The organism is Duganella phyllosphaerae (assembly GCF_001758785.1).
GTDB lineage: Bacteria > Pseudomonadota > Gammaproteobacteria > Burkholderiales > Burkholderiaceae_D > Rugamonas > Rugamonas phyllosphaerae.
Genome location: NZ_LROM01000052.1, coordinates 1 through 48,241, shown reverse-complemented (window position 1 = coordinate 48,241; position 48,241 = coordinate 1). Strand labels below are relative to the sequence as shown.

At 62.5% G+C, this 48,241-nt stretch carries 51 protein-coding genes and 1 pseudogene; 15 read left to right on the top strand and 37 right to left on the bottom strand.

What is annotated here, in order from left to right; translation table 11 throughout:
* Nucleotides 1-897 (top strand): YDG domain-containing protein (locus DUPY_RS28310; protein WP_229255242.1); only part of this gene is annotated, 897 nt, incomplete at its 5' end.
* A 34-nt stretch (nt 898-931) separates the two neighbouring features.
* Entirely contained in the window at nt 932-2,599 is a 1,668-nt protein-coding gene (locus DUPY_RS04810) for a ShlB/FhaC/HecB family hemolysin secretion/activation protein (protein ID WP_229255241.1), read from the top strand.
* A gap of 114 nt (nt 2,600-2,713) precedes the next feature.
* On the opposite strand, the gene DUPY_RS04805 is transcribed toward DUPY_RS04810, so the two are convergent.
* The 3 genes from DUPY_RS04805 to DUPY_RS04795 form a co-directional block, all read right to left on the bottom strand.
* Nucleotides 2,714-3,691 carry a serine hydrolase gene (locus DUPY_RS04805; RefSeq protein WP_070246699.1) on the bottom strand — a complete coding sequence of 326 codons (978 nt, stop codon included), beginning with the start codon at nt 3,689-3,691 and terminating at the stop codon, nt 2,714-2,716.
* Between the two features lie 209 nt (nt 3,692-3,900).
* A complete protein-coding gene (locus tag DUPY_RS04800; protein WP_070246698.1) occupies nt 3,901-4,122 on the bottom strand; it encodes a TOBE domain-containing protein in 222 nt (73 codons plus the stop codon).
* Between the two features lie 83 nt (nt 4,123-4,205).
* Nucleotides 4,206-5,228 carry a sulfate ABC transporter substrate-binding protein gene (locus DUPY_RS04795; RefSeq protein WP_070246697.1) on the bottom strand — a complete coding sequence of 341 codons (1,023 nt, stop codon included), beginning with the start codon at nt 5,226-5,228 and terminating at the stop codon, nt 4,206-4,208.
* 206 nt (nt 5,229-5,434) lie between these two features.
* Between DUPY_RS04795 and DUPY_RS04790 the strand changes: the two genes are divergently transcribed.
* The gene (locus DUPY_RS04790) at nt 5,435-5,983 is read left to right on the top strand and encodes a GNAT family N-acetyltransferase (RefSeq protein ID WP_070246696.1); all 549 of its coding nucleotides are present in this window, start codon (nt 5,435-5,437) and stop codon (nt 5,981-5,983) included.
* Nucleotides 5,984-5,990: 7 nt separating this feature from the next.
* Here DUPY_RS04790 and DUPY_RS04785 read toward each other — a convergent pair whose 3' ends face one another.
* Entirely contained in the window at nt 5,991-6,797 is an 807-nt protein-coding gene (locus tag DUPY_RS04785) for a class II glutamine amidotransferase (RefSeq protein ID WP_071651584.1), read from the bottom strand.
* 151 nt (nt 6,798-6,948) lie between these two features.
* Between DUPY_RS04785 and DUPY_RS04780 the strand changes: the two genes are divergently transcribed.
* From DUPY_RS04780 to DUPY_RS04765, 4 genes and pseudogenes are all read left to right on the top strand, one after another.
* The gene (locus DUPY_RS04780) at nt 6,949-7,806 is read left to right on the top strand and encodes an EAL domain-containing protein (RefSeq protein WP_070246694.1); all 858 of its coding nucleotides are present in this window, start codon (nt 6,949-6,951) and stop codon (nt 7,804-7,806) included.
* Nucleotides 7,807-8,460: 654 nt separating this feature from the next.
* Nucleotides 8,461-9,186 carry a YcbK family protein gene (locus DUPY_RS04775; RefSeq protein ID WP_229255240.1) on the top strand — a complete coding sequence of 242 codons (726 nt, stop codon included), beginning with the start codon at nt 8,461-8,463 and terminating at the stop codon, nt 9,184-9,186.
* A 57-nt stretch (nt 9,187-9,243) separates the two neighbouring features.
* Complete coding sequence (locus tag DUPY_RS04770; RefSeq protein ID WP_070246693.1) at nt 9,244-9,687, top strand: hypothetical protein; 444 nt, start codon at nt 9,244-9,246, stop codon at nt 9,685-9,687.
* A gap of 120 nt (nt 9,688-9,807) precedes the next feature.
* Nucleotides 9,808-12,000, top strand: a pseudogene (locus DUPY_RS04765) (putative bifunctional diguanylate cyclase/phosphodiesterase); the annotation flags it as partial.
* Here DUPY_RS04765 and DUPY_RS04760 read toward each other — a convergent pair.
* From DUPY_RS04760 to flgB, 12 genes are all read right to left on the bottom strand, one after another.
* Complete coding sequence (locus DUPY_RS04760) at nt 12,000-13,037, bottom strand: hypothetical protein (RefSeq protein WP_070246691.1); 1,038 nt, start codon at nt 13,035-13,037, stop codon at nt 12,000-12,002. The pseudogene DUPY_RS04765 and the gene DUPY_RS04760 sit on opposite strands and share 1 nt — an antisense overlap.
* Before the next feature lie 12 nt (nt 13,038-13,049).
* Complete coding sequence (gene flgL / locus DUPY_RS04755; RefSeq protein WP_070246690.1) at nt 13,050-13,952, bottom strand: flagellar hook-associated protein FlgL; 903 nt, start codon at nt 13,950-13,952, stop codon at nt 13,050-13,052.
* An 11-nt stretch (nt 13,953-13,963) separates the two neighbouring features.
* Complete coding sequence (flgK, locus tag DUPY_RS04750) at nt 13,964-15,334, bottom strand: flagellar hook-associated protein FlgK (protein WP_070246689.1); 1,371 nt, start codon at nt 15,332-15,334, stop codon at nt 13,964-13,966.
* Between the two features lie 89 nt (nt 15,335-15,423).
* Nucleotides 15,424-15,876, bottom strand: a complete 453-nt coding sequence (locus tag DUPY_RS04745) for a rod-binding protein (RefSeq protein ID WP_070246688.1) — start codon at nt 15,874-15,876, stop codon at nt 15,424-15,426.
* Between the two features lie 7 nt (nt 15,877-15,883).
* Complete coding sequence (locus DUPY_RS04740) at nt 15,884-16,996, bottom strand: flagellar basal body P-ring protein FlgI (RefSeq protein ID WP_070246705.1); 1,113 nt, start codon at nt 16,994-16,996, stop codon at nt 15,884-15,886.
* An 86-nt stretch (nt 16,997-17,082) separates the two neighbouring features.
* On the bottom strand, nt 17,083-17,745 hold the full coding sequence (flgH, locus tag DUPY_RS04735) for a flagellar basal body L-ring protein FlgH (protein ID WP_070246687.1): 663 nt from the start codon (nt 17,743-17,745) through the stop codon (nt 17,083-17,085).
* Nucleotides 17,745-18,536: a flagellar basal-body rod protein FlgG gene (flgG, locus tag DUPY_RS04730; RefSeq protein ID WP_167359031.1), complete on the bottom strand. Its 792-nt coding sequence runs from the start codon at nt 18,534-18,536 to the stop codon at nt 17,745-17,747. Before flgG ends, flgH begins: the two co-directional genes overlap by 1 nt.
* A gap of 27 nt (nt 18,537-18,563) precedes the next feature.
* Nucleotides 18,564-19,289, bottom strand: coding sequence for a flagellar basal body rod protein FlgF (locus DUPY_RS04725; RefSeq protein ID WP_070246685.1), 726 nt, complete (start codon nt 19,287-19,289; stop codon nt 18,564-18,566).
* An 8-nt stretch (nt 19,290-19,297) separates the two neighbouring features.
* Nucleotides 19,298-20,542 (bottom strand): flagellar hook protein FlgE, encoded by a 1,245-nt coding sequence (locus DUPY_RS04720; RefSeq protein ID WP_070246684.1) that lies wholly within the window; start codon nt 20,540-20,542, stop codon nt 19,298-19,300.
* Between the two features lie 27 nt (nt 20,543-20,569).
* Nucleotides 20,570-21,244 carry a flagellar hook capping FlgD N-terminal domain-containing protein gene (locus DUPY_RS04715; protein ID WP_070246683.1) on the bottom strand — a complete coding sequence of 225 codons (675 nt, stop codon included), beginning with the start codon at nt 21,242-21,244 and terminating at the stop codon, nt 20,570-20,572.
* A gap of 3 nt (nt 21,245-21,247) precedes the next feature.
* Nucleotides 21,248-21,667 (bottom strand): flagellar basal body rod protein FlgC, encoded by a 420-nt coding sequence (gene flgC / locus DUPY_RS04710; RefSeq protein ID WP_070246682.1) that lies wholly within the window; start codon nt 21,665-21,667, stop codon nt 21,248-21,250.
* A gap of 29 nt (nt 21,668-21,696) precedes the next feature.
* Complete coding sequence (gene flgB, locus DUPY_RS04705) at nt 21,697-22,059, bottom strand: flagellar basal body rod protein FlgB (RefSeq protein WP_070246681.1); 363 nt, start codon at nt 22,057-22,059, stop codon at nt 21,697-21,699.
* A 174-nt stretch (nt 22,060-22,233) separates the two neighbouring features.
* On the opposite strand from flgB, the gene flgA reads away from it, so the two are divergent.
* The gene (flgA, locus tag DUPY_RS04700; RefSeq protein WP_229255239.1) at nt 22,234-22,980 is read left to right on the top strand and encodes a flagellar basal body P-ring formation chaperone FlgA; all 747 of its coding nucleotides are present in this window, start codon (nt 22,234-22,236) and stop codon (nt 22,978-22,980) included.
* Between the two features lie 57 nt (nt 22,981-23,037).
* On the opposite strand, the gene DUPY_RS04695 is transcribed toward flgA, so the two are convergent.
* The 17 genes from DUPY_RS04695 to fliE all read right to left on the bottom strand — a co-directional run bounded on the left by DUPY_RS04695 (nt 23,038) and on the right by fliE (nt 37,210).
* Nucleotides 23,038-23,790, bottom strand: a complete 753-nt coding sequence (locus DUPY_RS04695; RefSeq protein WP_070246679.1) for a glycoside hydrolase family 73 protein — start codon at nt 23,788-23,790, stop codon at nt 23,038-23,040.
* Nucleotides 23,777-24,253, bottom strand: a complete 477-nt coding sequence (gene flgN / locus DUPY_RS04690) for a flagellar export chaperone FlgN (protein ID WP_084640542.1) — start codon at nt 24,251-24,253, stop codon at nt 23,777-23,779. Before flgN ends, DUPY_RS04695 begins: the two co-directional genes overlap by 14 nt.
* Nucleotides 24,250-24,525 carry a flagellar biosynthesis anti-sigma factor FlgM gene (gene flgM / locus DUPY_RS04685; RefSeq protein ID WP_070246677.1) on the bottom strand — a complete coding sequence of 92 codons (276 nt, stop codon included), beginning with the start codon at nt 24,523-24,525 and terminating at the stop codon, nt 24,250-24,252. The genes flgN and flgM overlap by 4 nt, the downstream gene beginning before the upstream one ends.
* A 45-nt stretch (nt 24,526-24,570) precedes the next feature.
* Nucleotides 24,571-25,542 carry a flagellar motor protein MotB gene (locus tag DUPY_RS04680; protein ID WP_229255238.1) on the bottom strand — a complete coding sequence of 324 codons (972 nt, stop codon included), beginning with the start codon at nt 25,540-25,542 and terminating at the stop codon, nt 24,571-24,573.
* Complete coding sequence (gene motA / locus DUPY_RS04675; RefSeq protein WP_070246675.1) at nt 25,526-26,443, bottom strand: flagellar motor stator protein MotA; 918 nt, start codon at nt 26,441-26,443, stop codon at nt 25,526-25,528. Before motA ends, DUPY_RS04680 begins: the two co-directional genes overlap by 17 nt.
* Nucleotides 26,444-26,497: 54 nt before the next feature.
* Nucleotides 26,498-27,235: a FliA/WhiG family RNA polymerase sigma factor gene (locus DUPY_RS04670; RefSeq protein WP_070246674.1), complete on the bottom strand. Its 738-nt coding sequence runs from the start codon at nt 27,233-27,235 to the stop codon at nt 26,498-26,500.
* A 33-nt stretch (nt 27,236-27,268) separates the two neighbouring features.
* Entirely contained in the window at nt 27,269-27,748 is a 480-nt protein-coding gene (locus DUPY_RS04665) for a flagellar basal body-associated FliL family protein (RefSeq protein WP_070246673.1), read from the bottom strand.
* Between the two features lie 7 nt (nt 27,749-27,755).
* The gene (locus tag DUPY_RS04660) at nt 27,756-29,249 is read right to left on the bottom strand and encodes a flagellar hook-length control protein FliK (RefSeq protein WP_070246672.1); all 1,494 of its coding nucleotides are present in this window, start codon (nt 29,247-29,249) and stop codon (nt 27,756-27,758) included.
* The gene (locus DUPY_RS04655) at nt 29,246-29,563 is read right to left on the bottom strand and encodes a hypothetical protein (protein ID WP_070246704.1); all 318 of its coding nucleotides are present in this window, start codon (nt 29,561-29,563) and stop codon (nt 29,246-29,248) included. Before DUPY_RS04655 ends, DUPY_RS04660 begins: the two co-directional genes overlap by 4 nt.
* Nucleotides 29,556-29,951 (bottom strand): flagellar export chaperone FliS, encoded by a 396-nt coding sequence (fliS, locus tag DUPY_RS04650; RefSeq protein ID WP_070246703.1) that lies wholly within the window; start codon nt 29,949-29,951, stop codon nt 29,556-29,558. The genes DUPY_RS04655 and fliS overlap by 8 nt, the downstream gene beginning before the upstream one ends.
* A gap of 63 nt (nt 29,952-30,014) precedes the next feature.
* A complete protein-coding gene (fliD, locus tag DUPY_RS04645; RefSeq protein ID WP_070246671.1) occupies nt 30,015-31,418 on the bottom strand; it encodes a flagellar filament capping protein FliD in 1,404 nt (467 codons plus the stop codon).
* A 144-nt stretch (nt 31,419-31,562) separates the two neighbouring features.
* Nucleotides 31,563-31,994 (bottom strand): flagellar export protein FliJ, encoded by a 432-nt coding sequence (fliJ, locus tag DUPY_RS04640; protein WP_070246670.1) that lies wholly within the window; start codon nt 31,992-31,994, stop codon nt 31,563-31,565.
* 33 nt (nt 31,995-32,027) lie between these two features.
* Complete coding sequence (fliI, locus tag DUPY_RS04635) at nt 32,028-33,338, bottom strand: flagellar protein export ATPase FliI (protein WP_070246669.1); 1,311 nt, start codon at nt 33,336-33,338, stop codon at nt 32,028-32,030.
* A complete protein-coding gene (gene fliH, locus DUPY_RS04630) occupies nt 33,335-34,045 on the bottom strand; it encodes a flagellar assembly protein FliH (protein ID WP_070246668.1) in 711 nt (236 codons plus the stop codon). Before fliH ends, fliI begins: the two co-directional genes overlap by 4 nt.
* Nucleotides 34,042-35,085 carry a flagellar motor switch protein FliG gene (locus DUPY_RS04625; protein ID WP_070246667.1) on the bottom strand — a complete coding sequence of 348 codons (1,044 nt, stop codon included), beginning with the start codon at nt 35,083-35,085 and terminating at the stop codon, nt 34,042-34,044. The genes fliH and DUPY_RS04625 overlap by 4 nt, the downstream gene beginning before the upstream one ends.
* On the bottom strand, nt 35,069-36,832 hold the full coding sequence (fliF, locus tag DUPY_RS04620; protein ID WP_070246666.1) for a flagellar basal-body MS-ring/collar protein FliF: 1,764 nt from the start codon (nt 36,830-36,832) through the stop codon (nt 35,069-35,071). Before fliF ends, DUPY_RS04625 begins: the two co-directional genes overlap by 17 nt.
* A gap of 33 nt (nt 36,833-36,865) precedes the next feature.
* A complete protein-coding gene (gene fliE, locus DUPY_RS04615) occupies nt 36,866-37,210 on the bottom strand; it encodes a flagellar hook-basal body complex protein FliE (protein ID WP_070246665.1) in 345 nt (114 codons plus the stop codon).
* A gap of 604 nt (nt 37,211-37,814) precedes the next feature.
* On the opposite strand from fliE, the gene DUPY_RS04610 reads away from it, so the two are divergent.
* The 7 genes from DUPY_RS04610 to DUPY_RS04580 are packed head-to-tail and all read left to right on the top strand — an operon-like array spanning nt 37,815 to nt 44,216.
* Nucleotides 37,815-38,753, top strand: a complete 939-nt coding sequence (locus tag DUPY_RS04610; protein WP_229255237.1) for a FliM/FliN family flagellar motor switch protein — start codon at nt 37,815-37,817, stop codon at nt 38,751-38,753.
* Between the two features lie 2 nt (nt 38,754-38,755).
* Nucleotides 38,756-39,133: a FliM/FliN family flagellar motor switch protein gene (locus DUPY_RS04605; protein WP_070246663.1), complete on the top strand. Its 378-nt coding sequence runs from the start codon at nt 38,756-38,758 to the stop codon at nt 39,131-39,133.
* Nucleotides 39,130-39,906: a flagellar type III secretion system pore protein FliP gene (gene fliP, locus DUPY_RS04600; RefSeq protein WP_141749421.1), complete on the top strand. Its 777-nt coding sequence runs from the start codon at nt 39,130-39,132 to the stop codon at nt 39,904-39,906. The genes DUPY_RS04605 and fliP overlap by 4 nt, the downstream gene beginning before the upstream one ends.
* A gap of 17 nt (nt 39,907-39,923) precedes the next feature.
* On the top strand, nt 39,924-40,196 hold the full coding sequence (gene fliQ / locus DUPY_RS04595; protein ID WP_070246662.1) for a flagellar biosynthesis protein FliQ: 273 nt from the start codon (nt 39,924-39,926) through the stop codon (nt 40,194-40,196).
* A 9-nt stretch (nt 40,197-40,205) separates the two neighbouring features.
* Complete coding sequence (locus tag DUPY_RS04590) at nt 40,206-41,000, top strand: flagellar biosynthetic protein FliR (protein ID WP_070246661.1); 795 nt, start codon at nt 40,206-40,208, stop codon at nt 40,998-41,000.
* Nucleotides 40,993-42,132, top strand: a complete 1,140-nt coding sequence (locus tag DUPY_RS04585) for an EscU/YscU/HrcU family type III secretion system export apparatus switch protein (protein WP_070246660.1) — start codon at nt 40,993-40,995, stop codon at nt 42,130-42,132. Before DUPY_RS04590 ends, DUPY_RS04585 begins: the two co-directional genes overlap by 8 nt.
* A complete protein-coding gene (locus DUPY_RS04580; protein ID WP_070246659.1) occupies nt 42,129-44,216 on the top strand; it encodes a flagellar biosynthesis protein FlhA in 2,088 nt (695 codons plus the stop codon). Before DUPY_RS04585 ends, DUPY_RS04580 begins: the two co-directional genes overlap by 4 nt.
* Here the strand turns inward: DUPY_RS04580 and DUPY_RS04575 are convergent.
* The 4 genes from DUPY_RS04575 to DUPY_RS04560 form a co-directional block, all read right to left on the bottom strand.
* Nucleotides 44,213-45,127 carry a hypothetical protein gene (locus tag DUPY_RS04575; protein ID WP_070246658.1) on the bottom strand — a complete coding sequence of 305 codons (915 nt, stop codon included), beginning with the start codon at nt 45,125-45,127 and terminating at the stop codon, nt 44,213-44,215. The two genes, DUPY_RS04580 and DUPY_RS04575, sit on opposite strands and share 4 nt — an antisense overlap.
* 112 nt (nt 45,128-45,239) lie before the next feature.
* Complete coding sequence (locus tag DUPY_RS04570; RefSeq protein WP_070246657.1) at nt 45,240-46,118, bottom strand: flagellin N-terminal helical domain-containing protein; 879 nt, start codon at nt 46,116-46,118, stop codon at nt 45,240-45,242.
* A 195-nt stretch (nt 46,119-46,313) separates the two neighbouring features.
* On the bottom strand, nt 46,314-47,189 hold the full coding sequence (locus DUPY_RS04565) for a flagellin N-terminal helical domain-containing protein (RefSeq protein ID WP_070246656.1): 876 nt from the start codon (nt 47,187-47,189) through the stop codon (nt 46,314-46,316).
* 183 nt (nt 47,190-47,372) lie between these two features.
* Nucleotides 47,373-48,241: flagellin N-terminal helical domain-containing protein (locus tag DUPY_RS04560; RefSeq protein WP_071651583.1), on the bottom strand; the 869-nt coding region annotated here is incomplete at its 5' end.

Sequence of the window (48,241 nt, the reverse complement as noted above, 5' to 3'; positions counted from 1 at the left end):
GCCGGCAACTACGTGGTGCTGCAACCGACCGGCCTGAGCGCAACCATCAACAAGGCCAACCTGGCGGTCTCTGGCATTGCAGCGCTGGATAAAACCTATGACGCCACCACCGCCGCGACCCTGAGCGGCACTGCTGCCGTGGCCGCACTGGGCAGCGACAGCGTGTCGGTGACCGGTACCGCCGTGGGCAGCTTTGCCAGCAAGGACGCCGGCGCCGGCAAGGCGGTGACAGTGACTGGCTATACCTTGTCCGGCGCCGATGCCGGCAACTACGTGGTCACCCAACCGACCGGCCTGACAGCGAACATATCGCGCGCGGTAATCACGGTCAGTGGCATCACTGCAGCTAATAAAACTTTTGATGGCACCACTGCGGCCTCCGTCAGCACCGCCGGTGCTACGCTGGCAGGCAGGTTTGGTACCGATGACATCACGATGGTGTCAAGCGGCCAGTTCTCCAGCGCAGCCCCTGGTCTCGGCAAGACGGTCAATTTGAGCAGCACATTTGGCGGCGCCGATATTGGAAACTACGTTGTTACCGAACAATCGCAGGCATTTGCCAATATCACAGGCGGACCGGTAGCTGTGCCTGACGTGCTGCCGCAGCAGGTTCAAAATACGGTAACGCAAGTGCAAACTTCGTTGCTGCCGCCCCAGGCGTCGGCGCAGCCGCAAGTATTGAGCCTGTCGTCGACACTGGTGGTACAGCAACTGGCTGACAACGGCAGTACCGGAAACACCGGCAGCACCAGCAACGGGGACGATGCGAACGAACAGGACTCCTCGGGCCTGCCGTTAATCAATACGGTTACTGCATTCGGCCCGCCCGTGCCGACGCTTAAAATTCAAAATGGCGGCATGCGGTTGCCCCTCGTAGCTACCAGCAGCAAGGAATGAAGCAGATATGAATCCAGTTCCCAAACAGACTCTCATGATGAAACCCTTGTTCGCGGCGCTGTTGCTTGCGTCGCTAGACGCCAATGCACTCGGTCAGCAAGTGCCGACCAATGCCGGGTCGATACTGCAACAACTGCAGCCTTCCATTCCTGTGCCTGCGCAGCCGCCGGCGCCGACCCTCGAGGTCAAGCCAAAAAATGAAATTGGTGTGCCGCCGTCGCAGCCAATACAGGTGAATAAATTGCGTATCGTAGGCAATACTGCTTTTTCGACGGAAACGCTGCATGCCCTGGTTGCCGATCAGGAAGGCAAAAGCCTGACGCTGGCGCAACTCGAAGAACTGGCCGGGCGTATTACGGCGTTTTATCAAGCTCGTGGATTTCAGGTGACCCGCGCTATCATTCCCGCACAGTCGATCACCGGCGGTGTGGTTGTCATACAGGTTGTCGAGGCACACTACGGCAGCATCCGGCTCAACAACCGCACTGAAGTCAACGATGCTGTTCTTGGCGCGGTTCTCGCATCCCTCGGCCGCGGGGACTTGATTGCCGATGACGAGCTCAATCGCACTTTGCTGCTGTTGTCGGATGTGCCAGGCGTGGCCGTCAATGCGGTGCTAAAGCCGGGAACGGCCGTTGGCACCTCCGACCTCGACGTCGAGGCGCGTCACATTCAGTCGGCGCCGGCCAATTTTTCGCTCGACAATTATGGCAACCCCTACATCGGCCGTACCCGCCTGAGCGGCAACTTCAATCTCGTCAATCCGCTTCACGCTGGTGATATTCTGAGCGCCAATCTCACCACCACCGGCGACGGCATGAGCTATTTTCGAGCCGCATATGACACGCTGCTCAACGGCCAGGGTAGCAGAATAGGCACTGCTTTCTCGGCATTGCGTTATAAGCTCGGCGGCGCAGCCCGTACACTCGATGCTCATGGCACGGCATCGGTTGGCAGCGTCTGGGCAAAACATCCGTTTATTCGTACCGCGGAATATAACCTGTACGCTCAACTGCAGTATGAAGCCAAGAAGTTGCGCGATCGTGTCGATGTTGGAGCACTCCGTACCGACCGCCATCTCCGAAACTGGGTCGTGAGCGTCAACGGCGATCAGCGCGACAGCCTGTTGGGCGGCGCCATGAGCACCGCGTCGCTGAGCTGGACGCGCGGACGCCACAGCTTTGACGACGCCGGCGCTGCGGCGTCCGATGCAGTTACCGCGCGTGCAACCGGCGCCTTCTCGAAGTGGAATATTAATCTTGTCCGCCTGCAGGGATTGACCCCGCGCACTGCGCTGTATTTCAGTTTGACGGGCCAGTGGTCCGACCGCAATCTTGATTCTGCCGAGAAGATGGCCGCCGGCGGTCCCTATACGGTCCGTGCTTATGACATCGGTGCGCTCTCCGGTGACACCGGCTATGCCGCCAGTATGGAATTGCGCCATGAACTGGGACGGCTGTGGCTTGGGACATGGCAGGCGCAGGCCTTTATTGACAATGCGCATGTCAAAATCAACCGTCAGCCTTGGAGCGGCAATCAAAACAGTGGCTCGATGTCGGGCGCCGGCGTCGGAATGAACTGGATCGGCCCCGATCAGTGGCGTGCCAGCGCTTCAGTGGCAACCCGGCTCGGGGCAGTGCCTGCCCTGCTGGGCAAGCAGTCTTCAGCGCATGCCTGGCTAATGTTGAGCAAGGGTTTCTGAACGATCAATTGTCGGTGTGCAGATCTGCTCCAGGCAAAACGGCCCGTTCGAACAATCGAACGGGCCGTCAGCACGAGACGTTGGACACCAGAACCGGGCCGATGTCGTTTTGTCCTACATCTCTCGACTGGTCCGTTTCGACGCTTTTACCGCTGCCGCCTGCTTCTTGGCTTTTACCGAGGTCTTGACGATCCTGGCCTTGCGCACCGGCTTGGCCTTGGCCGAGGCCTTGACCACGCGCGGCTTCTCGGCCTTGACCTTGGCCGACGCCTTCAGCATGCGCGGACGCTCGAGCGAACGCGCTTCCGGTCCCACGATCAGGCGGCGAATATTGACCGCGTCGGTCAGGCGCGCCGAGTTGGCCTTGGCGTTGAGCAGCACCAGGGTGTTGTTCTTGCCGCCGCTCTTGAAACGCATGATCAGGCAACGGCCCGCTTCTTCGGTGTAGCCGGTCTTGGACAAACCGACATCCCAGCCCTTGGCGCCGACCAGGCGGTTGGTGTTGTGGTACTCGACGTCGCGGCCCTTGATGTGGATCAGGTCCTTCTTGTCGGTGGTAATGCGGGTAATTTCCGGGTACAGCGAGGCAGCATGCGCCATCTTGACCAGGTCGGTCGCGGTGGAGCGGTTGTGCGGCGACAGGCCGGTAGGCTCCTCGATCACGGTATTGTGCATGCCGAGCAGGCGGATCTTGGCGTTGACGGCGCGGCGGAAGCCCTCCATGCCACCAGGATAAGTGCGGGCCAGCGAGGCGGCAGCGCGGTTGTCGGAAGACATCAGCGCCAGTTGCAGCACGTCGGCACGCGAGATGGCGGCGCCGACCGGCACCCGCGAGGTGCTGTGCTTGAGCATGTCCACGTCGGTGCGGTCGATTTCGATCGCTTCCTTCATGTCCGGCTTGGAATCGAGCACAACCATGGCGGTCATCAGCTTGGTCAGGGAGGCAATGGGTACTTGTACGTCGGCATTCTTTTCGAGAATGACTTTGCCGGTGTCGTCTTCGACAACCAGCACTGACTGTGAACCGAGCGGCACTGCCAGGGCGGCGGCAGTAAACGTACTCAGCAAGACAGCAACAATTTTCTTGAGCATGTTCGGTAGTATCGGTATGGGGTGTAGGGTGGAACAGAGGCGTCGTGGGACGACGCAGCACATCGCCAGGCGGCAGAACACCACTGGCTATGCGGCAACACTGAGGATAGACGATAACATTAAAGTGGTTTCTCGTCTATCGTGCGTAACTCGCGGATTCAAAAAAGCCCCGGGCACGCGGCGCGAGGCTTTCGATGGGGCAAAAAAAGTTAGTTGCTGATCTTGGCAATCGACACTTCCGTCGATTTCACCAGCGCGATCACTTCGCTGCCCACCTTGAGGTCGAGGTCATGGATCGACCGCGAGGTGATCACCGAGGTGACGATGCCGTGCTGGGTTTCCACGTCCACTTCCGAGACCACCGGTCCGAAGATGATTTCCTTGATCTTGCCGCGGAACTGGTTACGTACATTAATTTCAGAAATGGCCATCGCGTTTCCTTTGTGTGGTGGAGGTCTACACACCCAGAGTAAGCTCGACGGCCGCTTTCGTGAACGAATGGTTCCGACTATCGTTATTTGGTCTGGTAGATCTTGTCGAACTCGCCGCCGTCGTCGAAGTGTTTCTTCTGCGCCGCTTTCCAGCCGCCGAACACGTCATCGATGGTAAACAGGCTGATCTGGCGGAAATTGGCGTTGTACTTCTTGAACGCCGCTTCCGAGCGCGGACGGAAGTAATGCTTGGCGATGATGTCCTGGCCCTGGGGCGAGTACAGGAAGTTCAAGTAGGCGGTCGCTTCCTTGCGGTAGCCTTTCTTGTCCACCACCTTGTCGACCACGGCCACCGGCGATTCGGCCAGGATCGACGACGATGGGTATACCACGTCGAAGTTGCTGCCGAACTCGGCGCGCACCAGGTTCACTTCGTTTTCAAACGTCACCAGCACATCGCCAATGCCGCGCTGGGTGAAGGTGGTCGTGGCGCCACGGCCGCCACCGTCGAGCACCGGGACGTTCTTGAAGATGCGGGTCACCAGTTCGCGCGCCTGCGCTTCGGTTCCCTTGTTCTTGACCACCGAGCCCCAGGCGGCCAGGTAGGTGTAGCGGCCGTTGCCCGAGGTTTTAGGGTTGGGCACGATCACTTTCACGCCGGGCTTGGCCAGGTCGTTCCAGTCCTTGATGCCTTGTGGATTGCCCTTGCGCACCAGGTACACCATGGTCGAGTAGAACGGCGCGGCATTGTTCGGGAATTTCTTGTTCCAGCCGGGCGCCACCACGCCGCGATCGACCAGCAGGTCGATGTCGTTGGCCTGGTTCATGGTGACCACGGCCGCTTCCATGCCGTCTGCCACCGAGCGGGCCTGCTTGGACGAACCGCCGTGCGACTGGTTGATGTTCACGGTTTCGCCGGTGCTTTTCTTGTACTCGGTCACGAAAGCGGGATTGATCTCCTTGAACAGCTCGCGCGCCACGTCATACGACGCGTTCAGCAATACCGGCGTGGCGGCGCTGGCCTGCAGCGGCAAGCCGAGGACCAGCGCCGACGTGGCCAGTAATGAAGTGATAAAGAAACGGCGGGTCGTATTCTGAGTGGTCATAATGGCTTTCTTAATGAGATTTGGTAATAAGGAACACCGTCATGGTGTAAAACTTCATACAGAAAAGAAAGGAATATTTCGTAATATGCTTAGAAACCCCGCCGAGGTGCGCGCAAACCTCAATCTGCCGCTTGGTGTATAGTCGCGCTCAAGCACGGAGAAGCCGTCAACGCTTCTTTTGCTATTGGAATGTTTTGTGAGCATACATGAGTCTTGAAATACATAGCCCCCAGGTCCGCGTGGCGGTGGCGGCAGACGCGGAAGCGGCGTGCAATGTGTTGCGCCGCTCCATCGCGGAATGCTGTGAATTGGATCATAAAAATGATCGCGCCATCCTCGACGCCTGGCTCGGCAATAAAACACCGCAAATGGTCGAGAGCTGGTTTGTCTCGTCCACCAATTTCTGCGTGGTGGCTGAACAGGACGGCGTCGTCGCCGGCGTTGCGCTGCTGACCGGCGCCGGCAAACTGGCGTTGTGCTACGTGCTGCCCGAAGCCCGCCGGCGGGGCCTCGGCAAGGCCATGCTGGCGCGGGTGGAAGAGCAGGTGCTGTGCTGGGGCATGAAAGCATTGCAGCTGCATAGCACGGCCACCGGCCAGGGCTTCTTTGCCAGCCGTGGTTACACCGACGCCGGCAAGGTCCGCTCGCCGTATGGCGTGGAAACGGTGTTCTTCTGGAAACAACTCGATACGTCCGGCGATGCCGGCGCGGATGCGACCAAGCGCAAACGCTTCTGCAACTGCAATTCCGACTAATAAATTTTTAGTAACTGAACGCCAGCTCCTGGCGCCGGCACCGCACCGGCGCCGCACCCACCGCCTCGCCTCCCACGAACAGCGCCAGTTCCCCCGCTTGCAGCTTGATCCAGCTTTCGTTGGAGGTCAGCGGCTGGGTGGCGATGACGGCGATGCGGTCGTCGAGATGGTTGTGCTGGGAGAAATCGATGGCCAGGTCGCAATCGATGAGTTTGGCCACCGAAAACGGGTATTCGCGCACCACGTAGTGCAGGTCGGTGCTGCAATGGGCGAACAGCAGTTCGCCGTTCGACAGGATGAAATTGAAGGTGCCGTGCGCGGCGATTTCGCCGGCCAGCATGGTCAGCGCGGCGTAGAGCACGTGGCGCGGCGGCTGCTGCCCGAAGCGCAGCGCCAGGCCCGACAGCAGGTGGCAAAAAGCGCGTTCGCTGTCGGTGTCGCCCAGCGGCGAATACAGGCTGGGGTTCGGATCGAAATTCACCAGGTTGCCGTTATGGGCGAACGACCAGGTGCGGCCCCACAGCTGGCGCGTAAACGGGTGGCTGTTTTCCAGCGCGATGCGGCCCTGGGTGGCCTTGCGGATGTGCGCCACCACGTTCCTGGCCTTGACCGGCTGCTGGCGAAATTGCAATGCCAGCGGCGAGTCGATCGAAGCCAGGTGATCGGTCACCAGCCGGCAGCCGTCGGCGGTGTGGATGGCCACGCCCCAGCCGTCCCGATGTTCGCCGGTACGGCCGCCGCGCTCGGCGAAGCCTGCGAACGAAAAATCGACCGCTGCCGGTTTGCTGCTGTTCATGGCTAGGAGCTGACACATGGCATACCAAAATCAATGAGATGAACAACGATAGCGGGCGCACTGTTGGGCTGAAAGGAATGTTTTGGCATATCCATAGCTGAAAGCATTCGTTCAGCTTTGCCGGGCGCACGCCTACGCTGTCGGTATTGTGTCGTTGCCGAGGATTTCCATGTCATTCCCTATCTTGCAAAAATACCTGACGCGCCTCTCCGGCGCCACCTGCGCTGCCGGCGCCGCCGGCGAGACCTCGAGCATCTGGCTCGATCACGAGGGCAGGGCGCAGGGCCGGTTTTTCAATTGCACCATGAGTAGCGCCTTCCAGCCGATCCGGGCGCTGGACAGCGGCGCGGTTGCCGCTTACGAGGGGCTGGCGCGCAGCGTCTCGGCCCAGGACCGCGGCTTGTCCCTGTGGAAGCTGCTCGACCACGCGGCCAGCGACAATGAGTCGATCGAACTCGACCGCCTGTGCCGCATGCTCCATTCGATCAATTTCTTCCGCCAGGCCGACAGTGCGCCCAATGCGGCGGCCGACCTGTACCTGAATGTGCATGACCGGCTGCTCAGCGCGGTGAGCAGCAACCACGGCCACGCCTTCCGCCGCATACTCGATGCGCTCGAGTTGCCGCTGGCGCGCGTGGTGCTGCAATTGCCGGTCGCCACGCCGCAGCAGGGCTGGCTGCTCAACTATGTTTCCGACAACTACCGCCGCAACGGCTTCCGCTTTGCCGTCAACGTCGACAGCGCGCAGGACGCCATCGGCATCCTCGACCGCTTGCGGCCAGACGTATTCAAGTTCGATACCCGGGTGCTGCACTATACCGACGGGCTGCTGGCGCTGTTGCGCCGCACGCAAGAGGCCGGGGTGGCCGTGGTGTTCAAGCGCATCGAGAGCGACCAGGCGCTGCAAACCCTGCGCGAACTGGGCGCAGCGGCCGGGGCGCCGCTGCTGGGCCAGGGCTATCTGCTCGACGAACCGAGCGCAACCCTGGCCGGCGCGGCACCGCAACCGCAAGCCGCCGCAGCCTGAGCCTGAGACCGCCAACCTGCACGGTGCGCAGCTGCCATCGCAAGCCGCCGCAGCCTCGGATCGCCAATCCGCACGGTGCGAAGCCCCCACCGCAGGCCGCCGCAGCCAGGGACCGTCAATCCGCACGGTACTAAGCCGCCACCGCAGGCCGCCGCAGCCAGGGACCGCCAATCCGCACGGTGCTAAGCCGCCACCGCAGGCCGCCGCAGCCAGGGACCGTCAATCCGCGCCGTGCGAAGCAGCACCACAGTCCGCCGCAGCCTGGGCCGCCAATCCGCGCCGGGCGAAGCAGCCACCACATCCAGGGACCGCCAATCCGTCATCCCCGCGAAGGCGGGGATCCATAGAAGCGTTGATCAGTGACCGCTTCGCAGCAAGCCAACGGCGCGTGGGCTCAGCATGGATCCCCGCGTTCGCGAGGATGACGGTTCTGATGGCGTTGGCTAGCGGGTGACTTCACCAGACGCCCGAACCTTGCAGGAGACTTAGCATTGCCTTAATTCTCGCTTAAGACTTGTCGATTCCGGTCTCCGAGGCAGTAAATCGATCCGTGCGCGCTTTTTTATTTCCCCCTGCATCAGTTATAGTGCCCCTATCACTTATCACGGATGTACCATGGCTTCGCGCAGAGATTTTTTACAGCAGGGTTTCGGAATGACGGCAGCGAGCGTGCTGGCGCTGCCATTGATCGGCTGCGGCACCAGCAGCCCGCGCCAGACCACCACCGCCGCCGCCAAACCGCCCAAAGCGGTAACGCGTCCAACCGGTCCGGCGATCATCACCGATTCGAAGACCGCGTCGGCCATGCCGCACGCATCGCAGCAGTCGGCGCCCTCGGGCAAAAGCAGCGAGCTGGCGCCGCCGCCCGACATTTTCGACGCCCAGGCGCTGGACCTGGAATTCTGGCTGCGCCCGCGCACCATCGAGGTCTATCGCCCGGCCAGCAACGAGCGCGCCAAGCTGCTGTACTGGCGCGACGGCGAAGTGATCGACTCCGCCTACCAGGACCTGTGCCACCTGCTGCGCGACGTCAACGGCAAGGAAACCGCCAAGATCGACCCCAAGCTGTTAGAAACCCTGTGGGGTGCGCAAGCGTTCGTGCGCCGCTTCGGCATCGACACGCCGCTGGAAATCCTGTCCGGCTACCGCACCCCGGCGTCGAACCAGAAATTGCGCGAAGCGGGCGTACCTGCCGCGCGCCAGTCGCTGCACATGGTGGGCCGCGCTGCCGACATCCGCATCGTCAACCTCAACGAGGAAGTGCTCGGCGGCCTGGTGAAAAGCTTCCGCCAGGGCGGTGTTGGTTTCTACTACCGCGGCGGCCCGCGCGGCGGCTGGATCCACGCCGACACCGGCCTCAATCGCACCTGGAAGGGCTGACGGCGGCGCCGTCGATCGGGTACACTGGCGCCTTGGTGACCGCACAGGAAGTTCAGATTGAACAAGCAAGACCAGCAAGACCATCAAAATCAGCAAAACAGCAGCGAGCGCCCGCGCTTTCGGCCGGTGCCGTGGAGCGGCCTGGAAACCCCGGCCGACGTCGAATTGTGGATCGCCGAACATAACCTGAGTCTGCAGGAACACATCGCCCCGCACGAAACCGGCTACGGCGTGTGCTTCACGCTCGACGCCGGCGGCGAAATCTATTTGCACACCACCCAGGACGGCGCCCTGATCCTCGATGTCACGCCCGAAGCCGAATGGGTAGCGCCGCTGATCATGGCTGCCGCCAACGTGGCCGACGCGCCGCCCGGCTCGATCTGGGTGCTGCCCGACGACAAGCTGATCCAGTTGATGATCGGCCTGTCCAGCCTGATCGCCAGTTCGATCCTGGTCGTCGGTCACAACTTCGGCCGGCGCCGCATGGGCGCGGCCTGGTAATGGCGCGCTGACAACGGTTGCAGCGTGACTGTAACGAACAATTGATGTTTTCTCGACATCCCTTAATGACAATGCTAGGCTAGTTCCAAGTCGTTCCTGGAAGCATGGCAAAGGGAGAGTATGCAGAAAGTCACCATCGATCAGCGGCGTGCGCCGTTGATGTCCGGCGAGCAAGCCGGCCTGTTACCTGGTTTTGCCGTATTGCCGCAGCCGCCTGCGGCCGGCTCCTTGGCCCACACTGCCCAGGCCGACGCCGACGCCGAACAGTCGTTCTTCGACGAGTTGTACCTGCTGGCCCCGGTCGGCTATTGTGTGCTGGGCCTGGACACCACCATCCTGCAAATGAACGTGAGCGGCGCCGAGCTGTTGGGCGTGCCGCGCAGCAATCCCGAGCGCCTGGCGCTGCGCCATTTCGTCGCGCCGCGCTTTCTTGACGACTTCGACCGCTTTGTGCGCGCCGCCTTCAATCACGCCGCGCCGCAGCGCTGCGACCTGCAACTGGCGCGCGGCGCCAACGTTCACCAGCAGGGCGTGGCGATCACGCTGCGCGCCTGCGCCGAGCGCAGCGGCCAGGCGCTGCGGGTGCAGCTGGAACCGGCCGAAGGCAAGCTGGCCGCGCTCGAGCGCAGCGAGGAGCGCTTGCGCCGCATCGTTCATTGCGCCGAGGAGGGCATCTGGGAAATCGATGCCAACGCCCGCACCAGCTTCGTCAACCCCAAGATGGCGCACATGCTCGGCTATGCCATCGAAGACATGCTCGACCAGCCGCTGGTCGCCTTCATGGACGATGAAGGCCGCGCCATCCTCGAGCGCAATATTGCCAGCCGCCAGCGCCGGGGGGCCGAGGCCGAGCGCCACGAATTCAAGTTCCTGCGCCGCGACGGCGGCGAGCTGTGGGTCACGCTGGCCACCAACCCGATATTCGATGCCACTGGCGCCTACCTGGGCGCACTGGCGCTGGTGTCCGACATCACCGACAGCCGCGCCTCCGCCGAGCTGATCTGGCAGCAGGCCAATTTCGATACCCTGACGGCGCTGCCCAACCGCCACATGTTCCAGGACCGGCTGGGGCAAGAGGTGAAAAAGGCGCGCCGCGAAGGCACCTTGCTGGCGCTGCTGTTCATCGATCTCGACGGCTTCAAGCAGGTCAACGACACGCTCGGCCATGACCAGGGCGACGCGCTGCTGGTCGAGGCGGCGCGCCGCATCGCCGCCTGCGTGCGCGGCACCGACACCGTGGCGCGGCTGGGCGGTGACGAGTTTACCGTCATCCTCACCGCGCTCGAGAGCATGAACGGCGTCGAGCGCATTGCCCAGGCCATCGTCACCCGTTTGCAGGCGCCGTTTGCGCTGGGGGCGGCCAATCCGGCGGTTTCGGCCAGCATCGGCATCTCGGTATTCCCGGCCGACGCGGTCTCGCCCGAGGACCTGGTGCGCAATGCCGACCAGGCCATGTACGCGGCCAAGCAAAGCCGGCGTTGCCGCTACAGTTATTTCACGGCCGACCTGCAGCAGGCGGCGCAGGCGCGCCAGCAGGTCACGCTCGATTTGCGCGCTGCGCTGGCCCACGGCGAGCTGGAACTGCATTACCAGCCGATCGTCAACCTGCGCACCGGCGGCGTCCAGCGCGCCGAAGCGTTGCTGCGCTGGCGCCATCCGCAGCGCGGACTGCTGGCGCCGGGCGACTTTTTACCGTTTGCCGAATCGGGTGGCCTGATGATGGAGATCGGCGACTGGGTGTTCCGCCAGGCTGCGCGCCAGGCGCGACTGTGGCAGGACGAGATCGGCGCCGGCTTCCAGGTCGGCATCAACCAGTCGTCGGCGCAGTTTCGCGGCGACGCGGCGCTGTACGCGGGCTGGCTGCGCTACGCGGCCGAACTGGGGCTGGCGCCGCGCAGCCTGGTGCTCGAAATTACCGAGCGGGTGTTGCTGGACAAGAACACGCAGGTGGCGGACCGCTTGCGCGAGTTGCGCGAGATGGGCGTGCAGGTGGCGCTCGACAACTTTGGCACCGGTTATTCGTCGCTGGCGCACCTCAAGCATTTCGGCATCGACTTGCTCAAGCTCGACCACAGCTTCATCCAGCACCTGGCCAGCGACAGCGGCGACCTGGCCATGTGCGAGGCGCTGATCCTGATGGCGCACCGGCTCGGCTTGCGGGTGGTGGCGGAAGGGGTGGAAACAGCGGCGCAAAGCCATTTGCTGGAACTGGCGGGATGCGATTTTGCCCAAGGATATATCTATGCGCAGCCGATGGCTGCGCCCGAGTTCACCGCGCTGGCGCAGCGCGGCCTGAAAACCATGATCGGTTCCTAACGCAGGCGCAACAGCGATACCACCCGTTCGCGGCTGATTCCCGACAACGCCGACGTGATCGACAACAAGGACTGGTAGCCGGGCTGCTGGGCGGTATCGACAAACTTGTCGGCCACCAGTTCCATGCCCTCGGTGGAGATGTTCGGCGCCGTGCTGCTCACGCGCGCATTGGCCTGGCCCAGTGCCGAGCGCACCGAGGCGATCGATTTTTCCACCTGCGCCAGCGCTTGCAGCACTTGCTGCAAGGTCGCGCGCAAACCTTCGGCGTCGCTGGTCTGCCAAGTGTCGGGTTCGATGACAGGGGTTTCCGGCTCGGCGCGCAGGCGGTTGAGCTGGCCGGCAGGAAAGCGCTGGCCGTTGCCCTGCACGGCCAGGCTGTCGCGGATGGCCGCGAACTCGTTTTCCGCTGCCGAAAATTCCAGTTGGCCATCTTCGGCCAGCTTGACGCGCACGCCGGCCGGCGCCAGCGCATCGTCGAAGCGCAGGGCGATCTGCTGGTCGTTCATGCCCGGTTCCAGCACCACCGAGCGCAGGTTCTGGCCGCCCAGCGACAGCGCCAGCACCTCGCGTCCGCCCTGGCGCAGATTGGCCACGTTCATGCCGCGCACGGTAAAGCGGGTGCGGGTGTTCTCGTTGCTGAAATTGAGCTGGGAGTCCAGTGTACCGCCCGAGGCCACCGACCGGCTGCGCCAGGTGTTGCCGAACTGGCGCACATTGCTTTCCAGGTTGCCGTCGGCGCGCTGGCGGTTGGCCAGGCGTGCGCTGAGGTCGGCCTTCAGGCTGCGCAGCTGGCCAGCACTCTGCTCGAGGAAATCGAGCGCCTGCTGGGCGCCGGAAATGTCGCGCTGGAGCGGCTGGTCCCAATTGTTGAGGCCGCGCCGCAGCGGTGCCGCAGCGGTGGGCGTGGGGTTGACCGGCGTGGCAGTGGCTGCTTTCTCGCCGTTGAGCCCGAGGGCGGTGCCGTCGACCGCGCTGGCATTGCCGCCATTGCCGGCGACAATGACGGGGGGAGTCGATGGTGACGGGATTTGCATGGTAGCCGGTGATTACAGGATGTTAAACAGCGACAGGCCGCTGACCTTGGTGTAGGCCTTGTACGACGCCTCCACGGCCAGCGAATAACCTGCCAGGTCGGTGGCAGCCTTGGCGTAATCGAGCTTGCTCAGGCTGAGCAGGGCGTTATCGTTCGACAGGCCCACGTTGGTGTGGTTATCGTACAGCGTATTCAGAATGTTTTGGGCGCCGCCGAGCTGGGCGATTTTACCAGACACCAGTTCCAGCGTGGAGGTGGCACTGCCCATGGTGGCAGCCACCGTATCGCGCACTAAGGTCGAGTTTGGTTGCACGTTTGGATTGGCCAGCACGGTAATGGTGGCGCTGAGCTTGTTGAGGAAGTCCTCCAGGCCCTTGATATCGACGTTGGTATTCTGGGTGATGCCGTTGCCCACGACGGTGACCTGTTTCTTCTCGTTGCCCAGGTACTCGTACTGGCCGGTGACGGTATTGAGCTTGATCGGAGCGGTTTGCACCGTGGTGCCGGCAAACACGTAGCGGCCTTCGGCATCTTTCTGATTGGCGGTGTAGAGCAGGCTGTCGCGCAACGAAGTCAGGCTGGTGACCATGGCGTTCAGGTCGGCCGGGGTATTGCTGCCGTCAGCCGAACGCACCATCAGGTCGTTGACCTGGGTGATCTCGCCGGTCATGCTCGACAGGTAAGACTCGTTGGACGACATGCGGATACGCACCGCTGCAATATTGTCACGGTATTGGCCGATCAGCGCCTGTTCGCGCGTCATGCGCGAGATTTGCACGGCGCCGACCGGATCGTCCGACGGCAGCATGATGCGATTGCCCGATGCCATTTGTTCGTTGATACGGGAGACCCAGCTCTGGTTTTCCTCGAGGCCGCGCAACATGGTTGCCTGGTATTGACTGGTGGCGATACGCATGGTGCTTCCCCTTAATTAAACATTTGCAAGGTGGCTTCGAACAACGAGTTCGCGACCGAAATCACCTTCATATTAGCCTGATACATGTTCTGGAATTCGATCAGGTTGATGCCTTCCTCGTCCACGTTCACCGCACTGGTCGATTTCCAGTCGTCTTCGGCCTGCTGGCGGATGGTGGTGGCGGTTTTCATTTGCGCCTGGTTCTGCTGGCTCTGGATCGCCAATTTGCCGACGAGTTGGGTATCGGCGTCGTTCAGCAGGACCGATCCCAGCGAACCCACGTTGATCGCCGTGGTCTGAACACCGATCAATGCTTGCAGGTTGGTATTGTCGCCAGCCGGTTCGCCGTGCGCGGCAAACGCCAGGTCGGCGGTGGTAAACCCCGGGTCGATACTGAGCAGGCTGGTGGTGCTGCTGGCATTGAGCACGAACAGTGCGGTACCGTCGGTACCATCGCTCTTGCTGCCGCCCTTGAGCACGTTATTGAAGTTGGTGCTGAACGCGCTGGCGATGTCGACGATCGACTCCTGCAGCGGCTTCAAGGTATTGGCGCGGAAATCCGCCAGCCCGCCGAGCTTGCCGCCAACTTTGGTGTCGTCAAGCCTGAACTTGGTGTTGGCAAACGCCAGCGTCAGCGTCTGTACGCCACCTGGCGCCTCATACGCGAGCTTGGCGGAGATGTCGCTGGCTACGAGCGGTTGGCCGGTCTTGAGCGACAGGTTGGCGCTGCCGTCGGCGCTGTACACCACTTCCACGCTTACTTGCGACGCCACGCTGTCGATCAACTGGTCGCGCTGGTCGATCAGCGCCGACGTGCTGGTGCCGGTCGCACCGACGGAGCTGATCTTGGCGTTGAGGGCGGCGATGCTGGCCAGTGATTCGTTGAGCGCGGGCAGCATGGTCGAACTTTGCTGCTGCGACGAGACCATCTGGGTCGAGGTCAGGTTGTAAATGCTGTTGATCTGCTTGGACATCGAGTCGGCAGACGTAATCACTTGCTGGCGCAGCGGGGTCGAGGTGGGATCGACGGCAGCCGCGTTGAGCGATTTGAAGAAATTATCGAAACCATAGCTGATGCTCGAGGTGGGGTCGTTCATGACCTTTTCCAGCTGAGTCAGGTAAGGCTGAACCTGGGAAAGCTTGCCCAGTTCCGAATTCGACCGCCACATCTGCTGCGATTTGTAGGAATCTGAGAATCGCAGCAGCGAACCCACGATGACACCGTTGCCAGGTGAATTGTCGCCGCTGGCCGCGTTCGACTGTAAGAGCACGCCCTGGCGCGTATAGCCCGCCGTCTTGGAGTTGGCAATGTTCTGGCTCACCGTGTTAATGGCAGCTTGCGCTGCCAGTGCGCCCGACAGTGCGTTATAGGTGATGGTCATATGTGCAAGGGTCTTTCCTGGTGAACGCGAAGGACCGCAGCTTGCAATGGGCAAGCGCCGCCGGTCCGTTACTTGTAGAAGGCGACGGCCTAGCGGGACCGATTAAGCGGTTCCGAAATATTTTGCACTTCGGAAATAATTCTGCCATTGGTGGAGCCGGTTTTGCCGGCCTGTGCACCTGCAGCGGGGACTGGTTGCGGCAGCAACTGGCGCAAGATGGCGTCTGCCACGCCAAACGCGCGGCGCCCGGCCAGCTGGTCGGCTACCAGGTTGTCGGCCATGTCCAGCATGTCCTGGTTGACCTTGTTATTCAGCGCGCTGTCCTCGTCGGCCAGCACGCGGGTGCCGGAGCGCATCTGGTGCAACATGTGGCCAATGAAGAAACTCTCGAATTTCACCGCCGCCTCGGTAGCCTTGGCGCGGAACGCCGGATCGACCGTGTCGCCGGCCTGGGCGGCGACCGGCGCCACCTGGACGTCCGCCAGCTTGCCAGGGGTGCCCGGTATCAGGCGCGAGGGGTCGAACGTTGGGGGCAGGCTCATGATTTCCTTAAATAACGACCAGTTCGCCTTCGATGGCGCCGGCCTGGTCCAGCGCTTGCAGGATCGCCATGATATCGTCGGGCGATGCGCCCAGGCTGTTGACCACGTCGATAATCGATTGCAGCTTGGCGCCGGCCGGCCAGTTGAACATCTGGCCAGAACCCTGGTCAACGCTCACCTGCGACTGCGGCGTGGCCACGGTGTTGCCGCCGGCTAGCGCGTTCGGCTGGCTGACCTTGGTGCTTTCCGAGATCACGACTTTCAGCGAACCGTGGGTGACGGCGGCGGCGCGTACGCGCAAGCCTTCGGCGATCACCACGGTGCCGGTGCGCGAGTTGAACACCACTTTCGGCGCGTCCTGGCCCACGTCGATCGACAGCGCTTCGAGCTTGGCCATGAAGGCGATGCGTTGGGTGGGGTTGGACGGCGCCTGCACCTCGACCGAGGTGGCGTCGCTGGCGGTGGCGATGTCGCCGAAGCGCTTGTTGATCGAATCGACGATATTGATGGCGGTCTGGAAATGCGGATGGCGCAGCGACAGGCGCACGCTCGGGGTGCTGGCAAAATCGGTGGGAATCGCGCGCTCGATGGCGGCGCCATTCGGAATCCGCCCCGAGGTGGGGGTGTTGACCGTTACCGACGAGCCGCTCTTGCCTTGCGCCGAGAAACCGCCGACCACCACGTTGCCCTGTGCCAGCGCATAGACCTCATTGTCGGCCGCACGCAAGGGCGTCAGCAGCAGGGCGCCGCCGCGCAGGCTCTTGGCGTCGCCCAGCGAGCTGACCACCACGTCGATTGCCTGGCCCTTGCGGTAGCCGGGCGGCAGCACCGCCGAGACCATCACGGTGGCGACGTTTTTCGACTTGGCATCGGTACCGTCCGGCACTTTCACGCCGAACTGCTTGAGCATATTGATCACCGACTGGCTGGCGAATTTGACCTGGGTCGAGTCGCCGCTGCCGTTCAGGCCCACCACCAGGCCGTAGCCTACCAGCGGATTGTCGCGGATGCCTTCGACCGCCACCAGGTTGCGCAACACCTGCGCCGCCTGCGCGGGCAGGGTGGCAAAGGCCAGGCACAGGGCCAGCGGCAGTGCGATGAAGCGGGACAGCTTGTTCATGAAGATCACCAAATGTAGACGTCACCCGGTCAGCTATTGCAACCCCGGGCCAAGAGTCGTCGTTCCCGCGAACGCGGGAACCCAATTTAAAACGGCATGTACGGACCGTTGAAGAACCGCGACAACCAACCAGCCGATTGCGTATCAGCCAGCGTACCCTGCGCCGAGTAGGCGATGCGGGCATTGGCGATCCGCAGCGACGACACCTGGTTCTCGGCGTCGATATCGGCCGCGCGCAGGTAGCCGCGCAGGCGCACGAACTCTTCGCCCTGGTTCAAGGTCAACACTTTTTCGCCAGACACGCGCAGCAGCCCGGTCGGCAGCACTTCTTGCACCACCACGGTAATTGCCCCGGTCAGGGCGTTTTGCTGGGTGCTGGTGGCGTCGCCGGTGAACGAATTGTCGGCGCCCAGGCCAATGCTGGCCTTGGGGAACACCTTGCCCAGCAGGCTCGGGGCAGCGACGTTGTTCGACGATTCCTTGGAATAGCTGGTGCCGGCGCGTTTGCTGGCCTGCGTGGTTTCCTGCAACATCACGGTGACCACGTCACCGACGCGGAAGGCGCGGCTGTCGGACGTCAGCGACATGCCCATGTCCGGGCTGTACACGCCGCCGCCGGACACGCGCGGCATGGTCGAACGCACCAGCGGCGGCGGCTCGTCCATCGGGCCGGGGCGGACCGCTGGCGGTTCGAGGCTGGCGCAGCCGGTAAGGGCGGCCACCAGCAACACAGGCAGTGCGGTTTTCATCAGCGTGCCGCCGAAGCCAGGTATTGCAGCATATTGTCGGCGGCCGACAGCACCTTGGTGTTCATTTCGTACGTGCGCTGGGCGGCGATCATGTCCACCATTTCTTCCACCACCTGCACGTTCGAGCCTTCCAGCGTGCCTTGCTTGATCTTGCCCCACTGTGCCGTGCCCGGCGCGCCTTCGGTCGGGGTGCCGCTCGATGCAGTCTCGGCGTACAGGTTTTCGCCCAGGGCCATCAGGCCGGTCGGGTTGATGAAGCTGGTCAGGGTCAGCTGGCCGAGCTGGCTCGGAGTGGCGGTGCCGGCGATCTTGGCCGAGACGGTGCCGTCTTCGCCGATGGTCAGCGCGGTGGCGTTGTCCGGCACGGTGATCTGCGGAATCAGGGGCAGGCCATGGGCGTTGACCAGGATGCCGTTGGCATCGATCTGCAACTGGCCGGCGCGGGTGTAGGCGGTTTCGCCACTCGGCTGGCGCACCGACAGGAAACCGTTGCCCATCACGGCCACGTCGAGTTCGCGGCCGGTGGTTTGCAGGCTGCCGTTGGTAAATACCTTCTGGGTGCCGACCATGTGCACGCCGTTACCGAGCTGCACGCCTGACGGCGCCAGGGTGTTGTTGTCGGCCACTTGCGCGCCCGGCTGCTGGCCCACGGTGTAGAACAGGTCTTCGAACACCACGCGGTCGCGCTTGAAACCGATGGTGTTGGCATTGGCCAGGTTGTTGGCGATCGCCTGCAGTTTCTGGTCCTGCGCTTGCACGCCGGTCTTGCTGATCCACATTGCTGGATTCATGGTTACTCCCTATTCGGTTGGATCAGCTTAGCCGCTGATCAGGCGATTGCCGGTTTCGGCCATGGTATCGGTGGCCTTGAATAATTTCATTTGCACTTCGAAGGTGCGGTTCAGGCTCATGGTGGCGACCATTTCCTCCACCGCCGAGACGTTGCTGCCCTCCAGGTGGCCAGAGCGCAGCACCACGGTCGGATCGGTCGCCAGCGGCACGCCGTCGCGCGCGATCAGCAGGCCCGCTTCGTTCTTGGTCAGTTCCGAGCCTTCGGCCTTGACCAGGCGCAGCTTGTCCACCGTCTGCATGGTGGTCGTGCCAGGGTTCTGGATCGAAATGGTGCCATCGGTGCCGATGTCGATCTTGCTGTACTCGGGCAGGGTGATGGGGCCGCCTTCACCCAGCACCACGTTGCCGTTGATGCGCAGCGTGCCGGTCTCGTCGAGCACCATGGCGCCGGCGCGGGTGTAGGCCTCGCCGGTCGGGCCTTCCACCGTCAGGTAGCCGGCGCCCGAGATCGCCACATCGAGGTCGCGGCCGGTGGACTTGACCGTGCCCTGGCGGGTGTTGACCGAGTTGGCCTGTAATTGCGCCATGTGGCGGTCGTCGTAGCCATAGCCCTGCACCGCTTGCGCCGTGGACATTTCCATGTCGGCCCGGAAGCCCACGGTGTCGGCATTGGCCAGGTTGTTGGCGCGTACCTGCTGGCCGCGCAGGGCCCGTTCGGCCCCGCTCATGGCGGTAAAGATCAGCGAATCCATGCGTTACCTTAGATCGCTTGCATCAGCGATTGCAACATGGTGCTCTCGGTCTGGATGACCTTCGAGTTGGCCTGGTAGTTGCGCTGCGACGTCATCAGGCCGACCAGTTCGGAAGTGATGTCCACGTTCGACTGTTCCAGCGACGATGCACTGATGGTGCCTGCCATGCCCACCCCGGGAGCGTTGACCAGCGGCTGGCCCGAGCTTACCGATTCCACCCAGCTGGTGCCCGTGACGGTGGTCAAGGCGCCTTCGTTGGCGAAGTTGGCCATCGCCAGGCGGCCGACAGTCTGTTTCTGGCCGTTGGTGTACGTGGCAATCAGCGAACCGTCGCTGCCCAGCGCCACGCTGGTGAAGGTGCCAGACGCGTAACCGTCAGCGCTGTTGGTCGATGTGGTCGCTTCGCCGGCGAAGCCGGTGGTACCGGCGTAGTCGATGGCGATGTTGCCCAGCTTGCCGCCGTTGGCGGCAGTGACGTTCAGGGCGATGGTCGAGATGGTGTCGTCGGCTACTGCGTTGACGCTTGCCATTGCACCGGTATTCTGGTCGAATTTCAGCGCGGTGGTGGCGCCCGACACCAGCGCGCCGTCGAGCACGTAGTTGACGTTGACCAGGTTAGGATCGGTATTGTCGCGTACGAAATACTGGGTCAGCGTGTGCTTGCCGCCCAGGGTGTCGTAGACGACGGTAGCCTTGGACATATTGAAGGTGTTCGGCTCCGGCGGAGTGGCAGGCGTGATCGGCGGGGTGTTGAAGGTACCGAGCGGTTTTGCCCAGTCCGCCGACATATTGCCGATGTAGTTCATTTTGGCCGACACCACGGCCGGAATCGCACCGGTTGGAATCGGCAGGGCGCCGACGGCGCCGAGGGTGCCGGTGGCGGTATCGATCGGGTAGCCCTGTACGCGCCGACCCTGGGCATCGATCAGGAAGCCTTCCTTCGACGCGTCAAAGATGCCCACGCGGGTGTACTCGGTCTGGCCGGTGTTGGCGTCCTTGGCGATGAAGAAGCCGGAGCCGTTGATCGAGGCGTCCAGCGAGCGGCCGGTGCTGAGAATGCCGCCCGGTTTGCTGATGTTCTGGGTCACGGAACCGATGGTCACGCCCACCTGGGCTTCACCGGAGACCAGCGACGAGAAGTTGGCGCGTTCAGCCTTGTAGCCATAGGTGCCGGCATTGGCAATATTCTGGCTGGTGCTGTTGAGGGATTCGTTGATAGCCTGGATGCCAGACAATGCGATATCGAAACTCATGATGGAGATCCTTCGAAAGAGAGTGAATTATTGAATGGCTAAAGCTGTCTTGCCGTTGAACGCGGTGATCGCGCCCGGATCGATTTCGCCGAGGTTGGCAACGTTGAGCACCACCCCGCCGGCAGCGGAGATGCGTACACTGTTCAGGCGGCCCTGGATATCGATCGCAGGGCTTTCCTTGGTGCTGGTTTCCACCGCCATGCTGTAGGTACCTGCTGGCAAACCCAGCTTGGCCGGGTCGATGGTGAACGGTACATTGCCAGGCGCTACGGTGCCGAGCTTGATGGTGTACGCGCTGCCGTCGTCGCCCTTGAGCACGAGGTTGGTCGTGGCGCTGCTTGCTTCCAGCGTTACCTGGCCCTGTATCGGGGCGGTGCCGTCGATGCGTACCTGGCGCGTTTCCGCCATCACGTCCGAACCGACCTGCGCACCCAGCGACAGCACCTGCATGCTTTGCAGGATGCTTGAGTTGGCACTGGTCAGCGTCGAGAGCTTTTGCAGCGCCTCGGTCTGCGACAGCTGCGTCAATTGCTGGACGAACTGGGCCGGGTCCGACGGCGATAGCGGATCCTGGTTCTGGATCTGTGCCACCAGCAGTTTGGTGAACATGTCGGAGGCTTCGCTGGCCGTGTTCGGCGTTACACCGTTGCTGAGGCCGGTGCTACTCGTGGTCGTGCCGTTGTTGAGGAGACTGACTGCCATGACTTAACTTTCACCAAGTTTGAGGAGGGATTGCTGCATCGTGCGGATACGTCCGAGGACTTCGACATTGGTTTCGAATGCGCGCGAGGCCGACATCATGTCGGCCATCTCCGCCACTTCGTTGACGTTTGGGTAGAACACCATGCCGTCGGCATTGGCCATCGGGTGGCCTGGTTCGTACACCTTGCGCAGTGGTTCGGCCGACTCGACCACGTCGAGCACCTGCACCTTGCCGCCCATCGACATGCCATTGCTGTCTGCGCCCATCATGGTGGCGAACACCGGCTTGCGGGCGCGGTAGGTCTCGCCTTCGTTGCCGGCCACGGCGTCGGCGTTGGCCAGGTTGGAGGCGATGGTATTCAAACGCACGCTCTGTGCGGCCATTGCCGAGCCGGCGATCTCGGAAATATCTTTAAACGACATGTCGTTCCCTTGCGATTGGTGGTGCGGTCTTATTGACCGGCGATGGCCTTGGCCAGGCCCTTGAGCTTCATGTTCACGAAGGTCAGGCTGGTCTGGAAGTCGGCGGCGTTTTGCGAAAACGCCGCTTGCTCAACGCCGAGTTCGACGGTGTTGCCGTCGCGCGTGGGGTGGAACGGCACACGGTACATATTCGCCGCTTCGTCATCGCCGCCGAGTTCGCCGGTGGCTTCAGCCTGCAGGTTGGCCAGGGCGGCGCCGAAGTCCATGTCGCGCGCCTGGAAGCCCGGGGTGTTTTCATTGGCCAGGTTGGCGGCCAGGATGCGGGTGCGTTCGGCTCGCAGCTGCAGCGCATCGGCGTGGACGCCGGTAACCTGGTTGAAATTGATGCCCATGGTGTTCTCCTTGCAGGGTCGAATGGTGTAACTGTGGGGTACTATGTAACTGTTAATTGGTGTTTCTTAATAGTAACTTTGTGCCATAATCCTTATGGCAATCTTGCTCGACATGTAGAATGTCGGTCTGCCTTCAGGGGCGCTTTCGCTTGCATCATAGTAGAGGTATTGCCCATGTTCAACAAAACTATTGTAACTGGTTTGAGCCGAATGTTGCTAACCGGAAGCATAATTTTTAACACTTCCGCGCACGCCGCACCGGTCTCTGCAGATAAAGTCCCTCTGCTGGTAGAGAATGCGGCGCGAGAACATGTGTTGCGCTGGGCCGACAGTCGCGGCCTGCAGGAAGCCGAATTTGACATCGAAGTGGTCCGTGGCAGCCGCCCGCTCGCCGCTTGCAGTAAGGAAGTGACGGTGGAGGCAGCCGACAGCCGGCAGCCGTCGCGCATGCGCTTTAACGCCATCTGCGCCGGGGACGGTGCGCGCGGTGGCGGTTGGCGTTACGAGTTCGTGGTGCGGGCCAAGGTTTCAGCGCGCATCGTACTCGCTGCCAACGAGATAGGCGCCGGCAAAGTCATTACCGATGAAGACCTGTTGCTTGAGCGTCATGATATCTCCACCTTGAGCGACAGTGTCTCGGATCCGAAAGAAGTGGTTGGGATGAGCGCCAAGCGCACAGTGCGCGTCGGCGAGGTTTTACGCACCGGCTCGCTGGCGTCGCCAGTGCTGGTAAAGCGTGGTGATCTGGTTAATATTATCGCCACGCGCGACCAGGTCACGGTAACCATGTCGGGCGAAGCGATGGATGCGGGCGCCAAGGGCAGCCAGGTACGCGTGCGTAATTCGAGTGGCAATATCATCCGTGCCAGGGTGACGGGGCCGGGTGAGGTACAGCCGGCAGACATGCCACCAGCGCGCTAGCGCCGCACGGGCGGACCCTGTTGCGGGAGCTTGCAGTCCGGCGTATCTGTTCCGGAGTCAGTCCGCAGCGGAAGCGGCAGCGCGCTGCAACTGGGTAGCCAGCCGCGCCAGCTTGTCGGCGTAGCCGGGGTCGGTGGCATAGCCGCCGCGCGCCAGGCCGTTGGCAAAAGCGCGGGCATCGCCCCCGGTATTGAGCGCGGCCTGGTAGCGCGGATTGCCGGCCAGCATGTCGGCATAGTCGCGGAAGGCGCTTGCCGTATCGGGATAGCTGCGGAAACGCTCGGTCTTCTTGAGCATGGCGCCGTGTTCGAACTCGGTGGTAGTGGCGCTGGCGACCTCTCCCTGCCAGTTGCCGCCGGCCTTGATGCCGAACAGGTTGTTGGTGTCGATACCACCCTTGCGCAGCGGTTGGCGCCCCCAGCCGGACTCCAGTGCCGCGTGCGCCACAACTAACTCGGGCGCGACGCCCAGCTTGTCGGCTGCCTCGCTGGCCCAGGGCTTAACCGAGGCCAGGAATTGTTGGCGGCTCTCGCTGTCCACGGCGCCATCGTCGATAGCGCCGCCCACCTGGCGTGCATTGAGTGCCGCCAACTGCATGGCCTGTGCAGAGGAGGGGGCAAGATTGTTGCTGAAACCACCGTCACCCCGGCTGATATAGCCAGCCACATCGTTCTGCACCTGCTGGAAGGTACTGGAGAACGCACCGGTCGACACCGCGCTGCCGAAGCCGGCCGTAGGCCGGGTTGGGCTGATATTCGCGGTGGTCGCCGCTGTGGCGGCAGTAAAAGCAGTGGAATTAAATTGGCTCATAGGTATGTTCTTCGCCATGCAACACGCGCTGCATGATGCCATGCTGTTCGACCAGCAGATCGGCATTGCGCTTCGACAGGCGCTTGCACTCGATCACCAGCGCTTCGAGCGCCAGCCAGTCAGCTTCTATTTTCTCGCGTGCTGCCGGTTTGAGCAAGGCAAATGCCTGTGCCATGGTGCCCTGGGGACCGTTTAGGTGTTGCGCTAGCGCAACGCGCTCGATGCGCCTGGCATCCACTACTGCCACTGCGGTAGTGAGCTGTTCGACGATCTCAACCAGGCGCGGCCCCTGATGGCGCAGCGCGGCGCTGAACTGTTCTTCCAGCACTGCCGCCAGTGCGCTGTAAGCTTGCAGATCGGCGGCGATACCGGACAGCAGTGCGCGCATGGCGTCCTGGCGCGATGCCGGCGATGGCGTCGGTGAACGAGACGCGGGCGACGCTCGGGCTGCAGCATTGCTCATTTTTCCACTCCGTGGAAGCGCTGGATCAGGCCCGCGAGCTTGGCGGGATCGAACGGCAGCTCGCCCTTGGCCAGCGCATCACGCAGCATGTCCACTTTCTCCTGGTCGATCTCGGGCATGTCGCGCATTGCCTGCAGCGCCGGCTGCATCACCGCCGACTGCAGCGGCGCCGACGACGCGGGCGCGGCTGCAGCTTCGGCGCCGTCCACCGGCGCCGGCTCGGCAACGCGCTGGACGACCATGCCGTCCGGGGTCGAACTGGTGATTCTCATACGGGTGCCTCTGGTTGGCTTGGTTTGCATGGCGTTATTGTAGCGTCAGTTGTTGCGGCCGAGCGAATCGCGCAGTTTTTGCAGCAGGCCCGGATCGGGCAGGGCGGTGTTGATCTGGTCGGTCAGCGGCACCGTGTGGTCCGGCATGCCAAACATCGAGGCAATGGTTTTGGCCTGGCTGGTGGTCAGGATCAGCAGCTCGATGCGGCGGTTGACGCCGGCGTCGGCGCGCTTGACGTCGAGCGGTGCGCGGTCGGCCATGCCCACCACTTGCAGCACCGATTCGGCGTTCATGCTACCGGCAAGCAACTGGGCGCGGGCCGACATGGCGCGGTTGGCTGACAGCGTCCAGTTCGAAAACGCCGCGTAGCTGGTGTCGGCGTACTGCATAGAATCGGTGTGGCCGACGATCAGCATCTGGTTTTCCATCTTCGCGAACAGCGGCCCCATCTTGCGCAGCAGAGCGCGGAACTTGTCCGTCGGCACGGCGCTGCCGCGCACGAACATGCCTTGTCTGTCGGTGTCGTGCAGCATCACGCGCAAGCCGTAAGGTGTGACCACCGCTTCCAGGTTGGAGGTCAGGCCAAAGTCGGCGCTCATCTTGGTCAGCGCCTTGGAGAGCGCCTGCAAATCGTCCGGGCTGTCGTACTTGACCTTGGCGTCGGTAGGGGCAGCCGACGGCTCGCCCTGGGCCAGCTTTTCGCCGGGCGTGTCGGTGCTGCCGGTATGTGGCATCGGGAAGCGGTCAATCAGGCTGCCGCGCGGACCGCCCACCTGCTCGGGCATCACGCCCTTGCCCTGGTCGGTCTTGGCGCCGTCCGATTCGGTCATGACCTGTTCCAGCGCCTCGGTATTGCGGGCGGCAATCAGCCACAGCACCAGGAACAAACACATCAGCGCGAGACAGAAGTCGGCGAATGCGACCTTCCAGGCGCCGCCGTGGTCGTCGTGCTTGTGCTTGCCGCCACCACGCTTGATGATGGTCTGGTCATGCGCTTTGTCATGCGGCTTTAGCACCACGACCTCCCCGGCGGCTGTCGTCGGCCGGCTCGCTGTCGCGGCCTTCCAGGTCATTGATCCAGCGCTCGAGCTGGGCAAAGCTCGGCTTGATGTTCAGCGGTACCAGGCGGCGGCCCGAGTCGATCGCCAACAACGCCGGTTTGCCGGCCACGTGGGTCACCAGCACCACTTTGACGGTTTCCTTGTTCGACGCTTCCTGGTTGACCAATTGCTTGAGCATATTGCACAGTGGATCGATCAGGCCGTAGCACAGGAAAATACCGATGAAGGTGCCGACCATGGCCGCGCCGACGTTTTCGGCGATCTCGCCCGAGGTGGCGCCTTGGCTGACGGTGCTCATGGTGATCACGATACCGAGCACGGCGGCCAGAATGCCGAAGCCCGGCATCGCTTCGCCGATCTTGCCCAGCGACTTGGCCGGCTGTTCGAGCTCGGTGTGGAGCGCTTCCAGTTCCTGGTCCAGCACGCCTTCGAGTTCGTGCGCGTTGATCTTGCCCATCGCCATCAGGCGGAAGTTATCGACGATGAAAGCGAGCAGTTTCGGCTCTTCCAGCACGCGTGGATAGCGCTGGAACAGCGGGCTGTCCTTCGGCGCTTCGACGTGGGCGTCCAGCGCTTTCAGGCCGCCGGCGGCCAGTTGCAGCAGTTCGTACATCAGCAGCAATAACTGGCGCTGGAATTCGGAGTCGTACTTCTTGCGGATGATGATCTTCTTGATCTGGGTCATCAGCTCCTTGAGCACGTGGTTCGGGTTGCCCAGCACCAGTGCGCCGAGGCCGGCACCGCCGATCACGACCAGTTCCAGCGGGTGCCATATCTGGTGGAAGGTGCCGCCCATCAGGGCAAAGCCGCCGAACACGCTACCTAAAATGATGAGGATGCCAACTAGTTGCTGCATGATGATTCGCCTTTCCGCGTCATTTTCTTGAATTCCTGGTCGTGGAGGCCGCCATCAGGCGGCGAGCACGGCTTTCATTTTGTTCAGGGCCGCCTTGTTGAGCTGGCAGACGCGGGCGTCGGTCAGGTCCAGCACGGCGGCGATTTCCTTGTAGCTCAGTTCGAACTCGTAGTACATCTGCACCACCCGCTGCTCACGTTCGTCGAGGCTGCGCAACGCTTGCTCGAGACTGCGCCGCACCATCAACTGCTCTTCCGGCCCCGGGGCGCTGTCCTGTCCCACGGTTTCCTGCAGCACTTCGTCGAAACTGGCGATCAGCTCGGCGTTCTCGTCGAGCTGGTAAGCCTGGTATTGCTCGGGCGTCAGGGACAGCCCGGTCATGATTTCCTGCTCGTTGGGCTCACGGCCCAGCTTGCGGGTCAGCGCGCGCACGCCGTCGCGCAATTTGTGGCTTTGCTGGCGGACCGCGCGCGGCCGCCAGTCCTGCCGCCGCAGCTCGTCGAGGATCGCCCCGCGGATGCGCAAGCTGGCATAGCTGCCGAAGGTTTCATCGGGCGTGCCGTAGCGGCGCAGCGCTTCGAGCAGGCCGATCAGCCCGATCTGTTCCATGTCGTCGCGGTCGATCGCACCGGCCACCTGCGAGTTAAGCTGGCGCACGATGCGCTTGACCAGCGGCGCATACGACAACAGGTACTTCTGCTCGTCGGCCGGGCTGTGCACGGCCACCGCGCCGTCACTGCCGTCGCCGTAACCATCGGCATACGCATTGCCAAACTGCTCTACATAGGCCATGCCCGCTCCACTGTTAACCATGCTCGCTGCGGCTTACTCAATGATGAGCTTGCCTATCATCACATCGCTGAACGGCTTTTCCATGCCATCGTGCTCGTACGCTTCGTCGAAAGCCTTGTTCAATTCCGCTGCAAACTGGTCGATCGTCATGCTCTGAGCGGTGGCCAGCGGCAGGCTGGACAGCGTGCGCACGGCCACGCTGCGCAACATCGGCAAATGTTCCTTGGCCCGGCCCGCAGTCTTCTCGTCGGTGGTGATCACCAGGTCGGCCGACATGTAGTGGGCAGTGGTGTCGCCAGGCGAGCGCTTGAGCATGATGATGACCTTGTCCACCGTCAGGTACTTCGGCGGGCCTTCCTTCTTCTTCTCTTCCTTCTTCGCGGCCTTCTTGCCATCGGCAGAGGTCTCTTCCGCGTGGTCGGCGCCCTTGGACATATACCAGAACGCACCACCGGCCACGGCCGCGCCAACTACGACGACCAGCGCAATCGCGACAATTATTTTCTTGTTCATCTACAGATTACTCCTGGTCATTCATGGCAAAGGTTGGGACTGCGCCGTCCTGGTACAGCGCACGACCCGGGGTGCGAGCGCGCTGTTCCTGCTGATCTTGCTGCTGTTGGCGGCCTCCGTCCTGCTGGCCCTGGGCAAAAGACTGCGCCTGTGGGCGGGAGGCTGACACAGTGACCGCCACCTCGGCGAGCTGGCGCGTGGACAGGTCCTGGCGCACGGTATCGCCGATGGCGTTGAGCTGGCGTACGACCTCGCTGTTGCTGGCCGACAGGTTCACCTGCAGACCGGCGGCACTCTGGCGGATCGAGATCTCGATGCTGCCCATGTTTGGCGGGTCGAGCCGGATCACCGCCTGATTGTTGTTGCGTTGCAAATTCACCTGCAGGCGTTCGCCCAGCGCTTCGCGCAGCGGTTGCTGCCATTGGTCCGGATTGCCGGCGAGTTTCACCGGCACGTTGCCTGCAACCGGCGGCGCGGTGGACGCCACGGTCGCTGGAGGGAGATTGGCACTCGTGAGCGCGGTGGCGAATTTACCCGCTGCCAGACCATCGTCGCGGCCAGCGGCGCCAGTGCCGGTAACGGGCGTGCCGGCAGCGCTGTCGGCGTGATTAGCCGCTGCGCCTGCGGTGCTGCGAGGCAGTGCGCCTCCGTTAGCTTGCGCCGCAGCTGCCTCGCGCACGGGCGGCACGAAGGCGACTGCCGCGCCGGTCATGGCCGCTGCGTTCGATTCTTCCCGCTTGACGTCGCTGGCACCCCGGCTGTTCAACGTTGCGGCTGGGACCGGACCACGAGCAGGGGCCGCAGGTACGACCATTGCCGCCACCGGCATGCTGCCGGCGCTTGCCGCCAGCATCGGATTGAACGCAACCGGCTTGACTTCGGCTTGCGCATTGCTGACGGAGGCTGCCGCGACATCGGCCACGCGCGTAGCCTGCTGTGCCAGGCTCTGTTGGCTGGCATCCTGCAAGGCGGTGAAGCCGCCCTGTGGTGCTGCGCCGACAGGCGGGGAAACGGCAATATTGGCAGCTGTGAGGTTGAATGGCGTCGCTGAAGGATATAGCGTTGCAATGGCAACCCTGTCGCTACGAACGACGTCCGGTATCGTTTGTGTCGCGTCGACTGGCGCTGATGCCGCCAGCGGCGCCACTGTCTGTGCCGGAGCGGGTCCCAGGATGGGGGGTGACGCGTACACGCCTGCGGTCATGGCGCCCAGGAGCGTGGCCTGATCGGCGGACGTCTCGGCGTCAGTGCCAGGATCGGTGACGTCCTCGGCGCTGGTCGTGGCAGGATTGCCGGCATCATTCGAACCAAGCAAGCTGGAAAACAAGGACGCGCCGCCGACGTCCGTTTTCTCGGAGAAGCGTGCAGCGAGCGTGGCTGGCTGGGCCTCGGCGCGCGGCGTACCGGTAGCAGCGATGATGTCTGCGGGTGCTGGAGCGACACCGGTGGCGCCGTTATTGGCGGCGTTAGTGGTAGTTTGGATGGCGATGGCGATGGTCATGCGATGGTTCCGTTTTCTGCTAGTTCGCTGTCAAGGGCGTAGGCGAGCAAGCCTTCTTTATTTGCCTGTAATTCGCTGAGTTTGCGGCCCGTTTCCACGGTGGCAAGGTCGCAGCGACGCACAGCTTCCTGGTGTACCTGGCGCAGCGCCGCGAGCGCAGCCTTTTCAGCTACTTGCCATGGGCCCTGCGTAGCCATCTGGGGCAAGGTCGAGGCGAGCAGCGTATTAATAGCTGCCAACATCTTCCAGTCCTCGCCCTCGACCGCGATATGCATTTTTTGCGTCAGCGAGAGCAGCGTACGTTGTCTATCCACCACTGGCCTTCGCTTGTACGCCCAGCCAGCCGCGTTTGATGGTATTGAGCAGCACCGTCACTTCGTCGATGATGGTCGGATCGAGCTTGATACCGGCCGTATACAGGCGGCTGGCGCAGTATTCGTACAGTCGGCCGAGGTTTTCCACGACCTCGCCGCCGTTGTCGTAGTCCAGAGAACTCGACAAACCATTGATGATATCGGTGCACTTGTTCAGGCTGTGGGCCTTGAGCTCGTAGCGCTTGCCGACGATGTGGCCGCGTGCGCGCGCCAGTTCTTCGAGCAGGCCGTCGGTTAGCACCAGCACCAGTTCGACCGGCGAGGCGCGGGCGACCTGGGCGTCCAGGTTGGTGGCGTGATAACTGCTATAAGCTTCTTGGTTCAGCATGGTGTACACCTAGGGTAAAAAGGAGCGGCGGTGCGCTCCGGATTGCGACGGTTGTAATGAGTGCTACGACGATTCGCTGGAGAACAGCGCAGTAAACAGGTTGGACGTGTTGGTCATCGACGACTGCAGCTGCTGCAGCGCGGTGAACTGCGCCAGGTAGCGTTTGTAGGCGTTGTTGAACTGGCCTTCGAGTGTCGCCAGGCGCTTGGTGGTATCGAGCTGCACCTTGTCGTTGGCGCTTTTGCGCGCGCCGAGCACCCCGTTGACCGAGCTGGTCCAGTTGCTGACAATCTTGTTCATCGAACCGAGTACACCGCTGTCGGTGGTGCCCAGCGCAGTGGCGCGGCCGAACAGTTTGTCCAGTCCTTCGGGGTCTGCGGCCATTGCCTTGGTCAGGCGATTCGAGTCGAGCGACAGGGTGCCGTCGCGGCTGGCGGTAATGCCGTAGCTGATCAGCGACTGGCCGCCGGTGGCGGTGCGCAATGCTGCGTTGAGCTGGTCGCGCAGCGATTTGACAGCCGAGTCGCCAGCAAGGGCCGCGCTGGCGGTGCCGGCGGCCGGGTCGCCCACCTTGGTGACGGTGCCGTACGCAGCCAGCAGGTTGTTGTAGGCGGTGACGAAATTCTGCACGTTAGCGGCGGTGGCGCTGGTGTCGGAGGCGACTTTCATCACCACCGGCGCGTCGTTCGCACCCTGGGCCTGATTGACCGTGAACGAGACGCCGTCGACGATGCTGAAGGTATTGGTGGCCTGCTCGATCTTGGTGCCAGTGCCCTTGGCGCCTACCCAGACGATGGCGTTGCTGGCGGCTGACAGCGTGGTCTTGCTCGACAGCGCAGTGGCCAGCGCCGGATCGGCCAGGCCGGCGGTTTGAATCGAAGCGACCGCGTTCGCCGAGCCAGTCTTGGTGGAGCTCAGTACCAGTTGCGTAGCGCCGTTGATGGTCAGGGTAGAGGCGGTCACGCGCGAATTGTTGCCGGTCGCGGCATTGATGGCGGCGGCGATTTCTTTGGCTGTCAGGTCGTTCGGGCTGTCCGGATCGGTGTTCGCAGCGTCGAGCGACACTTCAAACGTGGTGCCGTCGCCCATGGCAATGTTGAACTTTCCGGGCGTGGCGGGACTGGTGTTAGGTACGGAATACGACACCTGGCCAGCCGTGGCCAGTTGCTCGACGTAGAACGAATAGGTGCCGGCGGTGGCCTTGGTGTTGGCGGTGCCGGTGGCTATGGCGGTGTTGCTGAAGGTGGCAGAATTGGCGCTAACCGATTTGGTGCCGCTAGCGATCGACGCCATCGCGGTCTGGAACGCACTCAGTGCAGAACCGAGCGTGGACAGGGCAGCTGAATTGGCCTTCGCCTTGGCGGCCTGGGCGTCGAGAATCGCCTTGGTTGGCGCGACATAAGAGTTGGCAAGGTTGGTCGCCGTGGTAACCGGATCGTAGGTCGGACTGGTGATAACTGTTGCCATGGTTCATGCTCCTGCAAGGATAAGTGAGTGTACCCTGATACAAGGCGACCCAATTCGTTTCCGTATGAAAAGATTTTTAACTTTTTTTTAGGTGTTGCGTGGACGACGCACCCGGCGTGTCGCACTGAGAAACTTCCGACAATGTTACTTTTGGCCGCGCCACCACGCTTGCGTTGCCAATTCGTCATGCTGCTTGCGTTCTTTGGAATGCTGTTCTTTTTGCACGACCTTGTGCTGCTTGTCGAGTACCTTGCCCAGCACTTCGCGCTTGGCCCACGCCGCATTGAGCGCCTGCTGCGAGACGGCCATGTCGGCTTCGTGCAAATGCAGGTCCACCCGGTGGTTGTCGGCCATCACCATCACGGCTTGCTTGTAGTCGCCGCAGTTGCCGGCCAGGGCAGGGTGCAGGTTGCCGCTGGCGCCGCTGTTCACGTACAGCCCGGTCAGGCGGTCGAGGTTTTTCTGGTAGCGATCGCGCAAGCTGGTCTTTTCGGCCATCTCGGTTTGCAGTCGCTCCACTTCGGTGTTGCGCAGGGCCACCAGGGTGGTCAGGTTGCGGATGTTGTGCTGGCTCATGGTGTCGGTCTCGCTTGGGTCAGGTTCACTTCATCAGCGCATCAAGGTTTCGAGCTGGTTGATGCACGGCTCGTACGGTGCTTCCTCCTTGGTGCCCTGGCACAAAAACTGTTCCACGCGCGGGTGCAGCATCACTGCGCGGTCGGTGACCGGATCGGCGCCCGGCACGTAGGCGCCGAGCGGGATCAGGTCGCGCACGCGGTCGTGGCGCGACATGCTGGCCTTGAGCGCGCGCGCCGCCAGCATGTGGTCCTGCGTAATCACCTGGCTCATGCAGCGGCTGATCGACTGGCCGATATCGATCGCCGGGTAGTGGCCGCGCTCGGCCAGCTCGCGGGTGAGCACGATGTGGCCGTCGAGAATTGCCCGCGCGGTATCGACCACCGGGTCCTGCTGGTCGTCGCCTTCGGCCAGCACGGTGTAAATCGCGCTCATGCTGCCGACCTGGTTCTCGCCGTTGCCGGCCGATTCCACCAGCTGGGGCAGGGCGGAAAACACCGACGGCGGATAACCCTTGGTGGCCGGCGGCTCGCCGAGCGCCAGCGCCACTTCGCGCAGCGCCATCGCGTAGCGCGTGAGCGAATCGACCAGCAGCAGCACGTTCTTGCCCTGGTCGCGGTAGTGCGCCGCGATCGAATGGCACAGCTCGGTCGCCATGATGCGCATCAGCGGGCTCTCGTCGGCCGGGGCGATCACCAGCACCGCCTTTTGCAGACCTTCTTTACCGAGCGACATGTCGACGAATTCGCGTACCTCGCGCGAGCGTTCGCCGATCAGGCCCACCACCACCACGTCGGCGACGGTCTGCCGGGTCATCAGGCCCAGCAGCACGGATTTGCCGACGCCGGAGCCAGCCATCAGGCCCACCCGCTGGCCGCGCCCGAGGGTCAGCATGGAATTGATCGCGCGCACGCCGACGTCGAGCGGCTCGGTCACCGGTTTTTTCTTGAGCGGATTGATGCGCGGCGGCTGCGAATCGAGCGGGAAATCGCCGCTCAGCTTGCCCAGGCCGTCGATCGGTTCGCCGATGCCATTGACCATGCGGCCCAGCCAGCTCGAACCAATCTGCAAGTTGATCTTGTCGGGCGAAGGCAACACCCGTGCGCCGGTGGTCAGGCCCACGGCCTTCTTGAACGGCATCAGGTACGACACCTTGTCGCGAAAACCGACCACCTGGGCGTCCAGCCAGTCGCCGCCCACTGTCTCGATCTGGCAACGCTGGCCGGTGTGCAGCGGACAGCCGACCGCCTCGAGCAGCAAACCGGACGCGCCCACCAGCCGGCCCGTGGGGGTGGCCATGGGGACGGTGCCCAGTTCGAGATTGCGCAAGGCGTCGGCGATCACTGTTCGCTCTCCGTTTCGTCATCGCCGCCATCGACGGCCTGCAACTGATTATCGACCTGTTCCATGACCGCAGCAAGACGTTGATGACATCCGGCATCGACTTCATTATCGCCAGCCTTGATGCGGCATTCGCCCACTTCCAGGCGGGCGTCGCCGATCAGGTTCCATTTTTTGGAGCGTTTTGGATCGAGCTCGGTGATGCGTTTCAGTTCTTCCGGGTTGAGGAAGACGTCGATTTCTTCGCGCGTGGGCGGCATCGAGGCCAGCGTTTCTTCCACCAGCGACATCAGCTGCACCGGCTGCAAGGCCAGTTCGGCGCGGATCACCTGGCGCGCCACCTTGGCCACCAGGTCCACCACTTCCTTGCGCTGGGCGGCGCGGTAGTCGGAACGCAGCTTCTTCAAGCTCTTGAGCATGGCGTCAACGGGACGCGCCATCTGGTCGTAGGCGACCAGGGTTTCGTGGCGGCCTTCTTCGCGGCCCTGCTGCTGGCCGGCGTTGCGGCCCGCTTCGTAGCCGTCTTCCTGGCCGCGTGCGAGACCAATCTCATAGCCGTCGCGCTGGCCCTGCTCGAAGCCTTCGGTGACCGACGCCGCCCACTGGGCGCCGGCGTCGCCGCCGCTGTGGCCAGTGGCGGTGGCGCGCTGCTGCGCCATGCTGGTGAACTGGGCCAGCGGCGGAAAGCGGTAGGCGCGGAACTGCTTCATTCAACCACCTGTTCGGCAAACAGCTGGATCTCGACTTCGCCGTTGTCGGCCAGTGCCTTGACGGTATTCATGATTTCCTGGCGGGTCTGCTCGATGCGCGACATCGGCATCGGGCCGGCGCGGCGCATCATGTCCTCGAACGCTTGCGCCTGGCGTTTCGGCATGGTCTTGAGGATGGCGTCGCGGATCGACACTTCGGCGCCCTTGAGTGCAATCGCCCACTGTTCGAGCGGTACTTCCTCGATGATGCGGGAGAGCGCGTTCTCGGACTGGTTGGCCAGGATCAGGAAATCGTACATCGACAGCTCGATCTTGGACACCACTTCCGGGTCGTGGGCGCGCAGCAGTTCGACCATCTGCGCGCGGTTGCCCGGCAGGCGGTTGAGGATCTCGGCGGTCTGGCGGATGCCCTCCACGCTGGTGCTTTGCGAATCGAACGAACTGAGGCAGCGCACCACCAGGTCATCGAGCTCCTGCAGCAGGTCGCGGTCGATCTCGTCCAGGCGCGCCAGGTTCAGCAGCACCAGGTCGCGGCCTTCTTGCGGCAGCGCGTCGATGATCTGGCCGGCCAGCGCCGGCGGCAGGAAGGCCAGGAACACCGCCTGCATCTGCACGTGCTCGTTGGAGATGTACTCGGCCAGCCACTTGGGCGAGGCCCATTGCAGGCGCGCCATTTTCGGGCGCAGCTCGTCGCCGTAGATGTTGTTCAAGACGGTATTGGCCAGGTCGGAGCCCAGCGCCAGGTCCAGCGAGCGCTTGAGGTAGCTGCGCGAGGCGCCGTGCACGCCCGACTGCTGGCGGTAGTCGTCGAAAAAGGTCTGCATCGCGGTCTTCACCGACTCGACCTTGATGCCGCTCATGCGCGACATCACTTGCGTGACTTCGATCAGCTCCTCGCGCGACAGGCAGCGCAGCACCGCAGCGGCCGGCTCCTCGCCTATGCTCAGCAGCACGATGGCGGCTTGCTCGACCGGCGTCAGCTTGGCGGTGGCGCCAAATTCGCCGTCGTCGTTATCCTGGTAATTATTGAGTTCGGCCATTTTTCTGCATCCATTGTTTGACGACTTCGGCGACGCGTTCCGGTTCTTTCGCGGCCAGTACTTTCAGGTGATCGACCATCACGTCCACCGCCGAGCCTGGTGGCGGCAGATCGTAGTTTTCCAGCAGCGGCACCATGGTGGTCGGGCCGGTGGCGCCCGGCAGCACTGGCAGGCCGTCGGCGCCCAGCGCCGGCACCGCCGGGTTGCCCGGGATGGCGGCAACCGGGTTGCCGTTGGCGTCTTTGGCATCGCGGGCGGCGGCCACGGCGGCCGCTTCGGCGGCGCGGCGTTCATTGGAAGTCCGGGCTTGCTCCTTCGGGTCGGGTGCGAAGCGCATCGTGACCAGGCGCATCAGGGGACGCAGGATCAGCAGGTAGCCGAACAGCACGCCAGCGCCGTAAATCAGGTACGAACTGATATCGACCACGTTGTCGCGCTCCTGCCACCAGGGCAGCACTTCGGCCTTGGCCGGGAAGTTCATGGCCGAGACCACCAGCTGGTCGCCGCGTTCGACGTTGATGCCCAGGCCGTTGCGCAGCAGCTTGTCGATGTTGGCGATTTCGGCCGCGCTCCAGCCGGTTTTCGGGGTCGGGGCGGCCGCTTGCGCCAGCACCACGGCCACGCTCAGTTTCTCCAGGCTGCCACGGCTGCGCTTGGTCTGGGTGATGCTGCGATCATAGGCGTACTGGCGCGTGGTGGCGTTCTTGCGCGCAGTGCCGTCGTTGCCGGTGGCCGGATCGGTGGCGGGCTTGGCGGCGTCGGCCGGGTTCGGATTGGCCGGCGGCGGGCGGTTCGACAGCGTGCCCGGCACGCCCATGGTCATGCGGTTGCGGTCCTGCTCTTCGCGCATGGCTTCGCTGGTCACTTTCGGATCGGCGCCGTATTTCTCGACCGTCTCTTCGACCTTGTCGTTGTTGACGGTGGCTGCCACCGACAGGCGGAAGTTGTCGTCGCCGATCACCGGGCCGAGCAGGCCCTTGATGCTTTGCTTGACGTCGTCCTGGTAGCGCTTGGCCGCCTCGGTGCCGCCGGCGCCGCCATCGAAGCCTTCGGACAGGTCAATGTGGGACGACAGCAGGTTGCCGGCCTGGTCCACCAGGCTGACGCGCGCCGGCGCCAGGCTGGCGACGCTGCCCGACACCATGTTGATCACGGCGGCAATCGCCTCGGGCTGTAACGTACGGCCTGGTTTTAGCGCCACCACCACGGACGCCGACGACTTGTCGCCATCGGACGAGACGAACGAACTCGACTTGGCAATTGACAGGTGCACGCGGGCATGGGCGATCGCGTCGAGCGTCATGATCGACTGCGCCAGCTCGCCTTCGAGGCCGCGGCGGAAGCGCACGTCCTGGACGAATTGCGACACGCCCAGCGGATCGTTCTTGTCCATCAGCTCCAGGCCGGCCGGCAGTTGCGCGGTCACGCCCTTGGCGGCGAGCATCATGCGGACCTTGCCCAGCATGTCGGCCGGTACCAGTACCTGGCCGCTTTCCGGGTGCACGCGGTACGGCACCCGTTCGGCTTCCAGCACGGTCATCATGTCCGACGCCGAGACTTTTTCACGGGCGCCGAACACCGGCTTGTAATCGGACTGGTCCTTCCACAGGAACATCAGCACCAGCGCGGTCACGCCGATCGCCAGCAGCAGTAGCGGGTAGAGGTTCTTGAGCAGGTTGGGGGAGACGGACAGGGCGGCCGGGCTGGCGCGCCAGCGGCCGAAGGCGGTCTTGACGGTGTTAATCACGGGTGAACTTTCGCGGGCGGTGTCAGCGGGTCATTACAGCGGCAGTTTGATGAGCTCGTCGAGCCCGCCCATCACCTTGTTGCGCACTTGCATCAGCATGGAGAAGGACAGGCTCGCTTCCTGGCTCGACAACATGGCGCCGACCAGGTCGTCGCTCTTGCCCGATTCGACGTCGGCCATCTTCTGGCCGGCGGCGACATCGCCGTCGTTGATCTTGCCGATGGTGTCCTGCATGGCCTGGGCAAACGAGAAGCCCTGGTGGGGCGTAGCGCCACCGAACTGGCTGGCGGCCGAGACCGCAGTGTTCGACAGTGCTTGCGCGGCGTTGGTCAGCGCTGCCAGGTCGGCCTGGATCAGACCTGCGATTCCGTTACTCATTGCTACCTCCGGTTACTTACAGCGTTGATGTCCCTAACATAGCCATATTGCCTTTACCCAGCAAGCGCCGCGTGGTGCAACGTGCGACTGGCTATCTCATCCATGCTACACATGCAGACTGCATGTCACACTTTTGTCCGGCAAACAGTGACAGAGATACCTGTCCAGGTGTATCGGACGCTGATCAGGTTCAAAAAATGGTGGGGGAAATCCGAAAAAATTTCACGTTTGACCGCCGCCTGCAAAAGCGACCTGCCGCGTTTCAAAAAACCGATGCATCATGTTTTCTATAAGGAAATATCGTTATAAATCATTCACTAAGCACGATGACTATGGCTTTGTTGCGTTGCAGCGTATACCAACCAATACCGAGCCAAGCTTACCGGCTGGCAATACTCCTGTAAAGGTTTATTTGCCCGCCGTAAACATCACGCGACACTCTCGATGACACAATTCAAACCGAATATTGTTCAATGGCAATAATGTGAAATATCGGGTATGCTTTGGCTTCCGGACCTCCCCAACTTTCAGTTATGCTGTTGCATTGAATAAATTTTAGGTGCGTACGCTCCCGTGGTCCTGTTGTTTGCGATCCGGAGGTGAGATGATGCAGCGTAGTGACATTCAGTGTGATTTCCCGGACCAGCCCGATACGACAATGACGAAACAAACAGTGCAACATCAAGTTCTGGACCCCTCACTGCTGGGTCGTCCCGTGCACCTGCTGCCCATTTTTGCGGCGCAGTTGCGCGACGACCTCATGCAGTCGATGCGGTTGAACATGAACCGGCGCTACTGGGGCGGCTTCCAGGTCGAGGATGTGCAGTTTTCACGCATCGATGGCGCCAATACGCCCAACAGCCGGTGGCTCAGCTTTGCGGCGCCCGCTGGCCAGATCGCTTTTTCACTCGAACGCAAAGTGTTGCTCAGCGTACTCAACTATCGATATGGAAGTGGCGCCAAGAGTGACTCGGTGCCTGAAGTGGACGAAGCGAGCGTGCGCGTCACTGCGACCGAGGAGCGCCTCGCTGTGGTATTGGGGCAACAGTTGGCCGGCACCCTGGCCGGGCGCATCGAGGCCAACCTGCCGCCCGGCGGCAAGCCGCTGGCCGACGATGATGGCGCTGCGGTGGAAGATTATGGTTTCAAGCCGACTACCGGCGCCCAGCCCGCCAAGGGCGCCTGGGTGATCGTGGTCACGTTGGCGGGCGCTAACAGTGGTGCGACCGCCGGTCGCTTCTGGTTCGCGCTCGACAAGCAATTGATGGCCGGCGTGCTGCGCGGCCTGTTGCGCGATCGGGACGGCGCCAAAAAGCGCAAGCCCGCCGGTCCGCTGGCGCAGCGCTTGCATCTGGGCCTGATTGGTCGCCTGGCCAGCAAGGAAGTCATGCTGGGCAGCCTGTATGACTTGCAGGTCGGCGATATTATCCCGATCAGTTTGCATCGAGCCGACGTCCTGCTCGAGGACTCGCGCCTGTTTACCGCTGCTGTGACCGAGCACAAGGGCAAGCTCTGCCTAACCTCCTTTGAAGACGCTGAATAACGATGAACATGAATGTAGCCAACCCCAACGACGCCATGCTGGAAGACCTGTCCGACGAAATGATCATTGAGCAGGTCGGTGGAGAGTTGACCGAAAGCACGCATGCGGTAGCTGCTCCGCGTCGCGACCTGCCTGCCATGATGCGCAAGATCCCGGTCACGCTGACGCTCGAAGTGGGCTCGGCGCGCATATCGCTGGAAGAATTGATGGCGATCGGCCCCGACAGTGTGGTCGAGCTCGATGTGCTCGCTGGCGAGCCGCTGGTCATCAAGGTCAACGGCACCGCCATCGGCCGCGCCGAAGTGGTGGTGGCCGGCGAGAATTACGGCCTCAAGGTACTCGACCTCGACGGCCTGAACCTGGACCTGATGACTCCATGACCGTGGTAACGCCGATGACTGGCAAGCTGACGATGGGCAAGCTGACCACAGCCGCCGCGCTCGTTGCAGCGCTGTCCCTGCTGCCGGGCGCCGCCCACGCGGTCGACCTGCTGGCCAACGTGGTGCCGGGCGCCAAGACCGAGCTGACGGTCAAGATGCAGATCCTGATCATCATGACCTTGCTGGGCCTGCTCCCGGTGATGGTCATGATGATGACCAGTTTTACCCGTTTCGTGATCGTGCTGTCGCTGTTGCGCCAGGCCCTGGGCCTGCAGCAGGGCTTGCCCAACCGGGTGATTACCGGCGTGGCGCTGATCCTCACCCTGCTGGTGATGCGCCCGATCGGCGATCAGATCTGGACCGAGGCATTCGTGCCCTACGACCAGGACAAGATCGGTCTCGACAGCGCGCTGCAGATCGCCCAGCAGCCAGTGTCGCGCTTCATGCTGGCACAAACCAGCAAGGCTGCACTCAGGCAGATCGCCCACCTGGCCGGCGAAGACAACGTCACCGATCCCACCAAGCACGCGTTTACCGTGAAGCTGGCGGCATTCGTGCTGTCGGAACTGAAAACCGCGTTCCAGATCGGCTGCATGCTGTTCATTCCGTTTTTGGTGATCGACCTGGTGGTGGCCTCGGTGCTAATGGCCATGGGCATGATGATGCTCTCGCCATTGGTCATTTCTTTGCCGTTCAAGCTGCTGCTGTTCGTGCTGGTCGATGGTTGGACGCTGACGGTCAATACGCTCGTCACCAGTATCCAGGCCTACTGACGCCGAAGGGATAACTCGTGCTGACTCCTGAAATCGCCGTCGACCTGGTGGCCGAATCGCTGCACATGGTAATGCTGCTGGTGGTAATGCTGGTCGTCCCCGGCCTGGTCGTGGGGCTTCTGGTAGCGCTGTTCCAGGCCGCCACCCAGATCAACGAACAGACGCTGAGCTTTCTACCCAAGCTGCTGGTGACCCTGCTGGCGGTGATCCTGATGGGACGCTGGATGTCGGGCTACCTGATGGATTACTGCGTCTCGATCTTCACCCGCGCAGCCACCCTGGTCGGCTAGCTGTTGCGCATGGAACCGGTCCTGGCCAATCTGCTGCCCATGCTCACCGCCATCTGGTGGCCGTTCTGCCGCATCCTCGCCATGTTCATCGGTGCGCCGGTGCTGGGCGAGGTGGTCACGCCGGTGACGGTACGCATCCTGCTTGCGCTGGTGCTGTCGATTGTCATGCTGCCGCTTACTGGCGGAGTCGGGGGGCAGGTGGCACCGATCGATCCGTTTTCCATGCATGGCGTGGTCGCCACCATCGAGCAGGCCATCATCGGCTTTGTGCTGGGACTGGCGTTTCACTTTGCAATGTCGGTTATCGGCGTGCTCGGCTACGTGGTGACGTCGCAGATGGGCCTGTCGATGGCGGTCATGAACGATCCGCTCAACGGCCAGTCGTCGGACGTGGTGTCGGCGCTGCTGTCCACGCTGGCCATCATCATCTTCTTTGCCATCGACGGCCACCTCGTGCTCACCAACATCCTGGGCCAGAGTTTTCAGGCCTGGCCGCTGGGCCACGGCTACTCGCCGCTGCTGCTCAATACAGTGGCCTACAACGTCGCCTGGATCTTTTCAGCGGCCATGCTGCTGGCCTTGCCGGTAGTGTTTTCTACCATCGTGGTACAGCTCGGTTTCGGCTTTCTCAACCGGGTGGCGCCGAGTCTGAACCTGTTTTCGCTGGGCTTTGCGGTGATCACGATCTTCGGCCTGATGATGCTGGCCGAGTTGGTCCGATTCATTCCAGAACACTATGTAAGCATGACCAACCAGGTGCTGGAAATGATACGCCAGCAGATGCAGGCGAGCAGACATGGCTGACCAGAGCACCGGTGACAAAACCGAAAAGGCGTCACAACAGAAAATCAAGAAATCGCGTGACGAAGGGCAGGTGGTGCGCTCGCGTGACCTGGCCACTGCGATAGGCATCCTGGTCAGTCTGAAGCTGTTTGTGTACCTGCTGCCGAGCTATATGACCGACATTAACGAGATTTTCCACCAGGCGTTCGCGCCGTTCGACAGCGAGGGAGCGATCGACAACACCATGTCCACGCTGTTCCTCACCTCGGTGCTGCTGTTCATCAAGATGGTGCTGCCGCTGTTTGTGGTCTCGCTGTGCATCATGATGGGCGCCATGATTCCGGGTGGGTGGGTAGTCTCGACCAAGAATTGGGCCCCCAAGTTGTCGCGCATGAGTCCAGCAGCCAACCTGGGCCGATTATTTGGCGGCAAACATGCGTTCGAGTTGCTGGTGTCGATCGCCAAGGCAGGCGTGCTCATCGCGGTCCTGATCCACATCACGCGCGCTACCACCGCGTCGTACACCGGCCTGCAGCTGATGCCGATGGGGCAGGCGATTACGGCGGGCGCCAGCCTGATGCTCGACGGCCTGATGTCGCTCGTTGCCGTGTTCGTGATCTTTGCCCTGGTCGACGTGCCGGCGCAGGCGTATTTCTTCGCCAAGAACCAGCGCATGAGCAAGCACGACCAGAAGGAAGAACACAAGACCAGCGAGGGACGTCCGGAAGTGAAAGGGCGCATCCGCCAGCTGCAGCGCGCACTGGCACGCGGCAGCGCCCGCAAGACGGTACCCACGGCCGATGTCGTCATCGTCAACCCCGAGCATTACGCGGTAGCGCTGAAATACGACCATGACCGTGCCGAGGCACCGTTCGTTGTGGCCAAGGGCGTCGACGAGATGGCGCTGTACATCCGCCAACTGGCCAAAGAATTCGAGATCGAAGTGATGGAATTGCCGCCGCTGGCGCGCGCCATCTACAACACCAGCCAGGTCAACCAGCAGATCCCGGTGCAGCTGTACCAGGCGGTCTCGCAGGTGCTCAATTACGTGCTGCAGTTGCGCGCATTCCACAGCGGTCGCCGCAACGCCCGGCCATTGGCTCCTACCGAAGTTGCAGTACCCACATCCATGAGCGAGGTTAAGCAGTCATGAATTTCTTTAAAGCGCTGATTACGGAAGCGCGGCGCCACAAGTTCGCCACGCCGGCGTTCCTGCTGGCGATCCTGGCGATGATCATCCTGCCGTTGCCGCCATTCCTGCTGGACGTGATGTTTACGTTCAACATCGTGCTGGCCCTGATCGTCATCATGGTATCGGTGTCGGCCAAGCGGCCGCTCGACTTCTCGGTGTTCCCGACCGTGATTCTGGCCACCACCATGCTGCGGCTGACCTTGAACGTGGCGTCCACCCGGGTGGTGCTGCTGCACGGCCACGAGGGCACCGATGCGGCCGGTGCGGTGATCGAGGCGTTCGGCCATGTGGTCATCGGTGGCAACTACGTGGTCGGTATCGTGGTGTTCGTGATCCTGATGATCATTAACTTCATGGTGGTGACCAAGGGTGCCGAACGGATCTCGGAAGTATCGGCACGGTTTACCCTGGACGCGCTGCCCGGCAAACAGATGGCAATCGACGCCGACCTCAATGCCGGCCTGATCAATCAGGAACAAGCGCAAGTACGCCGCAAGGACGTGGCGGCCGAAGCCGATTTCTACGGCGCCATGGATGGCGCCTCCAAGTTCGTGCGCGGCGATGCCGTGGCCAGCATTCTGATTCTGATCATCAACATGGTGGGCGGTGTGGCTATCGGCGCCATCATGCAGGACATGTCGTTCGGCGATGCGTTCAAACAATACGCGCTGCTGACCATCGGTGACGGCCTGGTCGCGCAAATCCCTGCGTTGCTGCTGTCGGCCGCCTCCGCCATCCTGGTGACCCGTATCTCGGACACCGGTGACTTTGAGCAGCAGGTGGGCAACCAGGTGCTGACGTCGCCGCAGGTGATGTTCAGCGCCGCCGGCATGATGTTTATCCTGGCCCTGGTGCCGGGCATGCCGTGGCAGATGTTCATGCCGTTTGCGCTGGTACTGGCGTACGTGGGGTGGAAGCTGGGGCAGCGCGTCAAGGCGCCCGACAACACCCACATCGAGGCTATCGAAAGGGCGCTGCGCGAGGACGGCGCGCCCGAACTGGACTGGAACAGCCTGCCGGCCACGCAGCCGCTGCAAGTAGCGCTTGGCTACAAGCTGGTATCCCTGATCGACAAGTCGCACGGCGAGCCGCTGGTCAAGCGCGTGCGCGGGGTCCGCCAGAGCGTGTCCGAAGCGATGGGCTTGTTGCTGCCGCCGATCTCTGTGCGCGACGATCTCGGCATGAAGCCATCGCAGTACGCCGTCATCCTGTCGGGCAGCGTGGTCGCGCAAGCGGAGGTATTTGCCGACCGGCTGATGGCGATCCCGTCGCCCAACGTGTACGGCAGCATCGATGGCATCCCCGGCATCGAGCCGGCTTACGGCATGCCAGTGACTTGGATCGAGACCAGCGAAAAGGCCAACGCGCTGGGGCTCGGCTACCAGGTGGTGGAAACGTCGAGCGCGATTGCCACCCATCTGTCCAAGCTGATCCGTGAATACTTGCCGGAACTGTTCCGACACGAGGACGTGCCGGCCATGCTCGAACGCCTGACCGCGCTTTCGCCCAAGCTGGCCAGCACGCTGGACAAGTCGCTCACGCACACGCAGTTGTTGCGCGTGTTTCGGGTGCTGCTGGCGGAAAACGTCTCGCTGAAGGATATCGTGCCGATCGCTACCACCCTGGTGGACAGCTCGGAGACGACCAAGGATCCGATCTTGCTGGCAGCCGAAGTGCGCTGCGCGCTGCGGCGCCAGATCGTCACTTCGCTGTTTGGCCAGCGCACGGAAATGCAGGCATTTAACCTGGGCGGCGACCTGGAAAACATGCTGCTCGGTTCACTGAACCAGGCCCGCCAGGGCGGCAAGGTGGTCCTCGACAACTACCCGATCGACCCCAACCTGCTCGCCCAGCTGCAAGTGAACATGCCGGTGGCGCGCGAGCAAATGAAGCAACAGGCGACGCCGCCACTGCTGCTGGTGCTGCCGCAGATCCGTCCGCTGCTGGCCCGTTATGCGCGCCTGTTTGCGCCCGGCCTGCACGTCCTGTCGTACAACGAAATTCCCGAGAACCGCGAAGTGAGCATCATCGGCACGGTCGGCTAAACTTGCGCTGGCTGGGGCTGAGAGAGCAGGACGGCGATGTCGGCCATGGCCTTGAACAGCGGCGCCGTCAGCAGGGCGGTGTGCGCCGGTGTGGGGTCGAGTTCCGGGCCGCTGGCCGGTATCGTGCGGCGCAAGTGGCAGCGCACCACGGTCAGGCCGTAGCGGTTGACGAGCGCCGCCAGTTGCGGCAGCGCTTCGCGCATGTATTGCATGGCGGAGGTGTGCGCTGCCCCCACCTCCATCAGCAGGCCCTTGGCGCTGGTGGGCTCCACCTGGATCACCACCCGGCCCAGGCCTTGCAACATCAATTCGAGACGCAAGGCCACGCGCGCGCGCCGGCGTTGCCGGCGGTCCGCTTCCTCATCTTCCCGAACCACCACTTTCAATACCAGGCGCTCCGTGCCCCAAGCAAACACGGCAAAGCGCCATGGCTCCATTTCAGTGACCAGCGGCAGGCCGGGCCGGCCTTCGCGCACGGCCGACGGATTGTGGTCGGCCATGAACAGGCTCGCTGGCACATGCTGGCCCTTCGATTGTTCGAGCCAGGCGGCGCGCTGCTGACCGTAGGCGCGCACCATGACCTGCCACGACGCGGCCATCATGGCGGCGTCGGGTGGATGCGAAGTAAGCTGGCGGGCAAAGAGCTGGTTGGGACGCATGGCTGACGACAGCAGCGTGTCGGCACCGTCAAGCAGCGCTTCGGCCATCGCCATCGCCTGCAGCCCGGGCTGGGAGGGCGGCGCCTCCGGCCCGTCGAGGATGGCCCCGCTGGCGAGGGGCACGGCCGGCGGCAGGGTGGGCACCGGGAAACGGCTGGTGGAGTCGAGAGGGCCACGCACGACCGGACCTGGCTGGGTATGCCGGTCGGGAATGCTGACGGATCGCGCCGTGGCGCCGATACGATCTACCATCGGAGTCGCTCTGGTTATCTAGATTTAACAACACTAAAAAAAAGCCAACCGAATCGTTCCGGCTGGCCTCCTTGCTGCGCCGGCCCGCGCAGGGGCCGTTGCATTATACCTATTATTGCAGCAGGGACATGACCATAGAGGACATGCTGTTGCTTTGCTTGAGCATGGCGGTGCCCGCTTGCAGCAGCATTTGCGAGGCGGTCATGTTCGAGCTTTCGGTGGCGAAGTCGGTGTCCATGATGCGGCCGGTGGCAGCCTTGGTGTTGGTCGCAATGTTCGACAGGTTGCTGTTGACGTGGTCCAGGCGGTTGGCGGTAGCGCCCAGGGCCGAACGGATGGTGCTGACGTCATTGATGGCTTTTTCCAGCTTGTCGATGGCGCCGTTGGCGGCGGTGCCGGTGGTCAGCTCGGCAGCGTTGGTGATCGACGTGGCAGCGAAATTCGACGACAGGCCGGTCAGCTTGGCGTTCAGCGAGGTCAGGTTGCTGGTGACGTCGAAGGTCATTTTTTCGGTCGAGCTGGCGCCGATCTGGAACGTCATCGACGACGACAGGGTGCCGGTGGCGCCGGTGCCATTGCCCAGCAGCTTGGTGCCGCCGAACGTGGTGTTGGTCATCACGTTGTACAGTTCGGTGCCGAGCGCATCGTATTCGGCTTGCATGGCTTTGCGGTCGTCGGTGCTCGACGAGGCATCGGCAGCCTGGGTGGCCAGGTCTTTCATGCGGACCAGCATGTTGGTCACTTCGTTGAAGGCGCCTTCGGCGGTCTGCAACATCGAGGTGCTGTTCTGGGTGTTGCTCATTGCCACGGTCATGCCACTGGTCTGGGCTTTCAGACGGGTGGCGATCTGCAGGCCTGCCGCGTCATCCATTGCCGAGTTGACGCGGAAGCCGGTGCTCAGGCGGGTCATCGAGGTCGACAGGTTCGACTGGGTGTTGCCGATCGAATTTTGCGCGGACAGCGAAGCGAAGTTGGTGTGGAGACTCAGCATGGTACGTTTCCTAAAGAATGTAATCGGTGAGGAGCGCGTATCGGTGCGCCCTTACCAGTACAAGACGACCAACGACAACTGCTTATTAAGTTCCATGTGGAAATAAAATGAAAATACATGCAAAAAAACGGACGTGCGGACGAAAAAAAACCCAACCGTCTCAACGGTTGGGTTTTTTGGAGTGCGACAACTAGTTTATTGCAGCAGCGACATGACCATCGAGGACATGCTGTTGCTCTGCTTGAGCATCGCGGTACCGGCTTGCAGCAGCATCTGCGAGGCGGTCATGTTCGAGCTTTCAGTGGCGAAGTCGGTGTCCATGATGCGGCCCGTCGCAGCCTTGGTGTTGGTGGCGATGTTCGACAGGTTGTTGTTGACGTGGTCGAGGCGGTTGGCAGCGGCGCCCAGTGCCGAACGGATGGTGCTGACGTCGTTGATGGCGGTGGTCAGGGTGCCGATGGTGGCATTGGCACTCGAGGTCAGTTCGGTCGCTATGGTCGAGCCGCCCGAACGGAAGTTGGTGCTCAGGTTCGACAGCGAGGTGTTCAGCGAGCTCAGGTTGGTCGAGACGTTGAAGCTCATGGTTTCGCTCGAGCTCGCGCCGATCTGGAACGTCATCGACGTCGACAGCGTGCCGTCGGTTGCGGCACTACCTTTGCCCAGCAGCTTGGAGCCGCCGAACGTGGTGTTGGTCATTACGTTGTACAGTTCCTGGCCCAGTGCGTTGTATTCAGCCTGCATCGCGGTCTTGTCGTCTGCGCTCGACGACGCATCGGCAGCCTGGGTGGCCAGGTCCTTCATGCGCACCAGCATGTTGGTGACTTCGCTGAATGCGCCTTCAGCCGTTTGCAGCATCGAGGTGGAATTCTGGGTGTTGCTCATTGCCACGGCCATGCCGCTGGTTTGGGCTTTCAGGCGGGTAGCGATCTGCAGGCCGGCAGCATCATCCATCGCCGAATTGACGCGGAAGCCGGTGCTCAGGCGGGTCATCGAGGTAGACAGTTTCGACTGGGTGTTGCCGATCGAGTTTTGTGCGGACAGCGAAGCGAAGTTGGTGTGAAGACTCAGCATGGTACAGCTCCTAAAGGGTGGGGTCGATTCGGAGCGTCAGCAACTGCGCTCTTACCAGTACAAGACGACCATCAAGCTGCGGTTATTAAATTCCACGCGGAAATAAATTAAAAAGACGAAAAAAAGCCAACCGCCGCAGCGGTTGGCTTTTTGATCTTTCGGTTCGCTGGCGAACAGGATAAATTATTGCAGCAACGACATGACCATCGAGGACATGCTGTTGCTTTGCTTGAGCATGGCCGTGCCGGCCTGCAGCAACATTTGCGAGGCAGTCATGTTCGAGCTTTCGGTGGCGAAGTCGGTGTCCATGATGCGGCCGGTCGCAGCCTTGGTGTTGGTGGCGATGTTCGACAGATTGTTGTTGACGTGGTCGAGGCGGTTGGCAGCGGCGCCCAGTGCCGAACGGATGGTGCTGACGTCGTTGATCGCGGTGGCCAGCAGGCCGATGCTGCTGTTGGCGGTCGAAGTCAACTCGGTTGCGCCAGTCGAGCCTGCGCTCGAGAAGTTCTTCGTCAGCGCGGCCAGCGACGAGTTCAGCGAGCTCAGGTTGGTCGAGACGTTGAAGCTCATGGTTTCGCTCGAGCTGGCGCCGATCTGGAACGTCATCGAGGCCGACAGCGTGCCGTCGGCCGCCGCGCTGCCTTTGCCCAGCAGCTTGGAGCCGCCGAACGTGGTGTTGGTCATTACGTTGTACAGTTCCTGGCCCAGTGCATTGTATTCAGCCTGCATGGCGGTCTTGTCGTCGGCGCTCGACGATGCATCGGCAGCCTGGGTGGCCAGGTCTTTCATGCGCACCAGCATATTGGTCACTTCGTTGAACGCGCCTTCGGCGGTCTGCAGCATCGAGGTGGAATTCTGGGTGTTGCTCATGGCAACGGACATGCCGCTGGTCTGGGCTTTCAGACGGGTGGCGATCTGCAGTCCGGCAGCGTCGTCCATGGCCGAGTTGACACGGAAGCCGGTGCTCAGGCGGGTCATCGAGGTCGACAGCTTCGATTGGGTGTTGCCGATCGAGTTTTGTGCGGACAGCGAAGCGAAGTTGGTGTGAAGAC

Coding starts and splice junctions, on each gene's coding strand:
- DUPY_RS04810 (WP_229255241.1), top strand. CDS start 932: ATGATGAAACCCTTGTTCGCGGCGCTGTTGCTTGCGTCGCTAGACGCC.
- DUPY_RS04805 (WP_070246699.1), bottom strand. CDS start 3,691: ATGCTCAAGAAAATTGTTGCTGTCTTGCTGAGTACGTTTACTGCCGCC.
- DUPY_RS04800 (WP_070246698.1), bottom strand. CDS start 4,122: ATGGCCATTTCTGAAATTAATGTACGTAACCAGTTCCGCGGCAAGATC.
- DUPY_RS04795 (WP_070246697.1), bottom strand. CDS start 5,228: ATGACCACTCAGAATACGACCCGCCGTTTCTTTATCACTTCATTACTG.
- DUPY_RS04790 (WP_070246696.1), top strand. CDS start 5,435: ATGAGTCTTGAAATACATAGCCCCCAGGTCCGCGTGGCGGTGGCGGCA.
- DUPY_RS04785 (WP_071651584.1), bottom strand. CDS start 6,797: ATGTGTCAGCTCCTAGCCATGAACAGCAGCAAACCGGCAGCGGTCGAT.
- DUPY_RS04780 (WP_070246694.1), top strand. CDS start 6,949: ATGTCATTCCCTATCTTGCAAAAATACCTGACGCGCCTCTCCGGCGCC.
- DUPY_RS04775 (WP_229255240.1), top strand. CDS start 8,461: ATGACGGCAGCGAGCGTGCTGGCGCTGCCATTGATCGGCTGCGGCACC.
- DUPY_RS04760 (WP_070246691.1), bottom strand. CDS start 13,037: ATGCAAATCCCGTCACCATCGACTCCCCCCGTCATTGTCGCCGGCAAT.
- flgL (WP_070246690.1), bottom strand. CDS start 13,952: ATGCGTATCGCCACCAGTCAATACCAGGCAACCATGTTGCGCGGCCTC.
- flgK (WP_070246689.1), bottom strand. CDS start 15,334: ATGACCATCACCTATAACGCACTGTCGGGCGCACTGGCAGCGCAAGCT.
- DUPY_RS04745 (WP_070246688.1), bottom strand. CDS start 15,876: ATGAGCCTGCCCCCAACGTTCGACCCCTCGCGCCTGATACCGGGCACC.
- DUPY_RS04740 (WP_070246705.1), bottom strand. CDS start 16,996: ATGAACAAGCTGTCCCGCTTCATCGCACTGCCGCTGGCCCTGTGCCTG.
- flgH (WP_070246687.1), bottom strand. CDS start 17,745: ATGAAAACCGCACTGCCTGTGTTGCTGGTGGCCGCCCTTACCGGCTGC.
- flgG (WP_167359031.1), bottom strand. CDS start 18,536: ATGAATCCAGCAATGTGGATCAGCAAGACCGGCGTGCAAGCGCAGGAC.
- DUPY_RS04725 (WP_070246685.1), bottom strand. CDS start 19,289: ATGGATTCGCTGATCTTTACCGCCATGAGCGGGGCCGAACGGGCCCTG.
- DUPY_RS04720 (WP_070246684.1), bottom strand. CDS start 20,542: ATGAGTTTCGATATCGCATTGTCTGGCATCCAGGCTATCAACGAATCC.
- DUPY_RS04715 (WP_070246683.1), bottom strand. CDS start 21,244: ATGGCAGTCAGTCTCCTCAACAACGGCACGACCACGAGTAGCACCGGC.
- flgC (WP_070246682.1), bottom strand. CDS start 21,667: ATGTCGTTTAAAGATATTTCCGAGATCGCCGGCTCGGCAATGGCCGCA.
- flgB (WP_070246681.1), bottom strand. CDS start 22,059: ATGGGCATCAATTTCAACCAGGTTACCGGCGTCCACGCCGATGCGCTG.
- flgA (WP_229255239.1), top strand. CDS start 22,234: ATGTTCAACAAAACTATTGTAACTGGTTTGAGCCGAATGTTGCTAACC.
- DUPY_RS04695 (WP_070246679.1), bottom strand. CDS start 23,790: ATGAGCCAATTTAATTCCACTGCTTTTACTGCCGCCACAGCGGCGACC.
- flgN (WP_084640542.1), bottom strand. CDS start 24,253: ATGAGCAATGCTGCAGCCCGAGCGTCGCCCGCGTCTCGTTCACCGACG.
- flgM (WP_070246677.1), bottom strand. CDS start 24,525: ATGAGAATCACCAGTTCGACCCCGGACGGCATGGTCGTCCAGCGCGTT.
- motA (WP_070246675.1), bottom strand. CDS start 26,443: ATGCAGCAACTAGTTGGCATCCTCATCATTTTAGGTAGCGTGTTCGGC.
- DUPY_RS04670 (WP_070246674.1), bottom strand. CDS start 27,235: ATGGCCTATGTAGAGCAGTTTGGCAATGCGTATGCCGATGGTTACGGC.
- DUPY_RS04665 (WP_070246673.1), bottom strand. CDS start 27,748: ATGAACAAGAAAATAATTGTCGCGATTGCGCTGGTCGTCGTAGTTGGC.
- DUPY_RS04660 (WP_070246672.1), bottom strand. CDS start 29,249: ATGACCATCGCCATCGCCATCCAAACTACCACTAACGCCGCCAATAAC.
- fliS (WP_070246703.1), bottom strand. CDS start 29,951: ATGCTGAACCAAGAAGCTTATAGCAGTTATCACGCCACCAACCTGGAC.
- fliD (WP_070246671.1), bottom strand. CDS start 31,418: ATGGCAACAGTTATCACCAGTCCGACCTACGATCCGGTTACCACGGCG.
- fliJ (WP_070246670.1), bottom strand. CDS start 31,994: ATGAGCCAGCACAACATCCGCAACCTGACCACCCTGGTGGCCCTGCGC.
- fliH (WP_070246668.1), bottom strand. CDS start 34,045: ATGAAGCAGTTCCGCGCCTACCGCTTTCCGCCGCTGGCCCAGTTCACC.
- DUPY_RS04625 (WP_070246667.1), bottom strand. CDS start 35,085: ATGGCCGAACTCAATAATTACCAGGATAACGACGACGGCGAATTTGGC.
- fliE (WP_070246665.1), bottom strand. CDS start 37,210: ATGAGTAACGGAATCGCAGGTCTGATCCAGGCCGACCTGGCAGCGCTG.
- DUPY_RS04610 (WP_229255237.1), top strand. CDS start 37,815: ATGATGCAGCGTAGTGACATTCAGTGTGATTTCCCGGACCAGCCCGAT.
- DUPY_RS04605 (WP_070246663.1), top strand. CDS start 38,756: ATGAACATGAATGTAGCCAACCCCAACGACGCCATGCTGGAAGACCTG.
- fliP (WP_141749421.1), top strand. CDS start 39,130: ATGACCGTGGTAACGCCGATGACTGGCAAGCTGACGATGGGCAAGCTG.
- DUPY_RS04590 (WP_070246661.1), top strand. CDS start 40,206: ATGGAACCGGTCCTGGCCAATCTGCTGCCCATGCTCACCGCCATCTGG.
- DUPY_RS04585 (WP_070246660.1), top strand. CDS start 40,993: ATGGCTGACCAGAGCACCGGTGACAAAACCGAAAAGGCGTCACAACAG.
- DUPY_RS04580 (WP_070246659.1), top strand. CDS start 42,129: ATGAATTTCTTTAAAGCGCTGATTACGGAAGCGCGGCGCCACAAGTTC.
- DUPY_RS04575 (WP_070246658.1), bottom strand. CDS start 45,127: ATGGTAGATCGTATCGGCGCCACGGCGCGATCCGTCAGCATTCCCGAC.
- DUPY_RS04570 (WP_070246657.1), bottom strand. CDS start 46,118: ATGCTGAGTCTCCACACCAACTTCGCTTCGCTGTCCGCGCAAAATTCG.
- DUPY_RS04565 (WP_070246656.1), bottom strand. CDS start 47,189: ATGCTGAGTCTTCACACCAACTTCGCTTCGCTGTCCGCACAAAACTCG.